A 57,671-nucleotide genomic window follows, 5' to 3' on the forward strand; every position below is an offset into this window, starting at 1 on the left:
CGACCGGCCAACCAGGAACACAAAAACCCAGGACAGATCGACCTGAAGCGGACGTCACGGAGCTCTCGTGCAGTAACTGACCACTCGCTCCGCTCGCGTCCACTCCGCCGTGCCTCGCCGAACCGCCGGGGTCAGGTGGCGTCGGGGTCGAACCGCGGCGCTGCCGATCCGGATTCCGGAGCTCCCGCTGCAGGTCCGGCGGCCGGCGCGACGGGCCCGGGCGTGATCTCCGGGGCCGCGGGCGCAACCGGCGGGACGGCCGGTGACGGGCCGGAGGGTGCGGCGGGGTCGCCGAAATTCCCGGTGAAGATGGAGTCGTCACCGTCGAGCAGGTGTTTGGTGATCGCCGCGCGGGGTGACATTCCGCGCAGCTTGTTCAGCTCACCCAGCGGCTGGGCGAGGTCGTCGAACTCGGGGCCCAGGTCCTCGCGGATCTGTGCGGAGGCGTTGTGCAGGTACTCCCGGGCCTGGCGCAGCGCGCCGGTGGTCCAGCGGATGGCGCCGGGCAACCGTTCCGGGCCGAGGACGACCAGGCCGATGACCAGCAGCACCAGCACCTCGCCCCAACCCAGGTTGCCGAACACCTAGCCTCCCGACGGGGCGTCCGAGGCCGGGGTGACCTCCAGGGTCATCGGGCGGCCGTCGCGAATCACCTCGATCTCGGCGGGCTGGCCGATCGGCAGCTTGCGCTCGGCGACGGTGAACTCGTCGGCGTCGGCGATCGACCGGCCGCCCAGCTTGACCACTACGTCGTTCTCCAGCACGCCGGCCTTGTCGGCCGGGCCGTTCTGCTTGACGTTCTTCACCAGGGCGCCCGAGGCCAGGGTCTTGCTGGCCGAGACGGTGCTCATACCGAGCGTGGCATGCGCCATCTTGCCGTCGCGGATCAGCGCCTCGGCAACTTCCTTGACCTCGTTGACCGGGATCGCGAAGCCCAGGCCGCTGGCGCTGTCGGACAGCGACTTGCCGGCGGTGTTGATGCCGATCACCTGGGAGTCCATGTTGATCAGCGGACCACCGGAGTTGCCGTGGTTGATCGACGCGTCGGTCTGCACGGCGTCGATGACGGTGTTGGTGTCGGTGTCGTCGCCGGACAGCGGCACCGGGCGGTGCAGCGCGCTGACGATGCCGTGGGTGACGGTGCTGCGCAGGCCCAGCGGCGCGCCCGCGGCGATGACTTCCTCACCGACCTGCAGCTTGTCGGAGTCGCCGAGCCGGGCCACGGTCAGGTTGTCGACGTTGTCGACCTTGAGCACGGCCAGGTCGGTCTTCGGGTCGCGGCCGACCAGGTTGGCCGGGACGGTCTTGCCGTCGTTGAACACCACGGTGATCTTGAACTGGCCGGGGTTGTTGGCGGCGTCGGAGATCACGTGGTTGTTGGTGACGATGTAGCCGAGCTTGTCGATGACCACGCCGGAGCCCTGGGCCTCCATCTGCGGGCTGGTCACCTTGATGGTCACGACCGAGTCGGCGACCGAGGCGGCGACGGTGGCGAACCGGCCGGCCGGGGCCTCCGGGTTGTCGGCGGTGTGCAGGGTGACCTTGGACGTGGTGAACGCCTGCACCACCTCGGCGGTCTTGCGCCCGATGACTCCGCCGAGACCCCCAATGACCAGCGCGATCATCGCCAGGATGACCAGCGCCGAGACCTTCACCCGGGAGCCGAACAGTACCTGGCGCACGCCGAGCTTGCCCTCGGAGGTGACGACGGGCGGTGCGGGCGGGCGCACCAGCGCCGGTGCGCCCAGCGAGGGTGCGGCGTCCGGATCACGCCACGGGTCGGCGAACGATTCGACGTCGGAGTCCCGCTCGGCCTCCAGCGCGCCGGCGTCGACGGGATGGCGCTGCAGCGTCTCGGTGGCCGAGGCCGGCTTGCCGAACGCCTGGGCCAGCACCGGGTCCGGCGGCTGATCGGTGGGCACGAACTCGTCGGCGTCGCGGAAGCGCTGTGCGCGGAGTTCCTTGGCCAGGAACGAGCCCTGATGGCCGTCGGGACGGCCGAAGGTACGACGGGAGGCCTCATCGACCGGCGGACGCGACACCGGGCGCGGTGCCAGCCGCGGACCGCCGGTGCCCTGGGCGGGGCTGTCGGAGTTCGAGCTCAAGTCATCCTCTTCTGCGCGCACGGCGACGCGGCTGTTCCTGCCGAACCGGGGTTCGGTGCGTCGTCTAGCAGCCTACCGGCGCCAACTGGCACCCACCGACGCCGATCGGCGTTCACCGGCGTTTGCGGCGCGGGTCGTGCTCGTCGGAGGAGCCGATCAGATCGTCGGGCGGAATGGGCGGCGCCAGCGGAATCTGCGACAGCATGCCCAGCAGGGTGCTCGGCGCGGTGATCGGGTTGGCGTCGCGCAGCGCCGAGCGGGCCTGGCGCTGGGCAGCGACCTCGGCCGAACAGCCCGGGCACAGGGCCAGGTGGTGGGTGGCGCGCAGCTGCGCCGAGGCGGGCAGTTCGCCGTCGACGAACGCGGCCAGCGCCTCGGTGGACAGGTGCTCGGTGGAGCCGAACCGGCGCGGACTCGCCGTGCAGTCCACCCCCGGCGCAATGCCCAGGTGGGTGTCGAGGCGGTTGCCCCAATCGACGGGCAGCCAGGAGAACATGCGCCGCAAACCGCGCGCCCGTTCACTCATGGCCGGCCCCGCTTTCTGCATCCACGTGACGCCGGCGCCCGACGCCGGCCTGCGGGTTCTCACCCTCGCATCATCGAATGTAGCGCGGGTGCCGCTGTTCGACACGCCTTAACGCCGCGGGATTTCGGCTGTGCCGCGGTGGGTGGCCAAGTGGTCGCGGATGGCCTGCCGGCCCCGGTGGATGCGGCTGCGGACGGTGCCGAGCTTGACGTCGAGGGTGGCGGCGATCTCTTCGTAGGACAGGCCCTCGATGTCACACAGGACGACGGCGGCGCGGAACTCCGGCGGCAGCGAATCGAGCGCGGCCTGCAGGTCGGCGTCCAGCCGGGCGTCGTGGTAGATCTGCTCGGGGTCCGGGTCCGCGGCGGGCACCCGGTCGTAGTCCTCGGGCAGCGCCTCCATCCGGATCCGGGCGCGGCGGCGCACCATGTCCAGGAACAGGTTGGTGGTGATGCGGTGCAGCCAGCCCTCGAAGGTGCCCGGCTGGTAGTTCTGCAGCGAGCGGAACACCCGGATGAAGGTCTCCTGGGTCAGGTCCTCGGCGTCGTGCTGGTTGCCCGAGAGCCGGTAGGCCAGCCGGTACACCCGATCGGCGTGCTGGCGGACCAGCTCGTCCCACGACGGCATGGCGGCCTGGTCGCCGGTGGCGTCGAAGACCGCGGTGCCCGTGGGTTCGTCGGACTGCTGCACCCAACCCGAGCCGTAATCCTGCTCCAGATGGGACATGGTGACCGGAACCGTCAATGGTGTGCTCGTCGAATCCTCCTGAGGAATGCCGGAAAGAAAATCTCCGGCGGCCGCTGCTTTGCCGATGGCAACATCGAGGGTCGCGGCGGTATTCCCGGCACGGCGTGAGCGGTCTTGCATGCGCCCTACGGTTCTATATCGGCTTGTGCCGGGAGTGTGAGCAGTATGAAGGCAACCTGAGAATCCCGGCTGCCCGCCTCTGACCTGCATCGACGCGCCGCGGCTCGACGCGGATCGGATCCCGGCGCCGGGCGTGTCGCCCGCGCGCCTGTCCCCACCGACTCGGGCATGCCCGTACGCTGCGGGATCATGGCAGATTCCGAAGATCTCAGCCCCGGCGCGCAACCGACGGACCCGGCCACCACGCCGTCGCAGGCCCCCGCGCCCGAAGCCGCACGGCCGGCCGTGCCGTCACCGGGTGAGGCCATGCTCGCCCACGCCGAGGGGTCGATCTCCGAGGACGCCGTGCTGATCGCCGCGCGGGAACGCGCCCACGACATCGGTGCCCCGGCGGTCACCCCGGCGGTCGGCGCGCTGCTGAGCCTGCTGGCCCGGCTCTCCGGCGGAAAATCCGTCGTCGAGGTCGGCACCGGCGCCGGGCTGTCCGGACTCTGGCTGCTGTCCGGGATGCGCGACGACGGCGTGCTGACCACCATCGACATCGAGCCGGAGTACCAGCGGATCGCCAAGCACGCGTTCGCCGAGGGCGGCATCGGGCCGTCGCGGACCCGGCTGATCACCGGCCGCGCCCAGGAGGTGCTGACCCGGCTGGCCGACGAGTCCTACGACCTGGTGTTCGTCGACGCCGACCCCTCCGACCAGCCCGATTACGTCGCCGAGGGCATCCGGCTGCTGCGTCCCGGCGGGGTGATCGTGGTACACCACGCATCCCTGGGTGGGCGCGCCGGTGATCCGGAGGCCACCGACGCCGCGGTGACCGCGGTGCGCGAGGCGGCCCGGATGATCGCCGAGGACGAGCGGTTGATCCCGGTGCTGATCCCGCTGGGCGACGGCCTGCTGGCCGCGGCCCGGGAGCAGTCCACCGACTGAGGTTCGGGCCGGCCACCCAACCCACAGCAATCTTTACGGTTGTCTGACGCGGCATCCCCTTGACGCTCGCTTGAACGCGTGTTTAACGTTTTAAACGTGCGTTCAATCGATGATCTGAGCACCGCCGCCCGCATCCGCGACGCCGCTGTCGACCAGTTCGGCCGGCACGGCTTCGGCGTCGGGGTTCGGGCCATCGCCGCCGCGGCCGGGGTCAGCCCCGGGCTGGTCAACCACCACTTCGGCTCCAAGGACGGGCTGCGTGCGGCCTGCGACGCCCACATCGCCGAGGTGATCAAGGAAGCCAAGACCGAGACCCTGCAGACCCACGACCCCGCGGCGTGGCTCACCGCGATGGCCGAGATCGACGAGTTCGCACCGCTGACGGCGTACCTGGTCCGCAGCCTGCAGAGCGGTGGCGAGCTCGCCACCGCTCTGTGGCAGCGGATGACGGACAACGCCGAGCAGTACCTGCAGGAGGGCGTGCGGTCCGGAGTCCTCAAACCCAGCCGCGATCCCCGGGCTCGCGCCCGCTACCTGTCGATGACCGGCGGCGGAGGCTTCCTGCTCTACATCCAGTTGCACGACGATCCCAGCGATCTGCCGCGAGTGCTGCGCGACTACCGGGCCGAGATGATGCTGCCCGCCCTGGAGATCTACACCAACGGCCTGCTCGCCGATAGCGCCATGTACGAGGCGATCCTCGCCCAGTCCGAGCAGCAGCCCGCGTTTGACGATACGAACGGAGAATCACGATGACCAACGACATCGAAATCCACGGACTGACAAAGAAGTTCGGCAACGTTTTGGCGCTGGACGGCCTGGACCTGCGCGTCGAGGCCGGCGAGGTGCACGGGTTCCTGGGACCCAACGGCGCCGGCAAGTCGACGACCATCCGGATCCTGCTGGGCCTGACCCGGGCCGACGGCGGGCAGGTTCGCCTGCTCGGCGGCGACCCGTGGGCCGACGCGGTGTCGCTGCACCGGGAGATCGCCTACGTACCCGGCGATGTCACGCTGTGGCCGACTCTGACCGGCGGGGAGATCATCGACCTGCTGGCCCGCATGCGCGGCGGGATCGACCAGGCACGCCGGGCCGAGCTGATCGAACGGTTCGACCTGGATCCGCACAAGAAGTCGCGCACCTACTCCAAGGGCAATCGGCAGAAGGTCTCGTTGATCTCGGCGTTCGCCTCCAACGTCCGGCTGCTGCTGCTCGACGAACCGAGTACCGGGTTGGATCCGTTGATGGAGAACGTCTTTCAGCAGTGCGTCGCCGAGGCCCGCGATCGCGGCACCACGGTGCTGCTGTCCAGCCATATCCTGGCCGAGACCGAGGCGCTGTGCGACCGGCTGACCATCATCCGCGCCGGCGCCACCGTCGAGACCGGAACGCTGGCGTCGCTGCGGCACCTGTCGCGCACCTTCATCACCGCCGAGCTGATGCGCGATCCCGGTGACCTGCACCGGATCCCCGGTGTCGAGGACATCCACTACGACGGCGCGGTGCTGCACGCCCAGGTGGACTCCGGCGCTCTCGGCGAGCTGATCCGGGTGCTCGGCCAGGTGGGCGTCCGCAGCCTGGAGAGCCGGCCGCCGACGCTGGAGGACCTGTTCCTGCGGCACTACGGGACCGAGGCGGTGCACGCATGAGTACCGCACTGCGCCAACCGATGCGCTCCCCCACACCCGCTCCGGCGTCGGACTTCGCCGGCACCGGGCAGCTGCTGCGGCTGTACCTGCGCCGCGACCGGATCGTCGCGCCACTGTGGATCCTGCTGCTGTCGCTGCCCCTGGCCAGCGTCTACGTCGGCAGCATCGAGAAGCTCTACCCCACGCAATCCGGGCGCGCCGAGATGGCGGCCACCATCATGTCCAGCCCCGCCCAACGCGCCATGTACGGCAACGTCTACAACGACAGCCTGGGCGCCGTCGGGCTCTGGAAGGCCGGCATCTACGGGACTTTGATCGCAGTGGCGACCATCCTCACCGTCATCCGACACACCCGCGCCGACGAGGAGGCCGGCCGCGCCGAGCTGCTCGGCTCCACCACCGTCGGCCGCTACGCCGGGCTGACCGCGGCCCTGCTGCTGACCTACGGCGCCACGGTGCTGACCGGTCTGATCGGGTTCGTCGCGCTGCTGGGCACCGCCGTTCCGGCCGCCGGGTCGCTGGCCTTCTGCCTGGGGCTGACCGGCTCCGGCCTGGTTTTCGGGTCCGTCGCCGCCGTCGCCGCGCAGCTGTCCCCCAGCGCCCGGACGTGCCGCGGAATCTCGTTCTCCGCGCTTGGTGCGGCGTTCGCGCTGCGCGCCGTCGGTGACGCGTCGTCGGCCACCGGATCCAGCGTGCTGAGTTGGCTGTCCCCGCTGGGCTGGTCGCTTCAGGTCCGCGCGTTCGCCGGTGACCGGTTCGCAGTGCTGGGCCTGCACGTCATCACCTGCGCCGCGCTGACCGCCCTGGCCTACGCGCTGATCGCCCGCCGCGATGTCGGGGCGGGCCTGTTCCCCGAGCGGCCCGGGCCGGCGACGGCGAGCGCATCGCTGTCCGGCCCGTTCGGGCTGGCCTGGCGAGTCAGCCGCGGGTCGGTCCTGCTGTGGACAGTCGGGATCTGCCTGTACGGGCTGATGATCGGGTCGGTGGCCCATGGCATCGGCGACGAGCTCGGCGACGCCGGCGCGGCGCATGATTTCGTCACCCGCGTCGGCGGCACCGGTGCCATCGAGCAGGCGTTCATCACCGTCGCGTTCACCATGGTCGCCATGGTCGCCTCGGCGTTCGTGGTGTCGCTGACGCTGCGCCTGCACCAGGAAGAGGACGCGGGACGGGCCGAGACGGTGCTGGCCGGCTCCGTGTCGCGGACCCATTGGCTGGCTTCGTATCTCGTGTTGACAATGCTCGCATCGGCGCTGGCCGTGCTGCTGGCCGGGACGATCGCGGGCCTGGTGTACGCGGCGGCGGCTGGGGACATGGGTCGGGTGCCCGACGTCGTCGGCGCCGCGGCCGTGCAACTTCCCGGGGTGTGGCTGCTCGCCGCGGCCACCGTGCTGATCGTCGCTGTCACACCACGATTCGCACCCGCCGCCTGGGCGGTTCTGGTCGGGTTCATCGCCCTGTTCCTGCTCGGCTCGCTGGCCGGGTTCCCCGCCTGGCTGCTGGATCTGGAGCCCTATTCGCACGCACCGCGGGTCGGGATCGGCGCGTTCACCGGTTGGCCGCTGTTGTGGCTGCTGCTGCTCGACGCCGCGCTGATCGCGCTGGGATTCACCGCATTCCGCCGTCGCGACCTGCGCTGACAAACTCGACCCGAGGAGGAGACGATGAAAAACGCTGCACGCACGGTTTTCTACACCGCCATCGGCTACGTTCTGTTCGGGGCGCTGTTGTTCTGGCCCGCAGGCACTTTCGACTACTGGCAGGCGTGGGTGTTCCTGGCCTCGCTGGCCGTGCTGTCGATCCCCTACACCGTCTACCTGCTGGTCGAAAAGCCCGAGGTGCTGGACCGCCGGATCAAATCCGGCCCGGTCGCCGAATCCCGGCCGATACAGAAACTGGCCGTCGGCGGGCTGCAGCTGTTCTTTCTCATCGAGATGCTGGTAGCCGGCTTCGACCACCGCTACGGCTGGTCGCATGTTCCGTTGTGGCTCACCGTGCTCGGACTGGTGCTCGCCTCGGTCGGGTTGGCCGTCTCCATCTGGGTGGTGGTGCAGAACTCCTGGGCCGCGGCGACGATCACCGTCAACGACGGCCAGCAACTGATCACCACCGGCCTCTACGGTATGGTGCGCCACCCGATGTATAGCGCGGCGCTGATGCTGGCGATGTTCCTGCCGCTGGGGTTGGGCTCGTACTGGGCGCTACTGCCCGTCGTCGTGGTGGCGCTGTCGGTCGCGGTTCGCGCCGTCGACGAGGAAGCCATGCTGCGCGCCGAGTTGCCCGGCTACGATGACTACACCGGCGCCGTTCGCTACCGCCTGGTCCCCGGCGTGTGGTGACTTAGATCCAGACGCCCTTGCCGACGGCGACGACGCCACCGGAGCTGACCGAGAACCGGTCCCGGTCGTGCTCGACGTCGACACCGACCATCTCCCCGGGCCCGACGACGACGTTCTTGTCCAGGATCGCGTGGCGCACCACCGCACCGCGGCCCACCCGCACCCCGGGCATCAGCACACTGCCCTCGACGATCGCGCCGTCGTCGATGGTCACGTTCGACGACAGCACCGAGTTGCGCACCGAGGCCGCCGAGACGATGCTGCCCGCACCGACCACCGACTCCATCGCCGCGCCGCCGTTGACGAACTTGGCCGGAGCCAGGTTCTCCGAGCCGCCGCGGATCGGCCAGCGCCGGTTGTAAAGGTTGAACACCGGGTGCACCGACACCAGGTCCATGTGCGCGTCGTAGAAGGCGTCCAGGGTGCCGACGTCGCGCCAGTAGCCGTGGTCGCGCTCGGTCGCGCCGGGCACCTCGTTGTCGTTGAAGTCGTAGACGGCGGCCTGGTCCTCGGCGACCAGCCGCGGGATGATGTCGCCGCCCATGTCGTGGTCGGAGTGGTCGTCGTCGGCGTCGGCCTTGATCGCGTCGATCAGCACCTTGGTGGTGAAGATGTAGTTGCCCATCGACACGAAGGTCTGCTCCGGATCGTCGGGCGTGCCGGGCGGGTCGGCCGGCTTCTCCACGAAGCTGCGGATGCGCCCGCTCGCGTCGGCATCGATGCAGCCGAACGCATGTGCTTCCGCCCGCGGCACCCGGATGCCGGCGACGGTGGCCCCGGCGCCGCTTTCGATGTGATAGCTCAGCATCTGTTCCGGGTCCATCCGGTACACGTGGTCGGCACCGAAAATGACGATGTAATCCGGGTCTTCGTCGTAGATCAGGTTCAGCGACTGGTAGATCGCGTCGGCCGAACCGGTGTACCAGCGCGGGCCCAGGCGCTGCTGCGCGGGCACCGGGGTGATGTACTCCCCGGCCAGACCGGACAGCCGCCAGTTCTGCGAAATATGACGGTCGAGTGAATGTGACTTGTACTGCGTGAGAACACAGATCCTCAAGTAGCCGGCATTGACCAGGTTGGACAACACGAAGTCGATGAGCCGGTAACCGCCGCCGAAGGGCACCGCCGGCTTGGCACGGTCGGCGGTCAGCGGGTACAGCCGCTTTCCCTCGCCGCCGGCCAGCACGATTCCGAGCACATGTGGTGCTTCCTTCATGGGCCCCAACCTATCCGCAGTGTCGCAATGCGGCCAGACGAACCGATTATTCGGGATGTCGCGGCGTGCCGGGGGCGGCCGTCGGCTACGGTCGGGCTATGCGGGTGGCGATGATGACACGGGAATACCCACCCGAGGTTTACGGCGGTGCGGGCGTGCATGTCACCGAACTGGTGGCGCAGCTGCGCAGGCTCTGCGAGGTCGACGTGCACTGCATGGGCGCCCCGCGTGACACCGCGTTCGTGCACTCCCCGGATCCGGCGCTGCGCGACGCCAACGCCGCGCTGTCGACGCTGTCGGCGGACCTGGTGATGGCGGATGCGGCCGGCGGTGCGGATCTGGTGCATTCGCACACCTGGTACACCGGGATGGCCGGGCATCTGGCGGCGCTGCTCTACGACGTCCCGCACGTGCTGACCGCGCACTCGCTGGAGCCGCTGCGGCCGTGGAAGGCCGAGCAGCTCGGCGGCGGGTACCGGATCTCGTCGTGGGTGGAGCGCACCGCCGTCGAGGCGGCCGCCGCGGTGATCGCCGTCAGCTCCGGGATGCGCGAGGACGTGCTGGCGACCTACCCGGCGCTGAACCCGGACCGGGTGCATGTGGTGAAGAACGGCATCGACACCGACGTCTGGTACCCGGTGACCCCGTTCGGCGAGGGTTCGGTGCTGACCGAGCTGGGTGTGGACCCGGACCGGCCCATCGTGGCGTTCGTCGGCCGGATCACCCGGCAGAAGGGCGTCAAGCATCTGGTGGGCGCCGCGCACCGGTTCGCGCCCGAGGTGCAGCTGGTGCTGTGCGCCGGTGCCCCGGACACCCCCGAGATCGCCAACGAAACCTCCGGTGCGGTGGCCGCGCTGAGTGCGGCGCGCACCGGGGTGTTCTGGGTGCAGGAGATGCTGCCGACGCCGAAGATCCGGGAGATCCTGTCGGCGGCGACGGTGTTCGTCTGCCCGTCGGTGTACGAGCCGCTGGGCATCGTGAACCTGGAGGCCATGGCCTGCGGCACCGCGGTGGTGGCCTCCGACGTCGGTGGCATCCCCGAGGTCGTCGACGACGGGGTGACCGGGACCCTGGTGCACTACGACAGCGCCGACGAGGCGGGCTTCGAGGCCGGGCTGGCCGAGGCGGTCAACGCGCTGGTCGCCGACGAGTCCCGGGCCGCCGGCTACGGTGTGGCCGGCCGGGAACGCTGCATCGACGGGTTTTCCTGGGCCCGGATCGCCGAGCAGACCCTGGCGGTCTACCAGTCCCTGCTCTGAGGCGAGCCGTCCTGTTCTGTTGCGGGCGGTCCCGGCTTCCCCTCGGCTGCGCGGCCACTCGCTGCGCTCGCATCCACTCCGCCGAGCCTCGCCGAACCTCCCGGAGATCAGCTGGTGACGTTGGTGAGCTCGGTACCCAGTGCGGCGGCCTCGTCGGGGGTCAGCTCCACAACCAGGCGTCCACCGCCCTCCAGGGGAACCCGCATGACGATGCCGCGTCCCTCCTTGGTTGCTTCCAGCGGACCATCACCAGTCCGGGGCTTCATCGCCGCCATCCGAGTACTCCCTCCAACTTCCGGCCGATCCATCGTCGCGGATCGTGGCCATCGGGCTCCATTCTTCCCTATGGCACGGCCTCGGTGCGACTTGCCTCACTTACTGTGAGGTCGACGGTGGTACCCAGCAGTCGACGACGTGGTCGTCGACCATGCCGGTGGCCTGCATCAACGCATACGCGGTGGTGGGTCCGACGAACCGGAAACCGCGCCGGCGCAGCTCCTTGGCCAGGGCCGTCGACTCGGGTGTGACGGCGGGAACCTCGCCGACGGTGGCCGGGCGGGGCCGAGACGGCGGGGCGAACGACCAGAGCAGTTCGGACAGGTCGACGTCGAGGTCCAAGGTGGCGCGGGCGTTGGCGATGGTGGCCTCGATCTTGGCCCGGTTGCGCACGATGCCCGCATCGGCCAGCAGCCGGGCGACGTCGTCGTCGCCGAACGCCGCGACCGTCTCGACGTCGAACCCGGCGAACGCGGCCCGGAAGTTCTCCCGTTTGCGCAGGATGGTCAGCCAGGACAGTCCGCTCTGGAAGGCCTCCAGGCTGACCCGCTCGAACAGGGCGGTCTGCCCGTGCAGCGGCCGGCCCCACTCCTGGTCGTGGTAGTCGAGGTAGATCTCGGGGCCGTCGAGCACCCAGGGGCAGCGGGTGCGGTCGTCGCTCATTCCCGGACGTCCTCCTCGTCACCAACGGTGACCGCATCCGCCTCGTTGACGACCACGGTGTCCTCGGCGAACGCCTCGGGTTCCTCGTCGCTCATGGCGCGCAGCGTGGCCAGTTCCCCGCGCAGCGAGTCCAGCTCGGTGGCCAGCCGGTCCAGCACCCAGTCCACCTCGGCGGTCTGGTAGCCACGCAGCACCTGGCTGAACTTGACCGCGTCGACGTCGGAGCCGGTCACCCCGGAGGCCGGCAGCATGGTGGCCGTCGTCCCGCGCGGCAGCGGCGGCAGCGTCTCACCGCGGCCGAACAGCGCACTGGCGATGCCGAACAGCACCGCGGCGACCGCGATCAGCACAACCAGGTACAGCAGGATCATCGTCACGCCGTCGATACTGCCCGATCCGGCGCCGGTGGTGCAGTGGACCCTAGGTGCGCAGGGTGTTCATCGGGGGGCGGTCGGCCAGCGACACCTCGGTCAGATGCGGGGTGAGATCGTCGCCGTCGGCGAAGAACTGGGTGAGCCCGACGCCGGAGTCGGTGATGCCGCAGCGGTGCAGCAGGGTGGCGATCACCTGCCGGCTCATCACGCCCAGTTCGGTCAGCGGCCGGTTGCGGTGCATCCGCACCCCGAGGTTGACCTGGGCGATCGCGCTCAGGCCGAACCGGTCGTAGGTGTCGATCAGCAGGCCGATCTCGACGCCGTAGCCGGGTGCGAATGGCAGCGACGTCAACAGGTCGCGGGTTCCGGCGTATTCGCCGCCCAGCGGTTGCAGCAGCAGCCCCAGCTCGGCGCGCAGCGCGGTCAGCAGCGGACGGGCGACGAGTTCGGTGACCCGCCCGCCCCCGCTGGCGTCCTCGCTGCCGCTGACCTTCAGCGGCCGCCGGTAGTACCCCTTGACCAAGGAGATCGAATCGCCGGTGAGGATCGGGCCGAGCAGCCGGGGCACGAACATCGGGTCGGGGTCGATCAGGTCGGAGTCGATGAACGCGATGACGTCGCCGGTGGTGGCGGCCAGGGAGCGCCACAGCGCCTCGCCTTTGCCCGGCTGGACAGGGACCTCGGGCAGCGCCTCTTCGCGCTCCACCACCCGGGCGCCGGCGGCGGCCGCACGGACGGCGGTGTCGTCGGTGGAGCCGGAGTCGAGCACCACCAGCTCGTCGACCAGCCCGCCGAGCAGCGGCGAGATGGTGTCGAGTACCGAGGCGACGGTGGCCTGCTCGTTCAGCGCGGGCAGCACCACCGACACCGTGCGCCCGGCCTTGGCGGCGGTGAGTTCGTCGACGGTCCAGTGCGGCCGGTTCCAGCTGTGGGTGGTCAGCCAGCGCTGTGCGGGGGCGTCGAGGTGGAACCGGTCGTGCGCCGGTGCGCCGGCGGTCACGCCAGTCCTCGCACGGCGCGCGCCGGGGGGCGGGTGCCGGCGATGGCGGCCACCATTTCCAGCACCCGACGGGTCGGGGCGACCTGGTGCACCCGGAACATGAAGGCGCCGTCGGCGGCGGCCAGCGCGGTCGCGGCCAGGGTGCCCTCCAGGCGTTCGTCGATGTCCACCCCCAGAGTCTCCCCGACGAAATCCTTGTTGCTCAGCGCCATCAGGACCGGCCATCCGGTGTTAACGAGATCTTTTACGTGCCGCAACAAGGCGAGGCTGTGGTGGGTGTTCTTGCCGAAGTCGTGGGTGGGATCGATCAGGATCGCCTCGCGGCTCACCCCGGCGGCCTCGGCGCGTTCGGCGGCGGCGGTGACCTCGGCGACGACGTCGTCGACGACGCCGGTGAGCGACGTGCCGTAGTTGACCCGGAACGGGCGGGTGCGCGGGATCGCGCCGCCGGTGTGCGAGCAGACCAGCCCGGCACCGAACTCCGCGGCGACCTCGGGCAGCCGCGGGTCAGCGCCGGCCCAGGTGTCGTTGATCAGGTCGGCGCCGGCCGCGCACGCCAGGGCGGCGACCTCGGCGCGCCAGGTGTCCACGCTGATCAGCTGCTCGGGGTAGGCGCCGCGCAGCCATTCGATGAACGGCACCACCCGGGCGATCTCCTCGTCGGCGCCGACGTGCTGGCCGGGCCCGGCCTTGACGCCGCCGATGTCGATGACGTCGCCGCCGTCGGCGATGGCCTGGTGCGCCGCGGCCTTGGCGGCGTCGTCGCTGAATGTCGCACCGCGGTCGAAGAAGGAGTCCGGGGTGCGGTTGACGATCGCCATGATCAGCGCCCGATCGGGCGCCACCGGCTTGCCCAGGAACGTCGCTGACACGGGAACCAGGCTACGAGACCGCGCCCCGTGCGGGCCCTATGGGGCGACGGCTCGAAGACCTACGGCTTGGGGCTCACGCCCGCGGCGACCTCGCCGGGGTAGGCGTCGTGGAACGGCACGAACCCTTCGCGGCGCCCACCGAGCACGTACAGCGGATCGGTGACGTCGGGCCCGTAGCCCTCCTCGCGCAGGTCGACCTTGCGGCTCTTGAAGGTCGTGGTGGCCTCCAGGTGGTCGACGACGCGGATGAACAGCGGGATCGCGTAGACCGGCAGCCGGGCGTATAGCGTCTCGGACAGTTCGATGCCGTCGAAGCTCTGCCCGTCGCGGATCTTGATCGCGGCCATCCCGGCCCGGCCGCCGGTGTCGGGCACTTCGACGCCGAACACCGTGCACTCCTCGACCTGTGGGTCGGCGGCCAGCGCCGCCTCCACTTCGGTGGTGGCGACGTTCTCGCCCTTCCATCGGAAGGTGTCACCGAGCCGGTCACCGAACGCCGCATGCCCGCAGCCCTGCGGCCGCATCACGTCGCCGGTGTTGAACCACACGTCGCCGTCTTTGAAGGCGTCGCGGATCAGCTTCTTCTCGCTGGCCTTCGGGTCGGTGTAGCCGTCGAACGGCGAGAGCCGGTTGACCGGGCTGATCAGCAGGCCCGGCTCGCCGGAGGGGACCCGGCGCAGCCGGCCGTCGGCGCCGCGGATCGGGTCGCCGGTTTCGATGTCGTATTCGACGTAGGCCAGCGGGAACCAGCTGAAGCCGGTGGACTTGTCGACGTTGAACACGTTGATGAACGCGGCGTTGCCCTCGCTGGCGGCGTAGAACTCACACACCCGCTCGATGCCGAACCGGGTGGTGAACTCGTCCCACAGTTCCGGGCGCAGCCCGTTGCCGGCGATGACCCGCACCCGGTGCGCACGGTCGGTGGGCTTGGGCGGCTGGTTGACCAGGTAGCGGCACAGTTCGCCGATGTAGAGGAACGCCGTCGCCCGGTAGGCGATGACCTCGTCCCAGAACCGCGACGCGGAGAACTTTTCGCCCAGTGCCAGCGTGGAGCCGGAGTTGAGCACCGACGAGATGCCGACCGTCAGGGCGTTGTTGTGATACAGCGGCAGGCAGCAGTACAGCACGTCGTCGCCGCGCAGCCGCAGGCCCAGCCCGCCGAACCCGGCCAGCGCCTTGAGCCAACGGGCATGCGTCATCACCGACGCCTTGGGGTTGCCGGTGGTGCCGGAGGTGAAGATGTAGAACGCCGCGTCCTTGGCCTGGACCTCGTCGGCCGAGGCCGGGTTGGCTTCGGACTTGCCCTCGGCCAGCGCGTCGAACTCCTCGGCGGTGACGACGGCGTCGCCGAGCTCGATGCCGCATTCGGTGAGGTGCTCGACGAGGTCGGTTTCCGACACCAGCACCTTGGCATTGAGCAGCCCGACGCTGTGCGCCAGCACCTCGCCGCGCTGGTGGAAGTTCAGCATGCCGGCCACCGCGCCGCATTTGACCGTCGCGAGCATCAGGAAGATGGTGTGCGGCGCGTTGCGGACCAACAGTCCGACCACGTCGCCGCGGCCGACGCCGCGCTCGGCCAGCACCGCCGCGTACCGGTTGGCGACGGCGTTGGCCTGCGCGTACGTCCACTGCTGATCGCCGAACTTCAGGAACACCCGGTCGCCGTAGCGGCGGGTCCGGTCCTGGAACACCTTGCCGATGGAGGTCTTGGTGGTCGGCTGCGCGAGCAGTCCGGTGGTGACGCCGCGGACGATCGCGGGGGCGTCCATGGCGATCGAGGGCAGCTGCTTCACGATGTCGAGAAGGCCGACGGATGCGCGGGAATCAGATGCAGACATGCGCGACAGCCTAGAGCCCGGCGCAGCGCAGCGGTACCGGCGGTCCCGGTTGCCCGGGCGGGCGCGTCAGCGCCCGGCAGGCAGCGGCCCGCCGGGCGCGCACAGTGCCAGCGCGGCGGTCACATTGCGGGCCACCGGCAGGCGCTTCATCGCCGCCGCCGACACGTAACCGCCGCTGACGAGGCCCTCGAGCCAGCCCAGCAGGCCGTCGTAGTGGCCGTCGGGGTCCAGCAGCACGACAGGCTTGTCGTGCATGCCGAGGTAGCCGGCGGTCCAGGTCTCGAACAGTTCCTCGCATGTGCCGATGCCGCCGGGCAGGGTGAGGAAGGCGTCGGCGCGGTCTTCCATGATCTGTTTGCGCTGGCGCATGGTGTCGGTGACGACGAGTTCGTCGGCGTCGACGTCGGCGACCTCGCGGTGCAGCAGCGCCTTGGGGATGACGCCGACGGTGTGTCCGCCGCGGGCCCGGGCGCCGCCGGCCAGCGCGCCCATCGCCGAGACGTTGCCGCCGCCGGAGACCAGCGTCCAGCCCAGTTCGGCGATCGCGCGGCCGACCGCATCGGCGAGCTGCAGGAGTTCGGGATGGGTCGGGCCGGAGGCGCAATACACGCACACCGCCCACGGCCGCTGGGTCACGCCGGGTGCCCGGTCAGGTAGCCGCGCAGCAGGGTAACGGCGTCGGTGATCAGCGACATCTGCACCCGCTCGTCGCGGCGGTGCGCGAGGTTGGGGTCGCCGGGTCCGAAGTTGACCGCGGGGATGCCAAGGGCGGAGAACCGGGACACGTCGGTCCAGCCGTATTTGGCCCGCACCGCGCCGCCGGCGGCGGCGACCAGGGCGGCCGCGGCCGGGCGGGACAGGCCGGGCAGCGCCCCGGCGGCCGAGTCGGTCAGCTCGATCGTCACGTCCAGGCCGTCGAACACCTCCCGCACGTGCGCGAACGCCTGCTCCGGGGATCGGTCCGGGGCGAACCGGAAGTTGACGGTGACCGACGCGGCGTCGGGGATGACGTTGCCGGCCACCCCACCGTCGATGCGGACCGCCGCGAGGCCCTCGCGGTACACGCAGCCGTCGATGTCGACGTCGCGCGGCTGATAGTCGGCCAGCCGCGCCAGCACCGGGGCGAGTTTGTGAATGGCGTTGTCGCCCATCCAGTGCCGGGCGCTGTGGGCGCGGGTGCCGGCGGCGGTGACGACGACGCGCAGCGTGCCCTGGCAGCCGGCCTCGATATAGCCGCCGGTCGGTTCGCCCAGGATCGCCACGTCGGCGGCCAGCCAGTCCGGCAGTTCGCGCTCGATGCGGCCCAGCCCGTTGGCGGCGGCCTCGATCTCCTCGCAGTCGTAGAGCACCAGGGTCAGGTCGTGGGCGAGGTCTTTGAGGGTGGCAGCCAGGTGCAGGAACACCGCGACGCCGGATTTCATGTCGGTGGTGCCGCAACCGTAGAGGTATTCGCGGTCACGGTGCGACGGCAGGTTGTCGGCGATGGGCACGGTGTCCAGATGCCCGGCCAGCAGCACCCGGCTGGGCAGTCCGCGGTGGGTGCGGGCCAGCACCGCATCGCCGTTGCGGACGATCTCGAAGCCGGCGGTCTGCTCGCGCAGTTCGGCCTCGACCAGGTCGGCCAGGTGCGCCTCGTCGCGGGAGACGCTGGGGATGTCGACCAGCGCCGCGGTCAGTTCGATCGGATCACCGTGGAGATCGAGCACGTCAGTGAGCCTAGTCGCATCGGCGCGGGCCTGTCGGCCGGCGAACCGAGGGCTCGGCCGGCCCCGCGCGTATCGGCTAGCCTTGACCCCCGTGACTGGAGCTTGTGGCATCGGCGTGGCGACGCGCGCCGCCGACGGATCGGTACTCGACACCTGGTTTCCCGCACCGGAGCTGGGTTCTTTCGGCGCGGCGGGCACTTTCGCGCTGGCCACCGACGAGGCCCCGGCCGCGCTGGCCGCACTGGCCGGCCCGGACGCCGACCGCGGCACCGAGACCGTCGTGGTCAAGGTGGTCATCGCCGACCTGGACGACAAGGCCCTCGACGCGCACGACGTGTACCTGCGGCTGCACCTGCTCTCCCATCGCCTGATCGCCCCGCACGGCGCCAACATGGACGGCGTCTTCGGCCTGCTGACCAATGTGGTGTGGACCAATTTCGGCCCGTGCCCGGTGGAGGGCTTCGAGACGGTGCGCGCCCGGCTGCGTCGCCGCGGCCCGGTGATTGTCTACGGCGTCGACAAGTTCCCGCGGATGGTGGACTACGTGCTGCCCTCGGGCGTACGGATCGCCGACGCCGACCGGGTCCGCCTCGGCGCGCACCTGGCCTCGGGCACCACCGTCATGCACGAGGGTTTCGTCAACTTCAACGCCGGCACGCTGGGCACCTCGATGGTGGAGGGCCGGATCTCCGGCGGGGTGGTGGTCGACGACGGCTCCGACATCGGCGGCGGCGCGTCGATCATGGGCACGCTGTCCGGCGGCGGCAAAGAGGTCATCCGGGTGGGCAAGCGCTGTCTGCTCGGCGCCAACGCCGGTCTGGGCATCTCGCTGGGCGATGACTGCGTGGTCGAGGCCGGCCTGTATGTCACCGCAGGCACCAAGGTGACCACGGCCGACGGGCAGACGGTCAAGGCCGTCGAGCTGTCGGGCGCCGACAACCTGCTGTTCCGTCGCAATTCGGTGTCCGGGGCGGTCGAGGTGGTGCGGCGCGACGGCACCGGCATCACGCTGAACGACGCGCTGCACGCCAACTGACGCACCGCGCAACCACGCAACCGCCAGGGCAAAAAGGGCCCAAAGACCCTTGCCTTTGTCGCAGGCAAGCCTAACCTTGGTCTATACCGATTAGGGGCGGCCGGTAGGTGCGACGCGCCTGCGGCCGATGCCGCAGAGGAGTGCAGAGCCATGACCGATACCAACGCCTTGCCGATGTCCGACCGCAACCCTGCGCACCTGCCCGGGCACTGGCTGTTGGCCCGCCTCGGCAAGCGGGTGCTGCGCCCCGGCGGCCGGGAGCTGACCCACCGGATGCTCGACGCCGCCACGCTGCCCGGCGCCGAAGTCGTCGAACTCGCCCCGGGGCTGGGCCACACCGCGCGGCAGATCCTCACCTACGTGCCCGCCGGCTACACCGGCGTGGAGGCCGACGAGGACGCCGCCAAGGTCAGCCGCGACGCGGTCGAGGGCGCCGGGCACGTCGTCGTCGCCAGCGCCGAACACACCGGGCTGCCGGATGCCTCCGCCGACGTGGTGGTCGGCGAGGCCATGCTCACCATGCAGACCGACGCACACAAGGCGGAGATCATCGCCGAGGCGTTCCGGGTGCTGCGCCCCGGCGGCCGCTACGCCATCCACGAACTCGCCCTGACCCCCGACGACGTCGACGACAGCGTCAAAACCGATGTCCGCCAGGCCCTGGCGCGCTCCATCAAGGTCAACGCCCGACCGCTGACCGAGGCGGAGTGGCGGGATCTGCTGGGACAGGCCGGTTTCGAAGTTACCGAAACGTTGTTCGCGCCGATGGCGCTGCTGGAGCCCAAGCGACTGCTGTCCGACGAGGGGCTGCTGCGGGCGCTGAAGTTCGTGCTGAACGTGGCGCGCGATTCGGCGGCCCGGGCCCGGGTGCTCGGCATGCGCGAGACCTTCCGCACCCACCGCAACAACATGACGGCGATCTCCCTGATCGCCACCAAGCCCGCCTGAGAACGGGACAGGCTGCGGGTGCCCCCGGCTACATCAACGCCTTCTTCATCACCTTGCCCATGGCGTTGCGCGGCAGGGTGTCGACGATGCGCACCTCGCGCGGTCGCTTGTGCACCGAAAGCTGTTGGGCGACAAACTCGATGAGCTCCTCCGGTTCCGGAGCCGGCGAGCCGACGACGTAGGCGACGATGCGCTGCCCGAGGTCCTTGTCGGGCACGCCGACGACGGCCACCTCGCTGACCCCCGGGTGGCCCAGCAGGGTGGTCTCGATCTCCCCCGCGCCCACCCGGAATCCGCCGGTCTTGATCAGGTCCACCGATTCCCGCCCGACGATGCGGTGCATGCCGGCCGGGTCGATGACGGCGACATCGCCGGTGCGATACCAGTCGCCGGCAAAAGCATCCGCGGTGGCGTCCGGGCGGCCCAGGTAGCCGTCGAACACCATGTCGCCGCGCACCTCGAGGCGCCCGATGGTCTCGCCGTCGTACGGGACGAGTTCGCCGTCCTCGTCGACGAGCCGGGTGGACACCCCGGCCAGTGGGAATCCGACCCAGCCGGGCCGGCGTTCCCCGGCGGCGGTGGTGGACAGCGTGATCAGCGATTCGGTACTGCCGTACCGTTCGATCGGGGCGTGGCCGGTCAGCTCCACGAGCGCGTCGAACACCGGGACGGGCAGTGCCGCGCTGCCGGAGACCAGCAGCCGCGCCGAGCGCAGGGCCGCCGCGGCGGCCGGGTCGGCGACGACGCGCGACCAGACGGTCGGCACCCCGAAGAACAGCGTCCCGCCGGCATCGGCCGCGGCCCGCGCGTACGCCTCGGGGGTGGGTTTTCCGGTGTGTACGAACCGATTCCCAACGCGCAGCGATCCCAGCAGGCCGAGCACCAGGCCGTGTACGTGGAACAGCGGCAGTCCATGCACCAGCACGTCGTCGGGGGTCCAGGCCCAGGCGGCGGCCAGGGCGTCGATGTCGGCGGCGATCGCGCTGCGGCGCATCGGCACGCCCTTGGGCAGGCCGGTGGTGCCGGAGGTGTAGATGATCAGCGCCACCGACTCCGGCGCGGGTTCGCGGTAGCGGTGCCAGGACCGGGCGTGCAGCCGGACCGGGATGTGCGGCAGCCCGTCCGGGCTGCCTGGGTTGTTTGCCGGCGCTTCGCCGAGCCACGCCACCGCGCCCGAGTCGGCGAGCATGTGGGCGCGTTCGGCGGTCCCGACGTCGGCGGGTACCGGCACCACCGGCACCCCGGCGATCAGCGCGCCGACGATGCCCAGCACGGTGGCCGGGGTCGGCGTGGCGAGCACCGCGACCACCGGTAGACCCGCTGGGCCGATGTCGCCGGGCCGCGTTCTCGCAGAACTACACTGCTCGACGAACCCGGCGAGCCGTTCGGCGACCGCGGTGGCCGCGCCGACCAGATCGCTTCGGCTCAGCGTCATTCCGTCGATGGTGACGGCATCGGGCAGATCGGCGCCGGCCGCGACGGCGGCCGGGTTCAGTGAGGCCAGCAGCACGGTTCGACGCTACCGCCCCGGGCGAAACGGCGGCCGGTCAGGCCAGGCGCTGCACGGCCGCGGCGATCCGCTCGTCGGTCGCGGTCAGCGCGATCCGCACGTGCCGGGCGCCTCGGGGGCCGTAGAACTCCCCCGGTGCAACGAGGATGCCGCGCTGGGCGAGCCAGTCGACGGTGTCGCGGCAGGAGTCGCCGCGGCTCGCCCACAGGTACAGCCCGGCCTCGGAGTGCTCGACGGTGAATCCGGCGGCCTGGATGGCCGGCAGCAGCAGGTCGCGGCGGCGAGCATAGCGCTGCCGTTGGGCGGCCTCGTGCTCGTCGTCGTCGAGGGCGGCGACCATCGCGGCCTGCACCGGCGTCGGCACCATCATCCCGGCGTGTTTGCGCACCGCCAGCAGCTCGCCGACCAGAGCCGCGTCACCGGCGACGAACCCGGCGCGGTATCCGGCCAGCGACGAGGTCTTGGACAGCGAGTGGATGGCCAGCAGGCCGGTGTGGTCGCCGTCGCAGACGTCCGGGTGCAGCACCGACAGCGGTTCGGCGTCCCAGGCCAGGCCCAGGTAGCACTCGTCGGAGGCGACGATGACGCCGCGGTCGCGGGCCCAGCCGACCACCTTGCGCAGGTGGTCCAGCGGCAGCACCTTGCCGGTCGGGTTGGCCGGGGAGTTGAGGTAGAGCAGCGCCGGGCGCTGCGGGCCGAGCTGGGTGAGCGAGTCGGCGGACAGCACGGTCGCGCCGGCCAGCCGGGCGCCGACGTCGTAGGTCGGGTACGCCAGTTCGGGGACGACGACGAGGTCTCCGGCGCCCAGCCCGAGCAGGGTGGGCAGCCAGGCGATCAGTTCCTTGGTGCCGATCACCGGCAGCACGGCGTGGTCGGTAAGGCCGGTGATCCCGTAGCGCCGGGCCAGCGAGCCGATGATGGCGGTGCGCAGCGCGGGGGTTCCCGCGGTGGTCGGATAGCCGGGTTCGAAGCCGGCGGCGGCCAGCGCCTGCTGGATCAGCGGGGCGACCGGGTCGACCGGGGTGCCGACGGACAGGTCGACGATGCCGCCCGGGTGCGCACGCGCGGTGGCGGCCGCTTCGGCCAGGGTGTCCCACGGGAACACCGGCAGCCGGGCGGACACCGGTTCCCGGCGGGCCCGTCCTGCCACCTGGTCGCTCAGGCTTCTTCCTTGGGGGGCAACGCCTTCACGCCCTCGGGGTCGTTGTCGGTCTGGCCGACCTTGGACGCGCCGCCGGGCGAGCCGAGCTCCTCGAAGAAGTCGGCGTTGTACTGGATGTAGCCGCTCCAGTCGTCGGGCACGTCGTCTTCGTAGAAGATGGCCTCGACCGGGCAGACCGGTTCACAGGCGCCGCAGTCGACGCACTCGTCCGGGTGGATATAGAGCATGCGAGCGCCCTCGTAGATGCAGTCGACCGGGCATTCTTCGATGCATGCCTTGTCCTTGACGTCGACGCACGGTTCGGCGATCACGTATGTCACAGAACTCTCCTCGGGCCTTGGTGGTGCAGCGCTTTCCGGGGCCGCCGTTTGCGACATCCGGTGGGGCTGTTGACCAGTATTGCTGGCCGATCCCGGACGCGTGAAGCAAGCGTGCCCTAACCTCGACGCCCGCGAGGGCGTCAGCACCGATAGTAGACGTTGCGTCTTGAAACTCCGGTACCGCCCCGACCCGTCCCGGACGGGCTTTCCTACACGATGTAGCATAGTGGGGTCGGCCGCAGCCCGGCCACACGCCCGACGACGCCCACCGCCAGCCCCGGAGGCCACCCCGTGCAAAGCCCGTACCCACAGCTGTTGTCGCCGTTGACCCTTGGCGGCATCACGGTCCGCAACCGGGTGGTGATGGGATCCATGCACACCGGCCTGGAGGATCGTGCCCGCGACACCGGGGCACTGGCCGAGTACTTCGCCGAGCGGGCCCGCGGCGGCGTCGGGCTCATCATCACCGGCGGCTACGCCCCCAACCGGACCGGCTGGCTGCTGCCGTTCGCCGCCGAGATGCTCTCGGGCGGCGACGCGCGCCGGCACCGCCGGATCACCACGGCCGTGCACGACGAGGGTGGGCGGATCCTGCTGCAAGTGCTGCACGCCGGGCGCTACGCCTATCACCCGCTGTCGGTCAGCGCCTCGGCCATCAAGGCGCCGATCAACCCGTTCAAGCCGCGGGCGCTGTCGAGCCGCGGCGTCGAGACCACCATCGACGACTTCGTGCACGCCGCGGTGCTGGCCGCCGAAGCCGGGTACGACGGCGTCGAGATCATGGGCTCCGAGGGCTATCTGCTCAACCAGTTCCTGGCACCGGCCACCAACCGGCGCACCGACCGCTGGGGCGGGTCGCCGAGGAACCGGCGACGGATGCCGGTGGAGATCGTGCGCCGCACCCGCGAGGCCGTCGGGCCCGACTTCGTCATCGACTACCGGATGTCGATGGCCGACTACATCGAGAACGGGCAGAGCTGGACCGAGATCCTGGCCCTGGCCGCCGAGGTCGAGGCCGCCGGGGCGACCATGATCAACTCCGGGTTCGGCTGGCACGAGGCGCGGGTGCCGACCATCGTGACCTCGGTTCCCCCGGGGGCGTTCGTGGACATCTCCAGCGCGGTCGCCGAGCACGTCGGGATCCCGGTGGTGGCGTCCAACCGGATCAACATGCCCGAGGCCGCCGAACAGATCCTCACCGACACCCACGTGCAGCTGGTGTCGATGGCCCGGCCGCTGCTCGCAGATCCCGACTGGGTGAACAAGGCCGCCGGCGACCGCGCCGCCGAGATCAACACCTGCATCGCCTGCAACCAGGCCTGCCTGGACCACGTCTTCGTGCACAAGAAGGCCAGCTGCCTGCTCAACCCGCGGGCCGGCCGGGAGACCACGCTGGCGCTGGCCCCCACCCGGTCGGCGAAGTCGGTGGCCGTGGTGGGCGCCGGCCCGGCGGGGTTGGCGACGGCCGTCGGTGCCGCCCAGCGTGGCCACCGCGTCACGCTGTTCGACGGCAACGAATTCATCGGCGGCCAGTTCGATCTCGCGCGGCGTATTCCCGGCAAGGAGGAATTCGCCCAGACCATCCGGTATTTCACCACCATGCTGGACAAGTACCGGGTCGACGTGCGGCTGGGTACCCGGGCCGGGGCCGACGAGCTGACCGGGTTCGACGAGGTGGTGCTGGCCACCGGCGTGACGCCGCGCCACCCCGCGATTCCCGGCGTCGACCATCCGATGGTGCTGTCCTACCCGGAGGCCATTCACGGCGCCAAGCCGATCGGGCCGCGCGTCGCGGTAATCGGTGCCGGCGGAATCGGATTCGACGTGTGCGAACTGCTGACCACCACCGAGTCGCCGACGCTCAACCTCAAGGAGTGGAAGGCCGAATGGGGTGTCGTCGACCCCGCCGAGGCCCGCGGCGCGCTCGGCACGCCCGATCCCGCACCGTCGCCCCGCGAGGTGTACCTGTTGCAGCGCACCGCCGGACCGCAGGGCAAGAAGCTGGGCAAGACCACCGGTTGGGTGCACCGGGCGTCGCTGAAGGCCAAGGGCGTTCACCACCTCTCCGGGGTGAACTACGAGCGCATCGACGACGACGGCCTGCATATCAGCTTCGGCGCCAAGCATTCCCGCCCGCAGCTGCTGGCCGTCGACAACGTGGTGATCTGCGCCGGCCAGGAGTCGGTGCGCGACCTCGCCGATGCGCTCACCGCGCGGGGCCTGGTGCCGCACGTGATCGGCGGCGCGGAGCTGGCGGCCGAACTCGACGCCCAGCGCGCCATCCGTCAGGGCACCGAGTTGGCGGCCCGGCTGTAGTCCACCGGCCACAAGGAATACGCACACAAACGATTGGCAATCCGCGGAAAATACCTCGATTAATTAGATATTTTCCATATTGCGAAAAAACCCATGCGTTTCGGCACACCTTGCCGGACAACACTTTTCAACGCTAGCGTGAACTCCCGAATGAGAACGGCCCAATACTCGCGCGGCGTTTGGCAATATCGCCATATTCGACAGCCCCGTTGGGTAACTTGAGCCCCCTAGTCGTCAATCGCGCAGCCCCGCACATTGACCAGCCGCCGAGCCGACGGGCGGGTGCCGCGCGCCAACGGGAGGAATCCGATGGCCGATACAGCCACCAGCCGCTACGGCTCGGACCGCAGGAAGGCGCCCAAGGCCGGCGACGATCAGGAGACCCTGATCGGCAAGGGCTGGGTCCAGGGCGTCGCGCTGGTGATGATCTTCGGGTTCTTCGTGATGGGTCTGCTGGCCTACCGCACCTACACCGCCTCGATGCCGATGCCCAAGCAGGTGGTCAGCGAATCCGGTGAGCAGCTGTTCACCGACGCCGACATCACCCACGGCCAGGAGATCTTCACCGCCCGCGGCCTGCACGAGTACGGCTCGGTCGTCGGCCACGGCGCCTACCTCGGCCCGGACTACACCGCCGACTATCTGCGCCTGGCCACCGAGGACGTGGCGGAGCAGTTCCGCACCGCCGGTGTCCTCGACGCCCGCAACGCCGTCGTGCAGGAATTCCGGAAGAACCGGTACGACCCCGACACCGGCAATCTGGTATTCACCGACCGCCAGGCCAAGGCGTTCGAGCACATCCAGAAGCACTACGCGGAATTCTTCGGCGAGCCCACCACCAAGTACGGCCTGCGGGCCAACTTGATCACCGACCCCGCAGAGATCCGCGACCTGACCGCGTTCTTCGCCTGGACTGCCTGGGCATCGGCGGCCGAGCGGCCGGGGCACAACTACAGCTACACCAACAACTGGCCCAGTGAGCCCCGCGTCGACAACGGCCCCACCGCCCAGCTGGTGGTGTGGTCGGCACTGTCGCTGATCATGCTGCTCGGCGGCACCGGCATCATGTTCGCCGTCTACGGCCGGTGGAGCCAGAAGGTCGGCTGGCACGCCGACGAGGCGCCCACCCTGGCGTTCAAGCAGCCCGGCGAGGTGCCGCTGACCAAATCGCAGCGGGCCACCATCTGGTACTTCGCCATCGTCTCGCTGCTGTTTTTGGCCCAGGCCCTGCTCGGCGCCGCGGTGCAGCACTACCGCGCCGAGCTGACCAGCTTCTTCGGCATCGATCTGGCCGAGATCCTGCCCTACAACCTGGCCCGGACCTGGCACCTGCAGCTGGCCCTGCTGTGGACCGCGGCGGCGTTTTTGGCCGGCGGTATCTTCCTGGCGCCCTTCATCAACCGCAAGGAACCCAAGAAGCAGCACCTGCTCGTCTACGGGTTGCTGGGTGCGGTCGTCGTGGTGGTGGTCGGCTCGCTGATCACCGAGGCGCTGTCCATCTACGGCGTCGTCGGCTCCGGCAACTGGTTGTCCCAGCAGTGGGAGTACCTGGATCTTCCCCGACTGTGGCAGATACTGCTGGTGATCGGCATGTTCCTGTGGATCGCGATCATCTACCGCGGTACCCGGTCGAAGCTGAAGACTTCGGCGAAAACCAGCATGCCGTGGGTGTTCTTCTTCTCCGGCCTGGCCATCCCGGCGTTCTACGCCGTCGGCCTGCTGGCCGGCACCGACACCCACCTCACCGTCGCCGACTTCTGGCGCTTCTGGGTGGTGCACCTGTGGGTCGAGGACTTCCTGGAGCTGTTCACCACGGTGATGGTCGCCTACATCTTCGTGATGCTGGGGGTGGTCAGCCGGCGCATCGCACTCGGCGTGATCTTCCTCGACGTCATCCTGTATTCGGCCGGCGGCGTCATCGGCACCATGCACCACCTGTACTTCTCCGGAACCCCGGTCGAGCACATGGCCCTCGGTGCGTTCTTCTCGGCGGCCGAGGTGATCCCGCTGACTTTCCTGACCGTGGAGGCGTGGGCGTTCCTGCAACTGGGATCGCGCCAGACCAGCGGCAACAAGCAGCCGTTCCCACACCGGTGGGCGGTCATGTTCCTAGTCGCCGTCGGCTTCTGGAACTTCGTGGGCGCCGGCATCTTCGGCTTCCTGATCAACCTGCCGATCGTGTCCTACTACCAGATCGGCACGGCGCTGACGGCCAACCACGGTCACGCCGCGATGATGGGCGTGTACGGCATGCTGGCGCTGGGCCTGGCGATGTTCGCCTTCCGCTACGTCATCCCCGCCGCAAAGTGGCCGGAGAAGTGGGCGCGAATCTCGTTCTGGTGCCTCAACATCGGGCTCGCCTGGATGGTGTTCGCCAGCCTGCTGCCGCTGGGCATCCTGCAGCTGTACCACTCGGTCAACGAGGGCTACTGGGAGGCGCGTTCGCTGGGCTACATCGCCCAACCGGGCAACGCCGTCCTGGAGTGGCTGCGCATGCCCGGGGACATCATCTTCATCGTCGGCGGCATCCTGCCGTTCATCTGGATTGCGCTCTTGGCGCTGCGGCACTTCCGCGACGGTGAGACGGTCGACGAGCTGCCCGAGCACCCGCTCTATGACGAGATCGCGCCCGGAGCGGACACCTCGACGACAGTGGCGGCGGGGGCCGACGCGACGGACGGGTCGTGACCCCGCCGTCGACCGCGGTCTGGCTGGTCGTCGCCTACAGCCTCGGGCTGTTGGCGGTAGCCTGGGGTTTCGATCTGATGGCCAAGAAGGTCTCGCTGCGCGCCGCGCAGTGGCGCACCGGCAATTTCACCTACCATCCCGATCACGACGCGTGGCAGTGCCCGCAGGACCAGCTGCTGTGGCCGACGTCGTTCGATCCGGACAGCCGGGTGATGCGCTACCGCGGGAAACCCTCGGTGTGCAACAGTTGCCCGGTGAAGGCCGACTGCACGACGTCGGATCACGGGCGCGAGATCACCCGTGAGGTGGATCCCTGGCCATATTCGGAGGCCGGCCAGTTCCACCGTGGGATCGCCTGCGCGGTGGCCGGTTTGGCGCTAGTAATGGTGGTGGCGATGCTGATCGCCGAACACAGCACCGCCGACGTACTGGTCCTGGCGACGACGGGCGTATTGATCGCCGCCGCGAGCATCCCCCTGGCGCGCCATCTGTGGCGCAACCCCGCGCACGCGCCGAACCATCTGCCGCACCACAGTGGCGCCGAGGCGATGGCGGCTTTGACCGCCGACCGCTTCGCGACCCGCTGGGGCGGCGACTACAGCGAACGAGAGGACAATCCGTGACCGCCCTGTGGCTGTTCGTCGGGGCCGTCGTCGTGATCCTGGTGATCGCGGTGCTGGTGCTGTCATTGAAGGTTTTGCGGGAATATGAACGAGGGGTGGTATTCCGCATGGGCCGGGCCCGTCCGCTGTACGGGCCCGGCCTCGTCGTTCTGTTCCCGTTCGTCGACCGGATGATCCGGGTCGACGAACGGGTGGTCACGCTGACCATCCCGCCGCAGGAGGTCATCACCCGCGACAACGTGCCGGCGCGGGTGAACGCGGTGGTGATGTTCCAGGTCACCGATCCGGTGAAAGCCATTCTGGGCGTGGAGAACTACGCTGTGGCCACCTCGCAGATCGCCCAGACGACGCTGCGCTCGCTGCTGGGCCGCGCCGATCTGGACACCCTGCTGGCCCATCGTGAAGACCTCAACGTCGACCTGCGCGGCATCATCGAGAACCAGACCGAGACCTGGGGTGTGCAGGTGCGGGTGGTCGAGATCAAGGACGTCGAGATCCCGGAGTCGATGCAGCGCGCGATGGCGCGTGAGGCCGAGGCCGAGCGGGAGCGCCGCGCGAAGGTGATCAACGCCCGCGGCGAGCTGCAGGCCTCCGACGAGTTGCGCCAGGCCGCCGAAACCCTGTCGCGTGAGCCGGCGTCGCTGCAGCTGCGTTATCTGCAGACGCTGCTGGAGCTGGGCGCCGACCAGAACTCGACGGTCGTCTTTCCGCTCCCGGTGGACATCATCACCCCGTTCCTGCGCAACCCCGCCGTGCGCGAGACGATCGCGACGGTGGTCAACGGCCGGGAGAAGTAGGACTCGGCCCTCAGCGGATGATGAGGGCCTCGCGGTCGACGAACCGGTCGAGTTCCTCGGAGTCGTGACCGTTGAGGGTGCGGTGCATCGCCCAGGCGGTGCGCCGGCCCATGATCTTGGCCTGTTCGGCCACCGGCCCGGCGAAGTGCTCGTCGACGGTGGCCTTCCACAGCGTCAGCCAGCGGATGAACTCCTGGTCACCGAGGGTGGTGCGGGCGTGGATCGGGCGGTGGACGTTCAGCGCCCGGCCGCGGTAGGACTTCTCCCGCAGCAGCATGGTGCCCCAGAAGTCGCACATCACCGACAGGTGCGATTCCAGGCCGCGCTCGCGCAACACGGTGAACGGCTCATACAGCAGGTCGTCGACCATCGCGGTCTTGTAGAACTCCGAGACCAGCAGGTAGATGTCGTCGCGGTCGGCGATGTCGCGCTTGGTCTCCGCGCCGGCGGGGGCTGCGGTTTCGGGACCGTCGTCCGGGGTGGACATCACGACCCGGTTATACCACCGAGCAGCGCCACTCCCCCGGTGAGCAGGGCGATCACCTTCACGATCTCCAGCCCGGTGTAGCCGAAGTGCGCGCGGGAACGTTTCCCGGTGGCGCCGGTCCCGTCGGTGTCGGCCAGCACGGCGTCGGAGCGTTTCTTCAGGAACGGGCGCACCGCCCCGACCTGCAGCACCAGCGCCAGGATCGCGACGCCGATGGCGACGCCGGCGGTGCACGACGCGCCGCCCAGTTTGACCGAGATGACGATGACGACGGCCAGGATCGCCTCGACGGTGTTCAGCGCCCGGAACACCAGCCGGCCGATACCCAGGCCCAACGGGATGGTGATTCCGGGAGCCCGGAATTTCAGCGGCGCCTCGATGAACGAGATGGCCAGGACCATGCCCAGCCAGGTGAAGATCGCACCGACGGCAACTGCGGACCAGTTCATGAGAGCCTCCGTTCGTAGCTCCTCCCATAGTCCGCCACCACGATATTCCACATTTACGCGGCCTATTTTCTTCCGGGATGGCCCATGCACGACGATGGAGCGATGACCGACCGCCCCTCCGGCGCCGACGACGCCCCACGTCGCCCGGTCCGGTCCCGCGATGCCCTCGGTCGACCGCTGTCCCCGGGCGCGCCCGGGGTCCCGCAGCTGCCCGACGACCTGCGGCTGACACCGCAGGAAACCCTGACCAAGGCCCAGGAGCTGCTCGACGACGGCCTGGCGTTCTACGCGCACGAGGTGTTCGAGGCGCGTTGGAAGAACTGCCCCGACCAGGAACGCGAGCTGTGGCAGGGCTTGGCGCAGCTGGCCGTCGGGATCACCCACATCCAGCGCGGCAATCCCACCGGCGCCACCTCGCTGCTGCACCGCAGCGCCGCGCGCCTGCGCACCGTCGGTGGCGCACCCTACGGGGTCGATGCGCCCGGACTGGCCCACTATGCCGAGGCGTTGGCCACCGGCCTCAGCGCGGAACCCACGCCGGCCGCGGACCGGCTGCGCCCCCGGTTGCACTCCGGAGAGCTTCCATAGCTGCCCGGCAAACGGTCTCCAGCACTAAAATCCACCAGATCAGGGGATTTTTCGCTGCCACAGCGATATAGGGGGGATATGACCAGAACCGCATTTAACACCGGGGCGTCCACGCTGGCTGCCTCGGCGACCCACTGCGACCGTCACCTTCAGCACCGTGACGCGCGCCCCTGAGCATCACCGCCAGTAACCGCATGGCGGAAAAACCACTCGGTAACCGCCCTCCCGTTACTGGCGGCACCGTGGGGCAATGCCGAACGTCTCCCCTAGGCGTGCGCCTCGCAGACCGAAAGCACCTGTTCGGAGTAGGTCGTGGTGCGCTGACGGGCGGGGCGGCCGATGCCGGCGGCGATGTCCACCAGCTCCTCGACGGTCTTGGCCGAACCGTTTTCCGAGCCGGCCATCCGGGAGATGGTCTCCTCCATCAGCGTGCCGCCCAGATCGTTGGCGCCGCCGCGCAGCATCACCCGGGTGCGCTCGACGCCGAGCTTGACCCAGCTGGTCTGGATATTGGAGATCCTGCCGTGCAACATGATTCGCGCCAGCGCGTGCACGGCCCGGTTGTCCCGATGCGTCGGGCCGGGTCGCGATGCCCCCGCCAGATACAGCGGCGAGGATTGGTGCACGAAGGGCAACGGCACGAACTCGGTGAATCCGCCGGTACGGTCCTGGATTCCGCGCAGCACGTTGAGATGCCCGACCCAGTGCCGCGGCGAATCCACGTGCCCGTACATCATCGTCGAGCTCGACCGCAGCCCCACCTCGTGCGCGGTGGTGACGATCTCGATCCACTCCGAGGCCGGCAGCTTGCCCTTGGTGAGCACCCAGCGGATCTCGTCGTCGAGGATCTCCGCGGCGGTGCCGGGAATGCTGCCCAGGCCCGCGTCGCGCAGGTCGGTCAGCCACTCCCGCACCGAAACCCCGGCGCGGGTCACCCCGTTGGCGATCTCCATCGGCGAGAACGCGTGCACGTGCATGCTCGGCACCCGCGCCTTGACCGCACGCACCAGGTCGGCGTAGCCGGTGACCGGCAGCTCGGGGTCGATACCGCCCTGCATGCACACCTCGGTGGCGCCGGCGACGTGCGCCTCCCACGCCCGGTCGGCGACGTCGCCGGTTGACAGCGAGTAGGCGTCGGCGTCGCCCTTGCGTTGGGCGAACGCGCAGAACCGGCAGCCGGTGTAGCAGATGTTGGTGAAGTTGATGTTGCGGTTGACCACGTAGGTGACGTCGTCGCCGACGACATCGTGGCGCAGCGTATCTGCCAGTGCGGCAACCGCATCCAGTGCCGGTCCGTCTGCGGTGGCCAGCGCCAGATACTCGGCGTCGGAGCAACCGCCGGGGTTTCGTTCGGCGGAGCGCAGCGCCGCCAGCACGTCGGTGTCGATGCGCTCGGGGGCGCGGGCGGCAAGCTCGGAGACCTTCTCGCGAATGGATTCCCAGTCCCCGAAGGCACTCTGGATGTCGCTGCGGGTTTCGGTGAGCCGTCCCTCCTCGTCGATCGCCGAGTGCAGGTCGGTGCGGCCCAGCGATTCGGCGGCCTCGTCGGGTTCCTGCCACGGCTGCCCGACAGGCCGGACGTCGCGCGCCCAGCCGGTGTCCGGATCGGCGAGGGCGTCGACGTGCGCGCGGACCCGCGGGTCGATCCAGGCCGCGCCGCCGCGAACGTATTTGGGGTGCGCGGTCAGTCGTGCCACCAGGTCGTAGCCCGCCTCGGCGGTCACCTCGGCCAGCGCGTCGAGCGCGGGCCAGGGCCGTTCGGGGTTGACGTGATCCGGGGTCACCGGGGACACCCCGCCCCAGTCGTCGACGCCGGCCCCGATCAGCGCCAGGCATTCGTCGGCGGACACCAGGTTCGGCGGCGCCTGCACCCGCATGGCGGGCCCGAGCACCAGGCGGGTGACGGCGATGGTGGCTAGGAAGTCGTCGATATCGGCGTCGGGCACGGCGCGCATCGCGGTGTCGGGCTTTGCCCGGAAGTTCTGCACGATGACTTCCTGGATGTGCCCGAACTCCTTGTGCACCTTGCGGATTGCGTGGATGGTGTCGGCGCGCTCGGTCAGCGTCTCGCCGATGCCGACCAGCAGCCCGGTGGTGAACGGGATGGACAGCCGGCCGGCGTCGGTCAGCGTGCGCAGCCGGATCTCGGGATCCTTGTCCGGGCTGCCGTAGTGCGCCTGGCCCTTGATCTCGAACAGCCGGCGAGACGTGGTCTCCAGCATCATGCCCATCGACGGTGCGACGGGCTTGAGCCGCGACAGCTCGGTCCAGCTCATGACGCCCGGATTCAGGTGCGGCAGCAGGCCGGTTTCTTCCAGCACCCGGATGGACATGGCGCGCACGTAGGCCAGGGTGGAGTCGTAGCCGCGTTCGTCGAGCCACTGGCGGGCCTCGGGCCAGCGCGCCTCGGGGCGATCCCCCAGAGTGAACAGTGCTTCCTTGCAACCGAGTTCGGCGCCGCGGGCGGCGATGTCGAGGATCTCGTCGGGCTCCAGGTACATGCCGCGGCCCTCGCTGCGCAGCTTCCCGGGCACGGTGACGAAGGTGCAGTAGTGGCAGGTGTCGCGGCACAGGTGGGTGACCGGGATGAACACCTTGGGCGAGTAGCTGACCGGCAGCCGCCCGTTCGGGCCGCGCCGGCCGGCGGCTTCCAGGCCGGCGTCGCGCACCCGGGCGGCGCTGGCGCACAGGTCGGCCAGATCGTCGCCGCGGGCGGTCAGCGCGATGGCGGCCTCGTCGACGTTGAGGGCGACACCGTCGCGGGCGCGGCGCAGCACCCGGCGCATCGCGGCGGGTGTCACGAGCGGGTGCTGGGACGACGGGGGCATGCCGGGGACCGGCAGCGCCACCGGCTGGGGGTTCAGCTCCACGCCCGTAGAACCCCTCGACGGTTGAGATTCATCCACCCATCCCACTATCTGAAACACGTGCGGTTTGACCGGGTCGAGTTTAGTCCGGGCCGACACTCCCCGTGGGGCCCACCTGGGCAGCTGTCCGTTCAGCGGTCCTCCAACTGCCAACCGGTGTCGGACTGGCCTTTGCGCCCCAATGACCGGTAGTTTGCTCGGAAAGCACGCCCAATGGAGGGAATGAGCATGCATGCACTGCGTTCGGCATTGACGGCCGGAATGGCCGCGGTAACCGCGACGGCCGTCGTCGCCGCCCCGGCGATCAACTCCACCCCCGCGGCTCCGCAGCCCGTCACCGTGTCGATCCCGGTGCACAACACCGCGGCAAGCAGTCCGCTCGCCTCGTTGATCGAGAGCTTCGCGGCTGTTCCGAGCAGTCTGGCGGCGGCGCCGAGCGGCTTGTCTCCCATTCCGAGCAGTGACGAGCCTTTTCCCACGCTGACGGCAGCTGATCTCGACACGCGGATGGGCAGCAGTCCCAGTACCGGGCTGATCATGAACGTCTACAACGCGGTCGAACCCTGGGTGGAATGGGGCGTCAACCTGGCCGCCTGGGGTATCGGCTGGGTGCCGTGGATCGGCCTGCTCGCCATCCCGATCCGGGTCGTGTACTACACCGGCGAACCGATCGTGCGAAGCCTGTTCCAGGTGGCCCAGGACATCGTGAAGCTGAACTTCTCCAATATTCCGTCCGCGCTGATCGACGGGGTGGTCCAAGCCGCCAATGGTTTCATCTCACAGTTCCTGCCTCCGTTGCCGCCGATCGGCCGGGCCAACCTCGCGCCGTCAGCCGCCGGGCTGAACTCCGACCTGGCCGCGGCCACGACCGCCCTCGCCGGCCGCACCCTCACGCTCCCCAGTAGCGGCAACCTGGCCGACTTCGGCAAGAAGATCACCGAGGGCATCCAGGACCTGGTGGATCGGTCGGCCCTGAAGAACCTCACTTCCGGCGACCCGCTCTCCCTGTCCGGCGCACAGGTGAAGGTGGCGAAGGACGAGATCAAGCCCACGGTTGCCATCGAGAGCACACAGGTCGCCATCGAGAGCGCACAGATCGATGAGACCGACGACACCACCCCGCCGCCGGCCGTGGTCACCGAGAACGGCCGCCCGTCGTTGCGGGGCGCCGGTCCACTGCAGTCACTGCGCGACCTGAAGCTCCCGACGCTGAAGGGCAACGGCACCCAACTCGGCGCTCGGAAGACGGCTGCGGAAAAGCCCGCAGAGAAGGAGGACGCCGATTCGCTGGTCGCGGGTATCACGCCGGCCAGCGGTGCCCCCGACGTCCAGACTGACCGCAGCGCCGGCGCGAGCATCAATGGCTTCGCCGGAAAGCCCAACAGCATCTTCAGCGGGAAGCCCAAGAGCATCATCGGCAAGCCGTCCCAGAACGCCACCGGGACGCAAGCCACCCCCGACGCGAACGAGACCCCCAAGGACCCGAAGCCGCGCACCAGCGCCCGCACCGACAAGGACGGCGACTCCCCGGCACCCAAGCGGGTCCGCTCACACAGCAGGGGGCACTGACGACACGGTCCACCGACAATGCGGTCAGTGCGTCGCCGGCACATTGAGCGCCGGAAGGTCGACGTTGGGCAGTTCGACCGGCGTGGGCGGACCGATGACCGGCGGCGTCGGGTCGATCTTGTTCTCGATCTTCGGCAGCTTGACCGTGCTGGGGACGGTGCCGATGATGGCCGGCCCCTGCCCGATCGGTAATTTCACCACGACGTCCGACGCGCCGTACTGGTTGGCGGGGTGCTGCTCGACCGTAACGAAGGTGTGGTCGAGCTTCCAGCAGTAGACAGTGACCTGATACTGCCCCGGCGTCACGTCCACGGTTTCGAAATGTGCGGTCGGCTTGCTGGGGTCGTTGATGAAGGTGCCCCAGGTGGGCAGCTTGTATTCGGTTCCGGCCGGCTCCGTGAATGCGTTGAACTGGCACTGCAGTCCCTGCACTCCGGTGAGGTCGGCGACGATCTTGAGACCGTTGACCGAGATGTTGGCGACGGGATGGGAATCCGCCGCGGCGGCGCCGGCCCCGACGACCGACATCCCGATCGATGCCACTGCGGCAAGGGTGAGCACTGTCCTGTTCATGGTCGACTCCTGACGAATCCGGTGCTGGCGCGCCCGCTCGTACCGGCGGACATGTTCAGGACTGTGCCGCATCCGGATCCCGAAGTAATCGACGAGTTCCACTGGCCGGAACCGCTATTCGCGTACCGGTCGTGAAGTTGTCAGAGTTGCCTCACGGGGCCTCTACCGACGACGGCGACGAGCCCCTCGGTAAAGGAGCGTGATCGGCTTGATCGCCATGTCCAAACGCCAGAAGGTACTGGTGCTCATCGCGGTGGGTACAGCCTGCGGATCCCTGGTCGCCGTCCTGCATTTCACCCGGCCACAGGAGGTCTCCCAAGCCGTCGCTCCTCCCCCTGCGGCAATGGACGGCCCCTACCAGTTCACCGTCTACGACCCCGTCACCCACGCGACGATCGACCAGAGGACGTGGACGTTCACCAGTCAATGCTCCGCCGATTCCTGCACGGCGCACGTGGAAGACGCTGACCATCCGGATCGCCGGCTGCCCGACGCCGAGCTGAACGGCGCGAATTGGCGGATGACGGGTGCTCCGGTACCCAATGACTGTGGCACACAGACACTGTCGTGGGACCTCATCGCCGAGACCACCGACTTCGTCGGCCGCGCCGATCGCACACTGACGCCCGCGTGCGCCCCTGACGGCAAGACAGACCGGGTCTACGGGGTGACGGTCGAGAAGATGAAGCCCGGCATGAACGGCCGATACACGGTGACGGTCAACGATCCGGGGGCCGTCTCGTACGGCACCCGGTACTGGTCCTTCGACTCCACCTGCACCACCGATTCGCAGTGCACCGCGCACGTATCCCTGCGCGTCGACCCGCATCTGGGACCGCCGCCGATCCCCGACGCGCAGTTGGCCGACGGTCGCTGGACCATTACGCGCGCTCCCCTGCCGAACAAGTGTGGCACCGAGGACTTCACCTGGGACGCAACGACACTGCGCGGCACCCTCACCCAGACGGTGACGCCGGCCTGCGGAGCGAGCGGAACCTATCCGGTCACCCTCATGAGGCAGGACCAGTTCCACTAGCGCCGCGGCGCAGCAGCCACCACAGCCCGGGGCCGGTGCCCAGCACCACCAGCAGCAGCGCTTCGGCGCCCAGGAACCCCTCGCCGCCGAAGAGCACGTCGCCACCGGGTCCGCCGAGGCTCAGCGCTGCGATGGTGATCAGGAAGGCGCCCAGCGGCAGCGCGGCGAGCCGGCCGGGGGCCCACTGGCCGGCCGCCCAGACCAGCGCCAGGTTCATGCCACCGGCGATCAGCGCAGAGACGGGAAAAGGCACCTTGCCGAGGAACTCTGGCAGGAACAGGGCGCTGGTGAACGCGACGATGACACCGTCAAGCGCGAGCAGCACCAGGACGAGAATGCGGAACCGGCTCGACGTGCCGGGATCGGGGGCGGTCAGGTCGGGATGCTGTCGAGCATGGCGACCAGCGAACCGACGACCCACTGGAAGTTGTCGGCGCGGTCCTGCCAATGCTGCAGGTTGGGATCCAGGTCAGGGTCCATCGGAAGTCCTTCCGTCCGCGTCTCGCCCCCTTGACATTACTCCGCGGGCCCGCCTCACAAGCAGGTACCCGCACGAATGCGGGCTCAGAGTTCCAGGCCCGCCAGCAGGCAGCTCTCCCAGGCCGCCCCGGCCGCCGGCGCCACCGACCCGGACACCCACCGGTAGTGCTCGACCCCGCTGATCGGCAGCGCCAGCGCGTTCGACAGTGCGCACGCCCGTCCGGTCGGTCCGACGACCACCTGGGTGGCGTGACACCGCAGTGCCTGCGCCTTGGCGGCCAACCCGTCGGCAGCGTCCACAGCCGTGGTGACCTGGTCGTCGGGGTAGCCGAATCCGGGGTCGTCGGGCACGAACCAGCCCTCGTTCAGGTCGTCCGGGCCCAGTTCGGCCAAGGCCTGCGTCCAGGCGCTGCGCGGCGCGACGGTCCAGTAGAACTTCGGCACCACCCACGGCTCGCCGTCCCCGCCGGAAGCCGCCGCGGCCGCCACGGCCGCGGTGGTGATCCGGTGGGCCTGGATGTGGTCGGGGTGCCCGTAGCCGCCGTTGGGGTCATAGGTGACGACGACGTGCGGGCGCAGCCGGCGCAGCACGGCCACCAACTCCCCCACCGCGGCGGACTCGTCGGCGTCGACGAAGCGGGTGCGGCCCCCGCGCGGCGGGGTGCCGGCCATCCCGGAGTCGCGCCAGCGCCCGGCCCCGCCGAGGAACATCGGTTCATCGACGCCGAGCGCGTTCAGCGCGGCAGTGAGCTCACCGATGCGGTAGCCGCCGAGTTGGTCGGCCTCATCTGCCACCAGGTGTGCCCACCGGTCGCCGATCACCTCGCCCTCTTCGCCGAGGGTGCAGGTCAGCACGGTGACCTGGGCGCCGGCCGCGCGGTAGTGCGCGATGGTGGCCCCGTTGTTGATGGTTTCGTCGTCGGGGTGGGCGTGCACGAACAGCAGGCGGGCGGTCTCGGCGGGCATGCCCCCAGGGTAGTGACCAGGGGCGAGGGCGGGGCCGACGAATCTGCGGACGGAACTTAGGCGTGCCATACTCACCCCAACCGTCAGAGGGGAACCATGTCTCGCACCATCCGCGCACTCGCGATCACCGGCGCCGCCGCAACGCTGTCCCTGGGTTTGGCGATCCCGGCTTCGGCCGATGATTTCGCCGGTCAGTACACGCTGACGCTGGACCAGGAGAGCGCGACGTGGACGGTTCGCCCGTGCGACGACGCCGACCCGGCCGCCGGGTTCGTGCAGTGCGTCCATGTCGCCCAGTCCGGCGGCAAGGAGGTGCCGTGGGAGTCCGTGGCGACCTGGGCGGTGGGCTACTGGACGCTGCGGGTGCAGCGCCCGGACGTGATGGCCTGTGACGACGGCAAGGAGATCGCCGCGCTGACCACCTATTCGTGGGACGCGGTGACACTGGCCGGGCATATGAGCTTCCTGTATCCGGGTGGGTGCGGCGATGCCCCCGAGCAGAGCGTGGCGGTGCCGTTCACGCTGGCCAAGGGTGCCGCGCCGGTGGAGCCCAAGGCCGCCGAGGTCCCGGCCTGACCGGACGCCGGCCCTGCATAAGACACGCGGCCCGGGTTGGGCCGCATCGGCGGAATAAGTTTTCGGTCACCGTGTCGCAAAGCCGCTGATCAGCGGCCGGACATGTTTTCACCTGAAACAATCAGGATGTTTCTTAGACTTCTCGGTTAGAAATCTAAGGTTTTTATCAGTTAGTGTTCTGGCGAGGGGGCGACACGGCCGCCGCGGTCACCACGTTACGTGGACGCCGCGGCGGCCGCGCCGCGTTTGGGGCCGGTGACCTTGGTCCGCGGAATCGACACCCTTATCCGCCAGTCCGGCCGGCACCACCGGATAGGGTCGATTTCGACGATGGCCGAAACGATCCTGGAGATGTGATGACCGACAAGGGACCCGAACCGTTCGCGACCAACATCGAGGTCGCGACGCTGGCCAACACGGCCTTCCGCGACACCCTGTGGACGGGAAAATACCTGCAGCTCACCGTGATGAACATCCCGCCCGGCGGCGTCGTCGGCGGTGAGATCCACGACGACCATGACCAGTTCATCCGGGTGGAATCGGGTAAGGCCAAGGTCGTCATGGGCCCGAGTAAGGACGACATCACCTTCGAGGAGACCGTCGGCGACGACTGGATCGCCCTGATCCCCGCCGGTAAGTTCCACAACATCATCAACGTCGGCGACGACGACCTGAAGCTCTACTCCCTCTACGGTCCCGCCGAGCACCTCCCCGGCACTCGACACGAGACCTTCGCCGACGCCGCCGCGGACCCGCAGGAGACCGACCTGGTCTGAGCCGGCGTCGCGGTGGGTCAGCTGTCAGCTGGACCCACACCGGCCGGCCAAGCCGGGCAGCGTTCAGGGGACCAGCTCGTAGTCTCCACAACCGAGTGCGCGACCAGACGAACACCCCGTTTGAGAACGCGCATAGCTGATTCGCGCGCTTCATGCCAGGTGGCGAACCCCGCAACGAGGACGCTGGTATCGGCGGCAATCACCGGCGAATACGGTCCAGCGTTTCACGAACGACATCGTCGGTGAGCTGCGGCATTGCCCGATCTGGCCGCGCTACCAGGATGACACCGTCGCGGACCAGATCAACATGGGTCGGCGCCAGTTCGATCTCGATGCGACCGTCACGTTCAGTGATCTCTACCTGCTCGTTCCCATGCAAGCCCAGGCGGTCCCGGATCGGCTTCGGTATCACCAGCCGCCCCGCCAGCTACGACAGCGTCGTGGTGTACTCCTGCCCGTCGCTGGTCTTGGTCCGCACCTTCATCGCCCCCGGCTCAATAACCAGGTCCTCTGCCACTAGCGTGCCCGGAAGAGTGCGGTACGTGACGGGCTGGTCCGGGCGAACGATCTCGACAACGGTGTTGCCGTGCCCATCGGGACGCAGGAGGAACAGGCCGTTGGCCCGCGGCTGGCCGTCCGGACCCAGCCCCAGGTCGGGAACCACCATCCGGCCCTCAGCCGGATCATTGATGTCCTGATCCACCCGGACAACCGTGCCGGTGTGATCGGCGACGACGAGAAAGTAGCCTTCGGAGCTCGCCTGCCCCACCAACACCATGTAGATATTGCCGTCACCCGAAACCACCGAAGTTCCCTGGGACACAAGCGCCTCAATGGGTTGTCCCTGCATGTCCGTGACTTGAGTCGTCGGCTTGGCTCCGTCGGCACCGATGATCGTGAGGTAGCTGGAATAGGCTTTAGTCTCGGGATCCTGGTCGACGGAAGGCGCGTAGATCGCACCATTCGGGCCGGTCAGCAGCTCCATCACTACGTGTGGAAGCTTGATCGGCTGCCCGACAGAGCCGTCGACATTGATGGGGTAGAGCGACGTCTCGTGGGTCGCGACATTCGCGGCGAGGGCATAAGCCTTGTCACCCGCGATGAACACAGAGTTCGGATAGTCCCCAATGACCTGAGTGGTACCGCGTTGCGTCCCGTCGGGACCGATCACCGCGACACGCATCGTTGTGTCGTCAGCAGATCCGACGGAGGTGCTGATATAGGCCGTGCCGTCGGAGGTGAAGACCGGGGTCTGCAGCGAGTTCGGCCGTCCGTCGATGGCGATGGGTGTCCCCACAAGGCCGTCGGCGCCAAGCGCGTACACCTGGCTGCTGGCGTTGTCGCCCTCGCCCGCGGTGGTGACGACGACCGCGGTGCCGTGCGGACCAGCGGCGACCGGACTCACCGGGAAGCCGGGCGGCGCCGGGGGGGTAACCGGCTTTCCCTCTAGGTCAACGGTTTCGGTCAGATTACCGTCTTTGAAGATCGCGACGTGGCCGGCCGACGCCTGGTCACACGTGGCACCGGTGCAGGTTGCCTGATAGGCCATGCCTTCGGTGCCGATCACGACGTTGCCCATCGCGGTTCCGGAAACCGTCGTAACCACGGGATTTCCATTGCCGTCGATGACCGTCACATGTGTCACCGGGCCACTGGGTTCGGGCTCGCTGAATGCGGCCATCCGGAGTATCCCGGGGTTGCTCTCCCCTTCCGGCGCGCCGCCGGAACCCGTGCCGTCTGCCGTGCTGGTGACGTACGCGTTTCCCGCGCCGTCGAAGACGATGACTCCGGTCGGCGTGCCGGCGATGTCGATCGGCTCGCTGAAATTCCCCTTCTTGTCGAGGATGACGACCCGGCTCTGGGTTGCGCCATCGGGGGATCCCACCATCTGGTACAGCGATCCCGTGACGGGGTTCAGCACCGGGTCACCGGTCGCACCGGCCGGCGGCTCAACGATGTGGACGGTGGCATTGCCATCCCCGTCGTACTCGGTGATCTTGATGAACGTAGTACCGGCGTGTTCGCCTTCCGTGTACTCGCCGGGCTGATATTTGACCCCGTTGCCGATGAGCGGTGCTCCGGTCGGCTTCGCACCGTCTTTGGTGTTCAACGCAACTTCAATAGGGTTCGTTGTGACGGTTCCACCTTGACCGTCAGCGAAGCCGAAGCTGAAGTTGTCCGTGGCCAACGCCTCGGGTATCTCGCTACTCGGGTCTTGCTGATACGTGTAGCCGAATCGTGTGGTCCCCGGTTCATCAGTTGCCACGGGGTCGTCGAGGGTGACCGCTCCGTACTTGGGTTCTGCTGCCAGTGTCGGCCGCACCTCGTCACCGTCGGGATCCTTGACGATGACGTAGCCGGTGACCTTGCCTGCTTCGTCGGGATCCGACTGCCAGAAATCAACGATCTTCGGAGCCTGGTTCTGGTCAACCTGCGCTGGCGTCACGTTGATTTGGTAGCTCTGCGTGACGGTGTGTCCGCCGCCGTTCAACAGGTTGGTTAGGCCATGGAGGTGGAATCCGCTGTCGGCGTCGCTGGCGGTCACGGCGAGGTTCACCGGCTTGGCGGGGTCAACCTCGGTCACCGTGAAGGATCCGTCGGAATGTACTTCAACGGAACCGTTGTCACTGGTTGCGGTGTACTTCAGCGCATCCCCGTTGACGTCAGTGATGCCGAGGGTCCCGGCCACCGTCGTGCCGTCACCGGACACCGTCGTGATCGTCGGCTGAGCCGAAACGGTCGGAGTGTCATTGCCCAGGAACGACTCGATCCGCCGGTATCCCGCCCATGCGAGAGCGAACACCTGCCCGACGATCGGCAGGTCACCGGAATGATTGCTGGCATCCGGACTGTAGCCTAGAACGCCAAGCACACTGCGCAGCAGATCCCGAATCGGCTGTGCCGGCTTCTGACTCGAAGCTCCGGTCGTCACGATCGTCGCGCTCGCGCCGGCCGGAGCCTCACCTTCTTCGTCCTGCAACACCTGGTAGGAGACTGCAGAGGCGCCGCCCAGAGTAACGGGGGTGCCAGCACCGATCTCGGAGATGCCCTGACTCCCAGCCGGGTTCGCGAACGCCGCCGTCAACCGAGCCAGCGACGCCGCGCCGACAGAAGGAGCCTTCTGCTCCACCTCAGCTACGACCCGTCCAACCCACCCCGCCAGCCGGTCCGCCGGTCGCGACGGCGCCCCAGCACCCAATGCCTGCCGCTCGCTCGACTGTCCCGGGGCCACCGCGGGGATGAGCACTCTCGCCACACCCACCTCGGGCACAGCCGGAACCCCGGCATCCAGAACGTCCGACCCGACGGCCGACTCCACGACACCCGTGATGCCGGCATCTGCAGGCAGCGAGAATGCACGCTTCACCCGTAGGGATGGCTCCCGCAGCGCGCCGACAACGCTCCGAAGTCCAGTCCCCTTATCCCCCAGAGAAAATCGATCACGGGTCCGCTGCGAAGAACGCCCGGCCGCGGGAAGGACCGAGCCTAGGTCCCTGGACACCACACTGGGCACCGACCCCGCAGCACTGCCGGGACCGCGGCCGCTCGGAGCGGGATCCGGCGCCACCCGCGTGTCATCGACACTCGCCGTCGCATCGCGGTTGGCGACCGTTCCGACCACGCGCGGGACCGTCAGCCGCGAACGGTCGGGGCTATCTGTACCGCGCGCCTTCGGCCCCTTGGGCTCGGAGCGATGGTGCCCACCACGATCAGAACTATTCGTCGGGCCGTCGTCGGCAAAGGCGATGCCACACCCGCCGGCGGCCACCGCGCCACCGATACCCAGCGCAACCGCCAACGCACCGACCCGACCAACGATGTTTTCAGAGCTCATCACGCCCCCGCCCCTAAGGAGCACCCCCAAGGTGACTCTAGGCTTACCTTAGCTGAGATTTTGCTGAGTATGCATGAATTCCTGCGAAACTAAGCCTGTACCGCTATGTCGCTCACGGAGCGATGGCGACCGACAAGGGCGGGAGGTTCATCACGGTCAGCTGCAGGTGCTTTCCCGCCCACAAGGTGTCGCGGAAAGCCCTGTTGGCCAGCGTCGCGACCTCGATGTTGACCGTGAACGGTTCGGGTCCGCGGCGTGGTCGGCGGTGAGATCCACGACGACCACGACCAGTTCAGCCGAGTGGAATCGGGCAAGACCAAGGTCGTCATGGGCCCCGGCAAGGACGACTTCACGTTCGAGGAAACCGTCGGCGACGACGACCTGAAGCTCTACTCCCTCTACGGCCCCGCCGAGCACCTCCCCGACACCCGGCACGAGACCTTCCCCGACGCCGACGCGGACCCGCAGGAAACCGACCTGGCCTGACCGATACACCCAAGCGGTCGTTTTCAGACTTGCCAAATGTCCAAGCTTAGGTCACACCACCCCTAGGCCCATAGCGACCTGCCAGCTGCCAACCAGGATTAGGAGCGTCGCAAGGATCTGCCGGCGATATTTCCGCGTTCGTTCGTGTATTGGCTCCACCACAGCCCGAGCCTTTGCCGGTGCGATCCAATAGCCGACCAGCACAATCTCGAACATCGCAAAGGCCAACAACACGAACGCCACGGCGGCAAGAAGCTGCACAAATATGGAGTTACCTGAAAAGACAATCGCCGTATCGATGAATAAAATCGCCTCTGGCGCGATGAACGTCAGCATACCGAAGGCAAACACTATCTTCAGGTTATCGCTTTCCCATGCATCGTAGAGGCGCGACGCCAGCCGTCGGATGACCGCGTTGTTCTTCGACATCAAGCCCTCGAGTAGTGCTTTGCCCGATGATGATTCAGCCCCTATCTCCGCATCTGCGAGGGGCTTCGGCACCGACCGCCCACCGGCTGTCGCAGCGCCCTGACGTTCCCGACCTTTCACCCAAGGACGCACCATCACCACTACGGCGATCAGCAAAGTGAGCACACCCAAGCCCAGCAATACATATCGGACAACCGGGCTTTGGTCTGGATGCAGATCCTCTGCAAAGGATCGGAATCCCGGAACGAAATGCAATAGGACTAGCGGGATTAACATAGCTGGCAAATTCGTCGTCATGAGCCCCAGCCAGTACACGAACAGGCTGGGCAGCGGACGAGGACGGGAAAGCAGGAGCAGAATTACCCCCAGCATCACCGGATTCAGGGCACCCACCATTGCTAAGCCGACTACCGTCCCCCACATCGCCTGCGAACCTACCTCAACCGCCGACCTGTGGCTCCGTGGTCGGGGCGCCGACTTCCGAAAGCGGTCGTTCGCCCAACAGCAGAGCCCGCGCAACCGGTCGAGGCGCCAGGTCACGCAGGAGGAAACTGGCCGGCCGCGGCCTGACCCGCTGCGGCCACCAGAACCAACGGCCTAGTAGGGCAGCGATCGAGGGCGTGATGAAGGACCGCACGATGAACGTGTCCACCAACAGGCCGAGACCGATGGTGGTTCCCACCTGACCGATGATCCGCAGATCGCTGACCACCATTGACATCATGGTGAATCCGAAGACAAGGCCTGCCGAAGAGACGACCTTGCCGGAACCACCCATCGCGCGAATAATCCCGGTGCTGATCCCTGCGGAAATCTCCTCCTTCATCCGCGACACGAGGAGCAGGTTGTAGTCCGATCCAACCGCCAGCAGGATGATTACCGACATTGCTAGCACCATCCAGTGCAGGTTGATGCCCAGGATGTGTTGCCAGACCAGTACCGACAAGCCGAAGGACGCACCCAGCGAAAGTGCTACCGTGCCCACGATGACCAACGCGGCCACCAGGCTGCGCGTAATGATCAACATGATGATGAAAATGAGGCAGAGGGCAGCGATGCCGGCGATCCAAAGATCGTAGGTGGATCCGTCCTGCCAATCCTTGGCCGTCGCCGCCGCACCCGCCAGAGAGACCTGACTATTCGCCAGCGGCGTCCCCTTGACAGCCTCTTCGGCCGCCGTTTTGATCTGGTCGACCCGCTTAATCCCATCGGGGGTCGCCGGATCACCGCGATGCGAGATGATGAATCGTACCGCCTTGCCGTCCGGCGACAGGAACAGCTTCATCGCTCGCTGAAAGTCCTTGTTCTTGAAGACTTCCGGCGGTAAATAAAAGGATTCGTCGCTCTTCGCCTCGTCGAATGCCCGGCCCATCTCGGTAGCGTCCTGGGTCATCTCGTTGACCTGATCCAGACTGCTCGACATGGTGCTGTGCATGGTCAGCATCATGGCCCGCATGGACTTCATGAACGTGATCATCTTCGGGAACTGGGCGACCATTTGTGGCATTAGCGCATCGAGGGTTCCGTAGTCCTCAACCATTTGCTTCAGGTTTTCGCGGGTTGCCACAGTCATATCGATCGTGTCGAAAAGTCCACGGGTAGACCAACAGATCGGAATGTTGTAGCAGTGCGGCTCCCAGTAGAAGTAACTACGCACCGGCCTGAAAGCATCGTCAAACGCGGCAAGGTTGTCGACCATGTCTACAAGCAACTGGTACGACTTCTGCATATCCCCATACAGCCGATGACTGGCGTTCGCCATCTCTGTGGTAATCGCATATTGGTTCTCCATAACGGAAATCATCTTCGTCATGTCCGCGGCCTGTAGCAGCATGTCATCGTTGCGCACCTGCTGGAATTTAAGCACCTGGGTCTGGCCAGCGGTTTGCAGACTGAGCAGGAAGGGAATCGATGTCCGCTCGATCGGCGTCCCCTCCGGACGTGTGATCCCCTGCACCAGAGAAACTCCGTGGACCCGGAAAACCGCCTTTGCGATCTTGTTGATCACCAGGAAATCTGCGGGATTGCGCAGGTCATGGTCGGCCTCGACCAACAACACATCCGGCATCAACCGGGATTGCGAGAAGTGGCGTTCTGCAGCCAGGAATCCCTCGTTGGCCGGAATGTGGTTCGGTAGGTACTGCCGATCATTGTAACTGGTCCGGTAACCAGGAAGAGCCAACAACCCGACCATCAGCACGGCGCAGGAAGCAACCAGTATGGGCGCGGGCCAACGCACGATTGCGGTACCGATTCCCCGCCAGCGCCGCCCCAAAGCCTTGCGCCTAGGATCCAGCAGCCCCGCACCACCAGCAAGTACCAGCACCGCCGGCACCAGGGTGATGCCGACCAGCACCAGAACAACCATGCCGACCGCGCACGGCACAGCGATCGTGGAGAAATATGGGAGTCGCGCCAATTTCAGGCAAAGGAGCGCTCCTGCGATCGTCAGGCCCGATGCGAGCACGACAGGCGTTACGCTGCGGAACGCAGTGAAATAGGCCCTTTCCGGATCCTCACCGCTGCGCCGCGCCTCTTGATACCGCCCGAAGTAGAAAATTCCATAGTCGGTACCCGCGGCCATCCCGAGGGAGACCAAAAGGTTGACTGAAAACATCGAGAGCTGAACCAACTCGTGGTCGCCCAGCAAGGCGATTACCCCACGCGCCATACCCAATTCGATTCCGACGGTTGTCAGGAGTAACGCTGAGACGACCAGTGACCGGTAGATGAGCAGCAACATCGTCAGGATGATCACCACCGTCACCACGGTGATTTTTATGATCGAGTCGTTGCCGCTGTGCTGCATATCCGACATGAGCGGTGCAGCACCCGTGACATAGACTTCGACGCCGGCCGGCGGCGATATCCTGTCGACGATGGCGTGAATCGCCGCGAGGGACTCCTCGCCGGCTGGCGTGCCCTGGTCACCGGTAAGGTTCAACTGCACATACGCAGCCTTGCCGTCGGGGCTCTGCATACCCGATGCGGTGAGCGGATCGCCCCACAGATCCTGGACGTGTTGGACGTGCGCAGGATCGTCCTGCAACGCGCGAACTAGATTGTCGTAGTATCCGTGAGATTCCGGGCCGAGCGGGTCCTTGCCCTCCAGAATGATCATCGCAGAGCTGTCCGAGTCGGATTCCTGGAAGTCCCGGCCGATCCGGGCTAAGGCTTGTGCCGAGGGCGAGTCCTTGGGTATCAGTGCCACCGAGGCATCGCGCTCGACCCGCTCCAGTGATGGGACAGCGAAGGTAAGAACCAGCGTCAGGCCTATCCAGGCCAGAAGGATGGGGACCGCGAATCGGCGAATGAACCGGGCGATGAACGACGGTGCGGAATTCTGGGTACTCATGGGCGCCGGCCGCTAGTCCCTCAGAAGCAGGGCACGTACCAGCGGTCGAGGCCCGATCGGACGGAGCAACGCACTTGCCGGACGCCGCCGCACCCGCTGCGGCCACCAGAACCAACGCCCGAGCAGGGCAGCGATCGACGGAGTGATAAACGCCCGCACGATCATGGTGTCGAACAGCAGACCCATTCCTATCGTGATGCCCACCTGGCTGATGCTGAGCAGGTCGCTGACCACCATTGACATCATTGTGAAGGCGAACACTAAGCCGGCCGCTGTGACAACCTTGCCGGTACCGGCCATCGCCCGGATGATTCCAGTGTCGATGCCGGCAGCCACTTCGTCCTTCATCCTGGATACCAGCATGAGGTTGTAGTCAGACCCGACCGCCAACAGTACGATCACCGACATCGCGAGCACCACCCAGTGGATCTGGATGCCGAGCAGGTGCTGCCAGAGCAGCACCGAGATACCGAAGGACGCGCCCAGAGAAATAGCCACCGTAGTGACGATGACCAGCGCTGCGACCAGGCTGCGAGTGACCAGCAGCATAATGCTAAAAATCAGGCAGAATGCCGCAACCCCGGCGATCAGCAGGTCATAACGGGAGCCATCGACGAGATCCTTAACGCTTGCCGCCGTGCCCGCTAGAGCGACCTTCGAGCTCTCCAACGGCGTTCCTTTGAGCGCCTCCTCGGCCGCTGAAAGGATCGGCTCGACGTGCGCCATTCCCTCTGGAGTCACGGGATCCGAGCGTTGGGTAACCAGGAAGCGAGCGGCCTTCCCATCCGGAGACATGAAGATCTGCATTACCCGCTTGAAGTCGTCATTCTGCAGCATCTCAGGCGGCAGGTAGAAGGAATCCTCATTGTGCGCGGCGTCGAAGGCTTTGCCCATGGCGGTCGCGTTGTCGGTCGATTCCTCTGTCTGGGCGAATATTCCGGTCATGGTTCCATGCATGGCTAGCATCATCGTCCGGGAATTCCGCATCGTTTGGATCATCGGCGGGAACTGGACGAGCATCTGCGGCATGATCGCATCCAGTTGCTTGATGTCGACAACGACGTCTTCAAGAACACCGGTTAACGTGTCGACTCCGTCGAGCGCATCGAACACCGATCTTATCGACCAACAGATCGGAATATCGAAACAGTGTGGCTCCCAATATAGGTAGTTGCGCAGTGGCCGCCAGAAGTCATCAAAGTCGGCGACGTGATCACGCAGTTCCTTGGTGGTCTCCGTCAACTCGACTGTGGTAGCTGTCATCCGGTGCGTGACGTCAGCCATCTCCTTCATGGTGTCGTACATCCGCTGCATGACATTGATCATGTTGGAAATGTCGTCCGCCTGTTTCAGCATGTCTTTCATGCGTTCCTGTTGGAACGGCAGGCTCAATCGTTGACTCGCGTTGGACATGCTGAGCATGAAGGGGATAGATGTGTGCTCGATCGGCTTGCCTTCCGGGCGCGTCACTGACTGCACATTTGCGATACCCGGAACTGCAAACACGCCCTTGGCCAATTTGTTGAGCACCAACAGATCCGCCGGATTGCGCATATCGCGGTCGGATTCCACCACAAGAAGATCCGGGACTGCCATGCGCGATTCCGGGAAATGTCGCGAGGCGGCGGCCAATCCCTGGCTTGCCGGGATGTCCTTCGGGATGAAGTCCTTGTCGCTGTAGCTAGGATTAAACCCGACAAGTGTCAACAGCCCAATCAGCGCGACCGACGACGATGCTACAAAGACCGGACCGGGCCATCGGACGATCGCCGTCCCGATTCTGCGCCACCCCCGTGTCCGGATGGTGCGTTTCGGCTCGAACAGTCCAAATCGGCTACCTGCCGCCATCACGGCTGGGATCAACGTCAGTGCGACGGCGACGGCGACCAGAATGCCCAGTGCACCGGGCACGCCTAGGGGCTGGAAGAACGGCAGCCGGGTGAAATGCAGACAGAAGATGGCACCGGCGATAGTCACACCTGAAGCCAGCACGACCTTAGCCACCCCGCGGTAGGCCGTGTAGTAGGCACTCTCCCGGTCCTCCCCGGCTTGGCGCGCCTCTTGATAGCGTCCGACAAAGAAGATTCCGTAGTCGGTGCTGGCGGCGATGCCAACCGACACCAGTAGATTCACCACATAGGTGGTCAGCCCGACGATTCCGTGCAAGCCAAGGAACGCCACGATTCCGCGAGCGACTTGAAGCTGAACGAATACCATCAGCAGTAGGGCGATGACGCTGGTCACCGACCGGAGGACAATCAGCAACATCACGAAGATGACTGCGAAAGTCACCATAGTGATCAGCAAAACCGTGCGGTTACCGCTCTCACCCATATCGGCCACGACGGCGGCAGGTCCCGTGACATATGCCTGCACACCAGGTGGTGGCGGGGTGCCGTTGACAATGCGCTGCACTAGTTTGACCGATTCGGTCCCCGTCGCGTCACCCATCTTGCCCACCAGATTGAGCTGGACGTAGGCGGCCTTACCGTCGGCGCTCTGTGCGGCGCCAGCCGTCAGCGGGTCACCCCAAAAATCCTGCACGTGTTGCACGTGCTCGGGATCTGCCTTCAGCTGCCGGACCAGTGAGTTGTAGAACTCGTGCGCAGCGTCGCCGAGTTCGTCCTGGCCTTCGATAACGACGACTGCCACGCTCTCCGAATTGGATTCGTGGAATAGCTCGCCCATTCGGGTCATGGCCTTGTACGAGGGAGCGTCCACCGGGCTCAGCGAAACGGAATGCTCGCGCTCAACCTGCTCCAGCGGTGGAACCGCAACCGTCAGGAGCGCGGCGATCACGACCCATGCCAAGATGATCCAGACTGCGAATCGACGGGTCAGCCTGGCAGCGCGCGGCCTCGTCTCCGTCGCTCCTGTTGTCGGCACGGTACTCATGCGGCTTTCAGCAGGCAGTAGGTCAGGGCACTCGGTTGATGCGTCATCCGCTCGGATTTCACCTGGTCGTTGACGGTGATTCGGCAGCCGATGGTATCGCCATCGCTTTGTGCCATCAGGCTGCCGACCGCGGTCGTCTGAGCGATGGTGAACGTCTCCGTCCAAGGCAACTTGACCCCTCGCAAGGTCTGAGGTTCCCCATCCCCATCGAAGTAGCTGATCATGGCCACCGTGCCCGGAGGACCAAAGACTTCGTAGGTCAGACGTTTCGGATCAAAGGACTTGCTGTCGGCAATCGGGGTGTCGGCGTATGACGGGCGCTTCGCCGAGCCGAAGACGCCGTGCAACCGCGCCACGGTGAAACCGCCGGCCACCAGCACGAGCACGATGACCAGCGGCACCCATATCCGCCCCAACGCCTTAAAAATGGGATCCCCCTCCGTCCCGCACCTCGCCCCCCACGGCGATCAGCCCGTAGCCGAGCCTAGCCAAGCAACTATACGTTGGCACCGGCGTGCCAGTCTGAAGCAGGCTCATCTCAGTAGTTATGGCATGCGGCCACCGCGCCCTGTGCAACGTCCAGGATCTGCTGCGCGGCTGGATTGGTCTTGTTCATTTCAATGATGTTGGCGCGGCTGGCATGCGACTGAGCAAAGTAAGTCCGGAATGCATCTTGCTGGTCGGGCCTGCTGTCGAGGAACGCAGCTGCAGCTGGGTTTTGCACCCGTACCGCACTGATCACCTGTTCATAGCTGCAGTCCGTATTTATCAAAGCTGAATAATCGGGGTCGGCGCTGGCACTGCCTTGCGCTAGCACCACCGTCAACGCACCAGCCGCAACAACCAATCCCATCAATGATAATCTGGCCATACTTCAACACCTTCCTGCGGATCCCGTCCTGTCGTCATATCGACGGTTGGGCATGCCTTGTTATCTCAAATCGATCGGGAAGCTCATCGGCGAAATCCACCAGCGTCAACGAGTCGTTCAGCCAGTCCCGCAGCCGACGCGGCAGTCGACGCCCCATCGATTGCCGGGCCCGGAACACCCGGCCGCGCCCCTGGGGACCTCGTCCAGCAGCCTGTACGGCACGTACGCCAGGCAGCGGGCCCAAGAGCGTCACTAGCTCCGTGTCCGACACTCCGAACGGCAAGGGGGGCACGCGATAGCGCTTCGAAGCCCGGAGCCCGCGCCGCTGGGAAAGTCTAACCAGCAGGGGCGGAGGCAGGTCGAACAACATCCGACCCCCGGGGAATCGGCGCGCGCATTCGGCGATCAATCCCAGAACCTGAGCCTGCTGAAAGTACATCAGCAGCCCCTCCGCTGTGATGAACACGCCGTTACTCGGATCTACTTGATCCATCCAGCTGTAGTCCAGAGCGGATTGCGCACACATGGTGATCCGCGGCAGCATGGGCAGTAACCGCGAACGGAGCTCCACAACTGCGGGTAAATCCACGGTGAGCCAGCGGAACTCACCACCCGGAATCGCCGCATCGAGCCTCCAGAAGCTGGTCTGCAGCCCCTCTGCAAGCGCCACCACTGTTGCCTTTGGATGCTGTTCGAGGTAGGCGCGGGTGTTGGCGTCGAACGACGCGGCCCGCAGCGCAATCTCCTGGCGAGTGTGACCGAACTTGGCAAAGTCGACATCCATCGCGTCCTCCAAGCGGATCGCCATCGGATCGTCAATGACTCCGTCTGCCCTGCGCGCCTCACGGGCCCGCGAGTTGAGCGTCAACAACGCAGTCTCGGAAATGCCGGTAAGGTCAACGGACTGTTTTTCTGGTTTCACTGAGACAGACACTCCCACATCATATTGCGGCAAGCACCGAATTCCTTGAGGTTGCACCGCGGTCAGCCTTCCAGCAACAATCGAAGGCTCTGCCCGTACTCACGTAGGGCTCGCTCTGTGAACATTTCATGGTGTGTGCAATCGACGGATCCGGAGGTGAGATCGCCGGACACGTACGGTCGCCAATCCTCGACGGCGGAATTGAAGCGCTTTCGCCTTTGCAACGCCGGCCACCGCAACGACAGGCCAGGCAAGAGACTGTCGTGGTCCGCGCGCAAGCTAGCGGAGAAGGCAATGGCATCTCCGTCGTATCGCCCGGATACGTGACCCATCAGCATGTCCCGGTTCGTGACGAAGCTCCGGACCATCAGGTCGACCACCTCCCGAGGAGGAAGGTCAGCTGAAAATCCCTGCTGCTCGACGAGTATCGCTGCCTGCTGGTAGCCGAGACCTTGCGGATGGTTTGAGAAGTCCACACCCATCTGACTGAGAATGCTTTGCATGACAAATTGCTCGGCAAAAACACGGTTTCGCCCAAGGTATTTAATGGCGATTTTGGCAATCCTATTCCGTTCTCCGGTCGCCGGTTTGGAATCCACCAGAACTAGGTGCTCGACCTTGAATCCACGTCGACGCAATTCGATCGCGATCTCCTGAGCGACGATGCCCCCGAAGGACCACCCGAGGAGTCGGTATGGCCCGTCTGGACAATGGTTCTGAATGCGGTTCGCATAAGTCACCGCCAAATCCCGGACCGAGGCGGACTCACTTTCGCCATCCTGAGGGATCTGGTTTATCCCGATGATCGGGCAATCGAGATACTGGCCAAGACTCCGATAAGGCCAGCTAAGCCCGAACCCATCGTGAATGCAGAACAGAGGGGTGCCAGCGCCTTCCTTAAGTACCTGCATGGGAAGTAGCAGCGCGGTGTCCTGCGCCGCCCCGACAGTGTCGATCCGCTCAGCGATACCCGCCACCGTCGGGGTTTTGAACAGCATCGAGACGGCAAAATCTGCGCCGAGTTCAACTCGAATCCGAGCCAACAGTCTCATCGCGGACAGTGAATGTCCTCCCAGATCGAAGAACGAATCATCGATGCCAACCCGCTTGACCTCAAGAACCTCGCTGAACAGTTCGGCAAGCTTTTCTTCACGGGCATCACGCGGCGCCCGATACGCCACGGTGCTCACGAACTCGGGAGCTGGCAGGGCTCGGCGGTCGAGTTTACCGTTCACGGTCAGCGGCAGCGATTCCATCGCGATGATGCTGGCCGGCACCATGTACTCGGGCAGCCGTTCAGCGATGAAACGGCGAAGCTCGGCGACTCGTTCAATTGCAGCTGGGTCATTGACGCATCCTGCCAGCGACTCCACCGGCACGACCGGTACATACAGATCCGACAGCGCCACGGTGCGACCGTCGACGTCCTGGTCGAGCATCTTGGTGTAGATCACATCGACTAAACCCGGGGTCGGTGACCAGGTCACAGCCGTGGCATACCCGCGCTCTGCACCCAGCCGATGGCACTGATCTGTCAGCACTCCATCGGATGGAGTGATACCGGCACGCAGATCGGCAAGGCTGACGCGATCCCCGGCCAAAGCCAACGCCTGCACCAGTTCCACATCAGGCAGAACCCCTGCGTGCGGCACCCCGACCACCCGCAGCGCCTCGGGCTGCTGCAATGCGAGATAGTCGCCCACAGCGGCCAGACCGGTGAACTGCTCCCATGGCTGGCTAGGAATCTTCGTCAAAGAACGCGCATACACCGGCGCCTTCCGCAGTACCACCTCGTAGCGATAGCTGCTCAACTCATTGACCACACCCATGTCTTTGAGCTGGATATCCACGGTGGCGATCTCTGGTATGCGCTGAGGCAGGGCGGCGAAGAACTCCGGTGACAACAACAGCTCCTGCTCATCGAGTATCTCGCGCCGTATCCGCTCCCGCACCACCGCCGCAGTTTCCCGCTCCGCATCGGCATCGGTGCACACCACCTTCGTGGTAAACGCCGACAGCAGTGACAGATTACGGACATCGCCGAGGAACAATGCGCCCCCCGGTGCCAGCTTCTGCATCGCGACGTCGAGCACATCCAGCAGATACCCCGCGCTGGGGAAGTACTGAATGACTGAATTGAGGATCACCACATCGAAATACCCCGAAGGGAGGCCATCGGCAATATCGGCTGCCTGCACCTGCAACCGCACCAGGTCACCCCACGGCTTTTCAGCGACCGAAGCCCGTAGCTTCTCGATCGTCGCTTTGGAGAAGTCCGTGGCCCAATACTCAACGCAATCGGGCGCAACATGGCCCAGCAACAAACCGGACCCCACACCGATCTCCAGCACTCGCTGCGGGTTCAGACCTCGAATCCGATCCAACGTAGCGGCCTGCCACTCCTGCATCTGCTCCAGCGGAATCGGCTCACCGGTGTAACTGCTGTTCCATCCGTCGAAGTCCTCGCCCACCTCGGCGAATGCGCCCGTAGTGAAACTCTCGCCGGAGTACAGACCCTCGTACACGTCCTGCCACTGATCGACCAGCTGGGTTTCTCGCTCGCGATCACGGACTAGCATCATCTGCTTGTCCAGGGCCACATAACCGACCAGCTGCTGATCGCCGATACCTGAGCCGTCTTCAGCGGTAGAAGCGTGGGTGACTACGGCTGCCTGGCCTACCCGCGGATGAGCCATCAGCGCCGCCTGGATCTCCCCCAACTCGATTCGATACCCACGAACCTTCACCTGCTCATCGGCCCGGCCCGCATACTCCAACTGTCCATCCGGGTTCCACCGAACCAGATCCCCAGTCCGATACATCCGCAACCCAGAACCACCAAACGGGCATGGCACAAACCGCGACGCTGTCAACCCCGAACGACCGACATACCCCAGGCCGACACCAGTACCGGCCACATACAACTCACCAACCACACCAACAGGCACGGGACGCAAGTGCGCGTCCAATACAAACAACGCCGCACCCGGTACCGGGAAACCGATCGGCACCGTGCCCATTCCCGCCGACAACGGCGCGATGGTGCTGAAGACGGTCGCTTCAGTCGGACCATACCCATTGAGCATCACTCGCCCCGGCGCCCACCGATCAACCACCTCAGTCGGGCATGCTTCCGCCGCAACCATCAGAGCAGCCGCCTCTATGCCCTCCGGAGTCAGCATTCCCACCGACGAGGGAGTTTGGCTCAGGACTCCCACGTCCTCTTTTACGAGCAACGCCTGGAGGTCCTGAGGCGAGCGCCTGACGTCCTCGGGTACCACCACCAACCGGCCACCATGCAGCAGGGCACCCCAGATCTCCCACACCGAGTAGTCGAACGCCAGCGACGAGCATTGCGCCCACACTTGATCGGAATCCAGGCGCACGCCGATGTCCATGCCATCGAACAACCGCGTGACGTTGCGATGGGTGATCGCCACGCCCTTCGGGGTGCCTGTGGTGCCCGAGGTGTAGATGATGTAAGCGACGTCATCCGCGGCTGGGTCACCATCGACTGGCGCCACTGACGAATCTGTGATTGCGGAGTCCGCCACATCAACTACAGCAAATCGACTGTTAGACAGTCTTTCCCGCAGCTCTGAGGAAGTGACCACCACAGTCGGATCCGAATCGCCGAGAATAAACTCGACCCGCGCGTCCGGTACCACCGGATCGATCGGCACATACGCCGCACCGGTCTTCAAAATCGCCAGGATCGCAGTGATCGCCCGCGCCGAGCGCGGCAACAACAACCCCACCCGCGCACCCGGACCAGCACCACGAGCAATCAGCACATGCGCCAACCGATTCGACGCCTCATCAAGGTCCCGATACGACACCGACACACCGTCAAAACGCAACGCCACCGCATCCGGACCCGCCACAACCTGACGGGCAAACAACCCCGGAATCGACACTCCACTAGAAGAAACCGGGGTGCCCAACACCGCCCGATTACCGACCTCGTCGAGCCACGAGTACTCAACGTCATCGAGGACATCGATCGCCGAAACCGCCACCGCAGTATCGGCGGTCATCTCCTCCAAAACCCGCCGTAGGCGGTCGATCAGCGTTTCAACGGTCGTTCGGTCGAACACATCCGTGCGGAACTCCACCGACCCGAAAAGTCCCACCGGAGCGCCCGTATCGTCCCAACGCTCCTTTAGCGAGACAAACAAGTCCACCCTGGCCGACTTCGTATCGGCACCTAGCGGCTGCACCTCGACGTCACCAAGGAGCATCGAGGCATCAGAGTCTCCGACGTAGTTCTGCCATCCGAATAGCACCTGCACTAGGGGGTGATGGGCCAGGCTGCGGACTGGATTCAGGTCCTCAACGACGGCCTCAAACGGCACGTCCTGATGCTCAAAGGCCTCCAGGCTGCGAGCCCGGACCCGATCCAGCACCTCGGCCACATCCGGATCACCGGACAAATCAACTCGCAACACCAACGTGTTGACGAAAAACCCGATCAACTCCTCCAGCGCCGGATCCTGGCGACCCGCAATAGCCACACCCACAGCCACATCCGTGGTCCCGGCCAACTTCGCCAACAACACCGACAACCCGGCCTGAACCACCATAAAACTGGTCACACCACGCTCACGCGCCACCCGAGCGATCTGCTCCTGCAACGCCGCCGGCCACTCCACCGCAACACTGGCACCCCGATAATCAGCAACCGCCGGATACGGCCGATCCGTAACAACTCCAACCGCTCCGGCAACCCCGCCAACGCCTGACGCCAATACCCCAACTGACGAGAAATCACACTGCCAGGATCAGATTCAGACCCCAACCAGTGGCGCTGCCACAACGTGTAATCGGCATACTGCACCCCCAACGGAGCCCACCCCGGCGCCTGCCCAGCACTGCGCGCCGCATATGCCACACCCAGATCACGCACCAACGGCGCAATCGAAGACCCATCACCGGCAATGTGATGCAACACCGCCGCCAACACAAACTCACCATCACCGACATCAAAAACCTGCGCCCGCAACGGAACCTCAGCAGCGACATCAAACCGATACCCCACGATATCGGCAATCACCTCACCAAGACGCTCCTGCGACCACCCCGAGGCATCAACAACCCGCCAACCGAAATCAACATCCTCCGGCGAAAGCACCACCTGACGCGGCACCCCATCGACCATCGGGAACACCGTGCGCACACTCTCATGACGAGCAACCACATCACCGAGCGCCAACCCCAACGCCACAACATCCAAACCACCAGAAAGCCGCAACACCACCGGCATGTTGTAGGTGGCGATATCGCCTTCCGAGCGGTTCAAGAACCACAGGCGTTGCTGGGCATACGACAACGGCACCACATCCGGACGCAGCCCCGACGTCAACGCCGGACGCCCACCCGAACCCACACCAATACGCGGCGCCAACAACGCCACCGACGGCGACTCAAACAACGTCCGCACCGCAAGCTGAGTATCAAAAGCAGCACTCACCGCCGCCGCAACACGCATCGC

The 57,671-nt window shown here is 66.9% G+C and carries 49 protein-coding genes and 3 pseudogenes (1 of these 52 only partly in view); 18 read left to right on the forward strand and 34 right to left on the reverse strand.

What is annotated here, in order from left to right; all coding sequences use genetic code 11:
• Nucleotides 1-131 precede the first annotated feature (131 nt).
• The 4 genes from tatB to sigE all read right to left on the reverse strand — a co-directional run bounded on the left by tatB (nt 132) and on the right by sigE (nt 3,498).
• The gene (gene tatB / locus G6N16_RS18560) at nt 132-584 is read right to left on the reverse strand and encodes a Sec-independent protein translocase protein TatB (protein ID WP_083029156.1); all 453 of its coding nucleotides are present in this window, start codon (nt 582-584) and stop codon (nt 132-134) included.
• Nucleotides 585-2,105 carry a serine protease HtrA gene (htrA, locus tag G6N16_RS18565; RefSeq protein WP_083029218.1) on the reverse strand — a complete coding sequence of 507 codons (1,521 nt, stop codon included), beginning with the start codon at nt 2,103-2,105 and terminating at the stop codon, nt 585-587.
• Between the two features lie 112 nt (nt 2,106-2,217).
• Nucleotides 2,218-2,631 carry a zf-HC2 domain-containing protein gene (locus G6N16_RS18570; protein ID WP_083029157.1) on the reverse strand — a complete coding sequence of 138 codons (414 nt, stop codon included), beginning with the start codon at nt 2,629-2,631 and terminating at the stop codon, nt 2,218-2,220.
• Nucleotides 2,632-2,739: 108 nt separating this feature from the next.
• A complete protein-coding gene (gene sigE / locus G6N16_RS18575; protein ID WP_110810699.1) occupies nt 2,740-3,498 on the reverse strand; it encodes an RNA polymerase sigma factor SigE in 759 nt (252 codons plus the stop codon).
• A 306-nt stretch (nt 3,499-3,804) separates the two neighbouring features.
• On the opposite strand from sigE, the gene G6N16_RS18580 reads away from it, so the two are divergent.
• From G6N16_RS18580 to G6N16_RS18600, 5 genes are all read left to right on the forward strand, one after another.
• Nucleotides 3,805-4,428 (forward strand): O-methyltransferase, encoded by a 624-nt coding sequence (locus G6N16_RS18580; RefSeq protein ID WP_234805713.1) that lies wholly within the window; start codon nt 3,805-3,807, stop codon nt 4,426-4,428.
• A gap of 96 nt (nt 4,429-4,524) precedes the next feature.
• Nucleotides 4,525-5,184, forward strand: a complete 660-nt coding sequence (locus tag G6N16_RS18585) for a TetR/AcrR family transcriptional regulator (protein WP_083029159.1) — start codon at nt 4,525-4,527, stop codon at nt 5,182-5,184.
• Nucleotides 5,181-6,077 (forward strand): ABC transporter ATP-binding protein, encoded by an 897-nt coding sequence (locus G6N16_RS18590; protein ID WP_083029160.1) that lies wholly within the window; start codon nt 5,181-5,183, stop codon nt 6,075-6,077. The genes G6N16_RS18585 and G6N16_RS18590 overlap by 4 nt, the downstream gene beginning before the upstream one ends.
• Nucleotides 6,074-7,717: an ABC transporter permease gene (locus tag G6N16_RS18595; protein WP_170312531.1), complete on the forward strand. Its 1,644-nt coding sequence runs from the start codon at nt 6,074-6,076 to the stop codon at nt 7,715-7,717. The genes G6N16_RS18590 and G6N16_RS18595 overlap by 4 nt, the downstream gene beginning before the upstream one ends.
• Before the next feature lie 24 nt (nt 7,718-7,741).
• Nucleotides 7,742-8,416 carry a methyltransferase family protein gene (locus tag G6N16_RS18600; protein ID WP_083029161.1) on the forward strand — a complete coding sequence of 225 codons (675 nt, stop codon included), beginning with the start codon at nt 7,742-7,744 and terminating at the stop codon, nt 8,414-8,416.
• 1 nt (nt 8,417) lies between these two features.
• Here G6N16_RS18600 and glgC read toward each other — a convergent pair whose 3' ends face one another.
• Nucleotides 8,418-9,632, reverse strand: a complete 1,215-nt coding sequence (gene glgC, locus G6N16_RS18605; protein ID WP_083029162.1) for a glucose-1-phosphate adenylyltransferase — start codon at nt 9,630-9,632, stop codon at nt 8,418-8,420.
• 98 nt (nt 9,633-9,730) lie between these two features.
• Here glgC and glgA point away from each other — a divergent pair, with 98 nt between their 5' ends.
• Complete coding sequence (gene glgA, locus G6N16_RS18610; RefSeq protein WP_083029221.1) at nt 9,731-10,891, forward strand: glycogen synthase; 1,161 nt, start codon at nt 9,731-9,733, stop codon at nt 10,889-10,891.
• A gap of 107 nt (nt 10,892-10,998) precedes the next feature.
• Here the strand turns inward: glgA and G6N16_RS18615 are convergent, their stop codons facing one another.
• From G6N16_RS18615 to dapE, 8 genes and pseudogenes are all read right to left on the reverse strand, one after another.
• Nucleotides 10,999-11,166, reverse strand: a complete 168-nt coding sequence (locus G6N16_RS18615; protein WP_083029163.1) for a DUF3117 domain-containing protein — start codon at nt 11,164-11,166, stop codon at nt 10,999-11,001.
• Between the two features lie 100 nt (nt 11,167-11,266).
• Entirely contained in the window at nt 11,267-11,830 is a 564-nt protein-coding gene (locus G6N16_RS18620; protein WP_083029164.1) for a DNA-3-methyladenine glycosylase I, read from the reverse strand.
• Nucleotides 11,827-12,207, reverse strand: coding sequence for a DivIVA domain-containing protein (locus G6N16_RS18625; protein ID WP_083029165.1), 381 nt, complete (start codon nt 12,205-12,207; stop codon nt 11,827-11,829). The genes G6N16_RS18620 and G6N16_RS18625 overlap by 4 nt, the downstream gene beginning before the upstream one ends.
• A gap of 43 nt (nt 12,208-12,250) precedes the next feature.
• The gene (locus G6N16_RS18630; protein WP_083029166.1) at nt 12,251-13,204 is read right to left on the reverse strand and encodes a glucosyl-3-phosphoglycerate synthase; all 954 of its coding nucleotides are present in this window, start codon (nt 13,202-13,204) and stop codon (nt 12,251-12,253) included.
• Nucleotides 13,201-14,076: a dihydropteroate synthase gene (folP, locus tag G6N16_RS18635; protein ID WP_110810700.1), complete on the reverse strand. Its 876-nt coding sequence runs from the start codon at nt 14,074-14,076 to the stop codon at nt 13,201-13,203. The genes G6N16_RS18630 and folP overlap by 4 nt, the downstream gene beginning before the upstream one ends.
• A 59-nt stretch (nt 14,077-14,135) precedes the next feature.
• Nucleotides 14,136-15,842 (reverse strand): annotated as a pseudogene (gene fadD6 / locus G6N16_RS18640) (long-chain-acyl-CoA synthetase FadD6); the annotation flags it as partial.
• Between the two features lie 138 nt (nt 15,843-15,980).
• Nucleotides 15,981-16,550, reverse strand: coding sequence for a cytokinin riboside 5'-monophosphate phosphoribohydrolase (locus tag G6N16_RS18645; RefSeq protein WP_083029168.1), 570 nt, complete (start codon nt 16,548-16,550; stop codon nt 15,981-15,983).
• Nucleotides 16,547-17,620 (reverse strand): succinyl-diaminopimelate desuccinylase, encoded by a 1,074-nt coding sequence (dapE, locus tag G6N16_RS18650; protein WP_083029169.1) that lies wholly within the window; start codon nt 17,618-17,620, stop codon nt 16,547-16,549. The genes G6N16_RS18645 and dapE overlap by 4 nt, the downstream gene beginning before the upstream one ends.
• Nucleotides 17,621-17,711: 91 nt before the next feature.
• On the opposite strand from dapE, the gene dapD reads away from it, so the two are divergent.
• Together dapD and G6N16_RS18660 are read left to right on the forward strand one after the other, a co-directional pair.
• On the forward strand, nt 17,712-18,656 hold the full coding sequence (gene dapD / locus G6N16_RS18655) for a 2,3,4,5-tetrahydropyridine-2,6-dicarboxylate N-succinyltransferase (RefSeq protein ID WP_083029170.1): 945 nt from the start codon (nt 17,712-17,714) through the stop codon (nt 18,654-18,656).
• 150 nt (nt 18,657-18,806) lie between these two features.
• Nucleotides 18,807-19,604, forward strand: a complete 798-nt coding sequence (locus tag G6N16_RS18660) for a class I SAM-dependent methyltransferase (protein WP_083029171.1) — start codon at nt 18,807-18,809, stop codon at nt 19,602-19,604.
• Nucleotides 19,605-19,632: 28 nt separating this feature from the next.
• Here G6N16_RS18660 and G6N16_RS18665 read toward each other — a convergent pair whose 3' ends face one another.
• The 3 genes from G6N16_RS18665 to fdxA are packed head-to-tail and all read right to left on the reverse strand — an operon-like array spanning nt 19,633 to nt 22,596.
• Nucleotides 19,633-21,114, reverse strand: a complete 1,482-nt coding sequence (locus G6N16_RS18665; protein WP_083029172.1) for an acyl-CoA synthetase — start codon at nt 21,112-21,114, stop codon at nt 19,633-19,635.
• A 37-nt stretch (nt 21,115-21,151) separates the two neighbouring features.
• Nucleotides 21,152-22,237: a succinyldiaminopimelate transaminase gene (dapC, locus tag G6N16_RS18670; RefSeq protein WP_220096818.1), complete on the reverse strand. Its 1,086-nt coding sequence runs from the start codon at nt 22,235-22,237 to the stop codon at nt 21,152-21,154.
• A gap of 35 nt (nt 22,238-22,272) precedes the next feature.
• A complete protein-coding gene (gene fdxA / locus G6N16_RS18675) occupies nt 22,273-22,596 on the reverse strand; it encodes a ferredoxin (RefSeq protein WP_083029174.1) in 324 nt (107 codons plus the stop codon).
• Between the two features lie 291 nt (nt 22,597-22,887).
• On the opposite strand from fdxA, the gene G6N16_RS18680 reads away from it, so the two are divergent.
• From G6N16_RS18680 to G6N16_RS18695, 4 genes are all read left to right on the forward strand, one after another.
• Complete coding sequence (locus tag G6N16_RS18680; protein WP_083029175.1) at nt 22,888-24,912, forward strand: NADPH-dependent 2,4-dienoyl-CoA reductase; 2,025 nt, start codon at nt 22,888-22,890, stop codon at nt 24,910-24,912.
• A gap of 309 nt (nt 24,913-25,221) precedes the next feature.
• Nucleotides 25,222-27,600: a nitric-oxide reductase large subunit gene (locus G6N16_RS18685; RefSeq protein ID WP_083029176.1), complete on the forward strand. Its 2,379-nt coding sequence runs from the start codon at nt 25,222-25,224 to the stop codon at nt 27,598-27,600.
• Nucleotides 27,597-28,223: a hypothetical protein gene (locus tag G6N16_RS18690; RefSeq protein ID WP_083029177.1), complete on the forward strand. Its 627-nt coding sequence runs from the start codon at nt 27,597-27,599 to the stop codon at nt 28,221-28,223. The genes G6N16_RS18685 and G6N16_RS18690 overlap by 4 nt, the downstream gene beginning before the upstream one ends.
• 5 nt (nt 28,224-28,228) lie before the next feature.
• A complete protein-coding gene (locus tag G6N16_RS18695; protein WP_283165233.1) occupies nt 28,229-29,020 on the forward strand; it encodes a slipin family protein in 792 nt (263 codons plus the stop codon).
• 10 nt (nt 29,021-29,030) lie between these two features.
• On the opposite strand, the gene G6N16_RS18700 is transcribed toward G6N16_RS18695, so the two are convergent.
• On the reverse strand, nt 29,031-29,507 hold the full coding sequence (locus tag G6N16_RS18700) for a group III truncated hemoglobin (RefSeq protein ID WP_083029179.1): 477 nt from the start codon (nt 29,505-29,507) through the stop codon (nt 29,031-29,033).
• Nucleotides 29,507-29,956 (reverse strand): hypothetical protein, encoded by a 450-nt coding sequence (locus G6N16_RS18705; protein ID WP_083029180.1) that lies wholly within the window; start codon nt 29,954-29,956, stop codon nt 29,507-29,509. The genes G6N16_RS18700 and G6N16_RS18705 overlap by 1 nt, the downstream gene beginning before the upstream one ends.
• A gap of 102 nt (nt 29,957-30,058) precedes the next feature.
• Between G6N16_RS18705 and G6N16_RS18710 the strand changes: the two genes are divergently transcribed.
• Nucleotides 30,059-30,544 (forward strand): DUF309 domain-containing protein, encoded by a 486-nt coding sequence (locus G6N16_RS18710; RefSeq protein ID WP_083029181.1) that lies wholly within the window; start codon nt 30,059-30,061, stop codon nt 30,542-30,544.
• Between the two features lie 266 nt (nt 30,545-30,810).
• On the opposite strand, the gene G6N16_RS18715 is transcribed toward G6N16_RS18710, so the two are convergent.
• Nucleotides 30,811-33,372: a bifunctional FO biosynthesis protein CofGH gene (locus tag G6N16_RS18715; protein ID WP_179961274.1), complete on the reverse strand. Its 2,562-nt coding sequence runs from the start codon at nt 33,370-33,372 to the stop codon at nt 30,811-30,813.
• Nucleotides 33,373-33,542: 170 nt separating this feature from the next.
• Complete coding sequence (locus tag G6N16_RS18720; protein ID WP_133052860.1) at nt 33,543-33,950, reverse strand: hypothetical protein; 408 nt, start codon at nt 33,948-33,950, stop codon at nt 33,543-33,545.
• On the opposite strand from G6N16_RS18720, the gene G6N16_RS18725 reads away from it, so the two are divergent.
• Complete coding sequence (locus tag G6N16_RS18725; RefSeq protein ID WP_133052861.1) at nt 33,949-34,980, forward strand: hypothetical protein; 1,032 nt, start codon at nt 33,949-33,951, stop codon at nt 34,978-34,980. The two genes, G6N16_RS18720 and G6N16_RS18725, sit on opposite strands and share 2 nt — an antisense overlap.
• Nucleotides 34,981-35,004: 24 nt before the next feature.
• On the opposite strand, the gene G6N16_RS18730 is transcribed toward G6N16_RS18725, so the two are convergent.
• Nucleotides 35,005-35,553 (reverse strand): hypothetical protein, encoded by a 549-nt coding sequence (locus G6N16_RS18730; protein ID WP_133052862.1) that lies wholly within the window; start codon nt 35,551-35,553, stop codon nt 35,005-35,007.
• 199 nt (nt 35,554-35,752) lie between these two features.
• On the opposite strand from G6N16_RS18730, the gene G6N16_RS18735 reads away from it, so the two are divergent.
• Nucleotides 35,753-36,589 carry a hypothetical protein gene (locus G6N16_RS18735; protein WP_083029185.1) on the forward strand — a complete coding sequence of 279 codons (837 nt, stop codon included), beginning with the start codon at nt 35,753-35,755 and terminating at the stop codon, nt 36,587-36,589.
• On the opposite strand, the gene G6N16_RS18740 is transcribed toward G6N16_RS18735, so the two are convergent.
• Together G6N16_RS18740 and mshB are read right to left on the reverse strand one after the other, a co-directional pair.
• Nucleotides 36,564-36,914 carry a hypothetical protein gene (locus G6N16_RS18740; protein ID WP_234805705.1) on the reverse strand — a complete coding sequence of 117 codons (351 nt, stop codon included), beginning with the start codon at nt 36,912-36,914 and terminating at the stop codon, nt 36,564-36,566. The two genes, G6N16_RS18735 and G6N16_RS18740, sit on opposite strands and share 26 nt — an antisense overlap.
• A 239-nt stretch (nt 36,915-37,153) precedes the next feature.
• Nucleotides 37,154-38,035: an N-acetyl-1-D-myo-inositol-2-amino-2-deoxy-alpha-D-glucopyranoside deacetylase gene (gene mshB / locus G6N16_RS18745; protein WP_083029187.1), complete on the reverse strand. Its 882-nt coding sequence runs from the start codon at nt 38,033-38,035 to the stop codon at nt 37,154-37,156.
• A gap of 96 nt (nt 38,036-38,131) precedes the next feature.
• Here mshB and G6N16_RS18750 point away from each other — a divergent pair, with 96 nt between their 5' ends.
• Nucleotides 38,132-38,611, forward strand: coding sequence for a hypothetical protein (locus tag G6N16_RS18750; RefSeq protein ID WP_083029188.1), 480 nt, complete (start codon nt 38,132-38,134; stop codon nt 38,609-38,611).
• 356 nt (nt 38,612-38,967) lie between these two features.
• Nucleotides 38,968-39,387: a cupin domain-containing protein gene (locus tag G6N16_RS18755; protein ID WP_083029189.1), complete on the forward strand. Its 420-nt coding sequence runs from the start codon at nt 38,968-38,970 to the stop codon at nt 39,385-39,387.
• A gap of 74 nt (nt 39,388-39,461) precedes the next feature.
• Here G6N16_RS18755 and G6N16_RS21855 read toward each other — a convergent pair.
• The 3 genes and pseudogenes from G6N16_RS21855 to G6N16_RS21860 all read right to left on the reverse strand — a co-directional run.
• A pseudogene (locus G6N16_RS21855) lies at nt 39,462-39,590 on the reverse strand (type II toxin-antitoxin system VapC family toxin); the annotation flags it as partial.
• Nucleotides 39,587-39,814, reverse strand: a complete 228-nt coding sequence (locus G6N16_RS18760) for an AbrB/MazE/SpoVT family DNA-binding domain-containing protein (protein WP_234805714.1) — start codon at nt 39,812-39,814, stop codon at nt 39,587-39,589. The pseudogene G6N16_RS21855 and the gene G6N16_RS18760, both read right to left, overlap by 4 nt.
• A complete protein-coding gene (locus G6N16_RS21860; RefSeq protein WP_234805706.1) occupies nt 39,815-43,222 on the reverse strand; it encodes a hypothetical protein in 3,408 nt (1,135 codons plus the stop codon).
• A gap of 255 nt (nt 43,223-43,477) precedes the next feature.
• Between G6N16_RS21860 and G6N16_RS18765 the strand changes: the two genes are divergently transcribed.
• The gene (locus tag G6N16_RS18765) at nt 43,478-43,708 is read left to right on the forward strand and encodes a cupin domain-containing protein (RefSeq protein WP_083029190.1); all 231 of its coding nucleotides are present in this window, start codon (nt 43,478-43,480) and stop codon (nt 43,706-43,708) included.
• Nucleotides 43,709-43,759: 51 nt separating this feature from the next.
• On the opposite strand, the gene G6N16_RS18770 is transcribed toward G6N16_RS18765, so the two are convergent.
• From G6N16_RS18770 to G6N16_RS21880, 8 genes and pseudogenes are all read right to left on the reverse strand, one after another.
• Nucleotides 43,760-44,560, reverse strand: a complete 801-nt coding sequence (locus G6N16_RS18770; RefSeq protein ID WP_083029191.1) for a GAP family protein — start codon at nt 44,558-44,560, stop codon at nt 43,760-43,762.
• A gap of 16 nt (nt 44,561-44,576) precedes the next feature.
• Nucleotides 44,577-47,492, reverse strand: a complete 2,916-nt coding sequence (locus tag G6N16_RS18775; RefSeq protein ID WP_083029192.1) for an MMPL/RND family transporter — start codon at nt 47,490-47,492, stop codon at nt 44,577-44,579.
• Between the two features lie 12 nt (nt 47,493-47,504).
• Complete coding sequence (locus tag G6N16_RS18780) at nt 47,505-50,387, reverse strand: MMPL/RND family transporter (RefSeq protein WP_083029193.1); 2,883 nt, start codon at nt 50,385-50,387, stop codon at nt 47,505-47,507.
• Entirely contained in the window at nt 50,384-50,803 is a 420-nt protein-coding gene (locus G6N16_RS18785; protein ID WP_083029194.1) for an MmpS family transport accessory protein, read from the reverse strand. The genes G6N16_RS18780 and G6N16_RS18785 overlap by 4 nt, the downstream gene beginning before the upstream one ends.
• Before the next feature lie 122 nt (nt 50,804-50,925).
• On the reverse strand, nt 50,926-51,258 hold the full coding sequence (locus G6N16_RS18790) for a hemophore-related protein (protein WP_083029195.1): 333 nt from the start codon (nt 51,256-51,258) through the stop codon (nt 50,926-50,928).
• Nucleotides 51,259-51,292: 34 nt separating this feature from the next.
• Entirely contained in the window at nt 51,293-52,192 is a 900-nt protein-coding gene (locus G6N16_RS18795) for a class I SAM-dependent methyltransferase (protein WP_083029196.1), read from the reverse strand.
• 50 nt (nt 52,193-52,242) lie between these two features.
• Entirely contained in the window at nt 52,243-54,762 is a 2,520-nt protein-coding gene (locus tag G6N16_RS22185) for a thioesterase domain-containing protein (RefSeq protein ID WP_456152502.1), read from the reverse strand.
• A gap of 15 nt (nt 54,763-54,777) precedes the next feature.
• Nucleotides 54,778-57,671 (reverse strand): annotated as a pseudogene (locus G6N16_RS21880) (amino acid adenylation domain-containing protein) (its annotated part continues 18,601 nt past the right edge of the window); the annotation flags it as partial.

The sequence above is a fragment of the Mycolicibacterium insubricum genome, assembly GCF_010731615.1.
Classification (GTDB): Bacteria; Actinomycetota; Actinomycetes; order Mycobacteriales; family Mycobacteriaceae; genus Mycobacterium; species Mycobacterium insubricum.

Bases quoted from the DNA above. Each gene is read 5' to 3' on its own strand.
- G6N16_RS18570 (WP_083029157.1), bottom strand. From the start codon at position 2,631: ATGAGTGAACGGGCGCGCGGTTTGCGGCGCATGTTCTCCTGGCTGCCC.
- sigE (WP_110810699.1), bottom strand. From the start codon at position 3,498: ATGCAAGACCGCTCACGCCGTGCCGGGAATACCGCCGCGACCCTCGAT.
- G6N16_RS18580 (WP_234805713.1), top strand. From the start codon at position 3,805: ATGCTCGCCCACGCCGAGGGGTCGATCTCCGAGGACGCCGTGCTGATC.
- G6N16_RS18590 (WP_083029160.1), top strand. From the start codon at position 5,181: ATGACCAACGACATCGAAATCCACGGACTGACAAAGAAGTTCGGCAAC.
- G6N16_RS18595 (WP_170312531.1), top strand. From the start codon at position 6,074: ATGAGTACCGCACTGCGCCAACCGATGCGCTCCCCCACACCCGCTCCG.
- G6N16_RS18600 (WP_083029161.1), top strand. From the start codon at position 7,742: ATGAAAAACGCTGCACGCACGGTTTTCTACACCGCCATCGGCTACGTT.
- glgC (WP_083029162.1), bottom strand. From the start codon at position 9,632: ATGAAGGAAGCACCACATGTGCTCGGAATCGTGCTGGCCGGCGGCGAG.
- glgA (WP_083029221.1), top strand. From the start codon at position 9,731: ATGCGGGTGGCGATGATGACACGGGAATACCCACCCGAGGTTTACGGC.
- G6N16_RS18615 (WP_083029163.1), bottom strand. From the start codon at position 11,166: ATGGCGGCGATGAAGCCCCGGACTGGTGATGGTCCGCTGGAAGCAACC.
- G6N16_RS18620 (WP_083029164.1), bottom strand. From the start codon at position 11,830: ATGAGCGACGACCGCACCCGCTGCCCCTGGGTGCTCGACGGCCCCGAG.
- G6N16_RS18660 (WP_083029171.1), top strand. From the start codon at position 18,807: ATGACCGATACCAACGCCTTGCCGATGTCCGACCGCAACCCTGCGCAC.
- G6N16_RS18685 (WP_083029176.1), top strand. From the start codon at position 25,222: ATGGCCGATACAGCCACCAGCCGCTACGGCTCGGACCGCAGGAAGGCG.
- G6N16_RS18700 (WP_083029179.1), bottom strand. From the start codon at position 29,507: ATGTCCACCCCGGACGACGGTCCCGAAACCGCAGCCCCCGCCGGCGCG.
- G6N16_RS18705 (WP_083029180.1), bottom strand. From the start codon at position 29,956: ATGAACTGGTCCGCAGTTGCCGTCGGTGCGATCTTCACCTGGCTGGGC.
- G6N16_RS18710 (WP_083029181.1), top strand. From the start codon at position 30,059: ATGACCGACCGCCCCTCCGGCGCCGACGACGCCCCACGTCGCCCGGTC.
- G6N16_RS18715 (WP_179961274.1), bottom strand. From the start codon at position 33,372: ATGCCCCCGTCGTCCCAGCACCCGCTCGTGACACCCGCCGCGATGCGC.
- G6N16_RS18725 (WP_133052861.1), top strand. From the start codon at position 33,949: ATGAACGTCTACAACGCGGTCGAACCCTGGGTGGAATGGGGCGTCAAC.
- G6N16_RS18720 (WP_133052860.1), bottom strand. From the start codon at position 33,950: ATGATCAGCCCGGTACTGGGACTGCTGCCCATCCGCGTGTCGAGATCA.
- G6N16_RS18730 (WP_133052862.1), bottom strand. From the start codon at position 35,553: ATGAACAGGACAGTGCTCACCCTTGCCGCAGTGGCATCGATCGGGATG.
- mshB (WP_083029187.1), bottom strand. From the start codon at position 38,035: ATGCCCGCCGAGACCGCCCGCCTGCTGTTCGTGCACGCCCACCCCGAC.
- G6N16_RS18750 (WP_083029188.1), top strand. From the start codon at position 38,132: ATGTCTCGCACCATCCGCGCACTCGCGATCACCGGCGCCGCCGCAACG.
- G6N16_RS18755 (WP_083029189.1), top strand. From the start codon at position 38,968: ATGACCGACAAGGGACCCGAACCGTTCGCGACCAACATCGAGGTCGCG.
- G6N16_RS21860 (WP_234805706.1), bottom strand. From the start codon at position 43,222: ATGAGCTCTGAAAACATCGTTGGTCGGGTCGGTGCGTTGGCGGTTGCG.
- G6N16_RS18770 (WP_083029191.1), bottom strand. From the start codon at position 44,560: ATGTGGGGGACGGTAGTCGGCTTAGCAATGGTGGGTGCCCTGAATCCG.
- G6N16_RS18775 (WP_083029192.1), bottom strand. From the start codon at position 47,492: ATGAGTACCCAGAATTCCGCACCGTCGTTCATCGCCCGGTTCATTCGC.
- G6N16_RS18780 (WP_083029193.1), bottom strand. From the start codon at position 50,387: ATGAGTACCGTGCCGACAACAGGAGCGACGGAGACGAGGCCGCGCGCT.
- G6N16_RS18790 (WP_083029195.1), bottom strand. From the start codon at position 51,258: ATGGCCAGATTATCATTGATGGGATTGGTTGTTGCGGCTGGTGCGTTG.
- G6N16_RS22185 (WP_456152502.1), bottom strand. From the start codon at position 54,762: ATGATGCTAGTCCGTGATCGCGAGCGAGAAACCCAGCTGGTCGATCAG.